The following is a 56,240-nucleotide window of genomic DNA, read 5'->3' as shown; positions in this document are numbered from 1 at the left end:
CTTGTTAGCTTGGATGGGAGCCATTAACACAGCAATGGAAAGCACAAGACCAATATTAATAATATTAGAACCAATACCATTGCCTACAGCCAACTCTCCTGCATTATTTAAAGCAGCAACGGCGGATACGAGTAATTCGGGGGCCGATGTTCCAAACGCAACAACAGTCATACCTATAAAAATCAATGATATGTTGCAATGCTTGGCATAGGTTGCAGATGCAGAAATAAGCCGATCTGCACTGAATGCCACTAAAACTAAGCCGATTGATAACGCTAACGATGGGAGTAAAAAAACAGTCATAGAATAAGTATTCAGAGGGCCTATAACAAACACGAACAACCCCACACTTAGCCCTCGCATAAAGTGTGTAAGTTGTTCGAGTCTCGCTGGGTAGGTACTAAAAACTACTGGTTGCACCATGACGTCTGGTCAAATATGTTGACACAACCTTTTGCAATGCTAGCAAAGCAAAATAGCTACTCCCTCAAACTGGTGAAGACTATAAACGCATAGAGCTAGAAAAGCAATTTGCAGTACGTAGACTAATCCGTAATTTGCTAATTTAGCAAAACCGTTGACAAACTTTTGTCCATAAATGAGTTGAACGACGCCGCTACGTGGTGTGATCACCAAGGGATTCTGTCGTATCTTAATTACTAAGCGATTCATGGGTTTTGAAAACGGAACACATCAACAATTTGTTGTCTAAAATCACCCACTACGTCGAAGTAGTGGCACTGTTCTTCAGAGTTGTGGTTAGATAAGGTGGCTGCTTTTTGTTCAGTTTTAGTTAGTTGTGTTTCGCCCCATGAAATCTGGGTGCCTGAACTTTTTATGCTTGAGTAGTTTGGTATCCGCGTGTTATGAATTTCTGAAAATGCAGCGTTGTTATGGGGCATGTGTTCTTGAAATACTACATCGTTCAAAGGGATCTCCTCTGCGACTCGGTTGGCATAAGTCACTAGGTTGGGTTCGGCAAAAGTATATAACCACGCTTCTTGGTTTATCCCTTTGTTTATCCTGAGAATACGCCCCAAGATTTGCCTGAAGTAAAGCTCTGTTTTAACCTTGCTAAGGTGGCAGCACACTTGAAGCCTAGGGATATCTGTCCCTTCGCTAATCATTCCCACACTCACTATCCAATCGGAATCGCTGCTTCTGAAGTCATCGATGATCCCTGAAGGGGCGTCATGCTTGTAAGTGACAAGAACCGCCTTTTTATTAAACTCTTCGGAAAGCATTGAGTGTATTCTTATCGCGTGCTCAACAGATGCCGCTACCACTAACCCTGCGGCGTTTGGTTTCTTTTCCTGAATCGCATCTAGCTTCTTTAAGCCTAATTTTATCAGGTATCTTATGCAGGTATCGTCGGTGATGATACTTTGATAGTAGCCAAAAGGTTCATCCAGATATTCACGGATGGATGAGAAGTGGCGAGTTTCTGAATCGTTAGATTTTGCAGTGATCATTTCGTTGTCGACTAAGACAATACTGGGTAAGCGACATACTTTATCTTTAACCGCTTGGCTCAACCCATAGACGTAGTTACATTCAATTTCAGCCGTGTTGATGTTGTAGCTTGATAGGCTTACCGGTGCTTTATCAGAACGCCATGGCGTACCAGTTAATGAAAGTGTGTATCGAGCGTGGGATTGTATGTGTTGAATAACTTTTTCACCCCATGCGTTTGCCTCTGTCATGTTGAGCCCCGCGCAATGATGAATTTCATCAAGGACAACCAGGACTCGGTGAGTTTGTAGCAAAGACCAAAAGTAGTCATCAAAGTACTGCAAACCTTGATAGGTATACGAGGCACCTAACGCTCCAATCGCGCCATCAAAACGACAGTTCAGGTGATTCTTAAAGGTATAGGCTAATCCCTGCGATATGGCGGTTGAAGGTGAAAAGCAAAGGACAAAGTCGATAGCTTTTTGTTCAAGTAGCCGAGAGGCAACTTCTGCCGCCATGACTGACTTTCCAGCCCCAGGCGTTGCAAGACAGAGGAAGTGAGACTGACCTTTCTGATAGTGATGCAGGGCCAGTTCGACGCACTCTGATTGCCACTGGCGCAAAGCTATCATGATAGTGCTAATGCCATTTTAATTGCTCTTATCTGACCAACCAATTTCGAACTTTGAATCTTGGTCTTGCTCCTTACATCATGTAAGCCTTCTTTTAAATGAGGGAACTCAGAACTAAGACCTTGATAGGTTTCAAACTCATGTAAGCAGGCTAAAAAGTCACTTTCACATTGCTCTAATCTTTCTTGAAGAACCGTTTTAGGCGAATTTGATTTGCTTTCATAAGAGCTGTTATGGTTTTCGCTGACTTTGATAGTGCTGTTGTTTTTCGAGAGTTCCCAGGTTGTTTTTGAAAACAGCTCAGTCTTTTGATACGTCACTTTTTTGGTGCCTTTAACGCTTACTTTACACAGTAGCTGTTTATTTTCTAGGCGTAGGATATGTCGGTACACCAGTCGTCTTGCTGCAGCTTTATCTAACGTAGAACCAGCGAGAGCCAGGTACCGATCCCTAAGTTCTAATACAGAAAAATCATCAAGTTGATCCTCAATGAGAATTTGATAGAGAAACGGAATTAGGTGAATTGGTTTACTGGACATTTTGTTTACCGAAATTTCGAGTGGGATTTTAAATGCGGATTATAGTCCGTGGCTTTATATGCCGCAAGTAAGGATAGTTTTCATTTTAGCTTGGATTAAAAATGAAAGACTTAGCGGTTAAATTTGGCTCGAAATTACGTGAGGTACGTAAAGAAAAAGGCATCTCTCAAGATAAACTCGCGCTCATTGCTGATATAGATAGAAGTTACGTTGGCCGCATTGAACGTGGTGAAGTGAATATTACACTCGAAAAAGTCTATGGCTTGGCACAAGCCTTAGAATGCAATGTTGTTGAGTTGCTGCCAGCGCAATAGCTAAAAGAGTATTCATACCATTCAAGAATCGCTGCGGTTGTCGTTAAGTATCTTGTATACGCTGTTTCTTGAAATGCCTAGCATACTAGAGATCTGTGTAATTTTTTGATGCTCAGAATGCATACTGATGACTTGTTGCTTTATTGCGTTCGAGAGTGGTTTCCTACCTTTGTATTTTCCAGCGGCTTTTGCTGCCGCGATCCCTTCAAGTTGACGTTCACTGCGAATGTTTAATTCAAACTCGGCAAAGACGGCCAACATATCGAGAAACGCTTTGCCGGATGCTGAATCTGTTGAGATAGGTTGTTCTAAAGCGGTCAGTAGGATTTGCTGCTCGTTAAAGGTTTTGACCATCTGCTGCAAATCTAGAACAGACCTGGCGATGCGATCGATTCTTGTAATGACGAGAGTGTCTCCGGCTCTTAGGTATTCCATTAGATCCACCAAACCTTGACGTTTGATGTTTGACCCCGTCGAAGTATCAGAGAAGATTTTGATACAACCTGCTTCCGTGAGTTTCTGAATCTGGAGATCTAATGATTGCTCTGTAGTGGAAACTCGTGCGTAGCCGACCTTGCTCATTGAATTTGCTCATTTAGCATCTAGACTTATTGAACATAGTGTCATTTAAAGTGTTTATCCACTCTAAATGAACATTATTGAGAAGCGATGAGTTTGTTGAATTAGGGTATACCTTAAATGAAGGCTTGCAGCCGCATGATGTGGAAGCTACTCGTTTAGAAAAGAGGAGACGTCATGAATTTTCGAGATCCTGAGCTTATTCTTGTTAAGCGTTTTCGTGGCGGAAAGAAATCCTATTTTCAAGTGAATTCATTTGATACCGAATGCGTGTCATTACAGGATATAGAACATGGCGAATGCTTTTGCTTTAAACGAGCGCAGTTAGAAAGCCACATTAACAGCGGCCTTCTTATCGCAACGGTCAAAAATAATGTTCCTGACGTTTTATTCATCAATGCTGTTAAAAAGAAAACAAAACCTGTAGCCGTTGGCAAGAAAGCAGCGAATGAAATGGAGGTAGAGCGTCGATATTTCTATGTGCACAAAGTACTGGATTCGGATCTTCCTGCATTGTCAGCAAATCGGTTAACACCTTGGATTAGCAAGGTAGCAGCAGAAATCGAAGATGAATCCCCACCATCATATAAAACACTCACCCGATGGCTTAAAGCGTTTAATGAATCGGGATGGAAAAAAGCGTCGCTGCTCTCACGTCATCATAATAAAGGTAATCACTCCAATCGACTGCCCCCTGAAGTAGATCAATTACTATCTCAGGTTATCGTTGAGCATGCTAGGTCTTCAGTGAGAGTTAATATAGGCAAAGCACATCGAGATTTTATTGAGCGAATGGAACGGCTGAATGAGCGTCGATGCAACGAAGGGCTACCGATGCTTACTCCGAGCAGTTATGAAACTACGTTGCAGCGTTTCAGAAAGTGACCATCTGGTTGTTTATTTTTGTAGCCTTATAACGGGATGAACAATGAACTTTAGCGACCCTAATCTTATTCTTGTGAAGCGCTATCGAGGCGGCAAGTGTTCTCATTATCAGGTAAGTGATGTGAGCCGAACTGAAATTACCATCAAAGACATCGAGCATGGTGGGCACTTTTCCTTTGCAACACGCCAATTAGAATCCCATATACAAAAAGGCCTGTTGGTTGCTGTCATTAAAGATGCTCTCCCTGAAACGGTATTTGTTAACCCTGTAGGCAAAAAGGCTAAGTCCCAGAAAGCGAGCCGAGAGTTAGAATACGAAAAAACAATGGAAAGGCGCTATGCGTACGTAAGGGGAGTATTGGACTCTGATGTTCCGGCGTATACCGAAAAGCGACTGGTTCCGTGGCTTGCTACATTTTCTGAAACTATTGAGGATGCAAATCCACCAAGCTGGCGAACGCTAGCAGAGTGGGTCAGTGTGTACGTGAAATCAGGTTGGCAAAAGAAAGCCTTGAAACCTGCTCACGCGCGTAAGGGTAATCGAACACAATATTTGGATGATGAGGTTGAGAGGCTTTTATTGAAGGTTGTTAGGGACCACTCATTAAAACAAATCAGAGTGAACTATACGCAAGCGCATAATGATTTCTTGAAGCTTGTGGATGATCTCAATCGATCGAGAGTTAAGCAGGGTTTGAAACCAGTTAAAGCGAGCAGTTACCGCACAACGGTTAACCGATTTCAACGGTAGTATAGTGATAGCCATATGTACTAATCTGATACCTATTTAAAATTAAATAAAATCAAAGGCTTAATTGGATTGGTATCCAGTGTGCTATAAATTTCTAACTTGTTGCAAGCATCACCTTAAAAAAGCCGCTCTTTATGAGCGGCTTTTTGCTATCTGATGCTTTCTAAAGTGAACACAGTTCGCAATTAGTTTAGTCCACACTGCATACCAAACTATTCGTAAATGCTGTATGAAAAATACTTACTTGCGATTTTTTGATGCTGACCATTGTCGATCAAGCGCTGGATACCGTCATCAATAAGATCTTTGAGTTCATTATCTTGTTTTCGTACCGCGACACCAATACCACGCCCGAACCATTTTTCTTCTGTAAATTTAGGACCCGTAAAGTGGTAGTCCTTACCTTGCTCCGTTTCAAGAAAGCCCGTATTGAGTCCCATAGAACCACCAAACACGCTATCTAGGCGCCCGTTGAGTAAATCGGTAAAGGCTTCGTCGAATGATCCATAACGCTTGATATCTACATTTGGGTAGATCTCGGAAAGGTATTTGTCACCAATGGTAGTGCGCTGAACTCCAATTGTTAGTTCATTTAAGCTGCCGTCATCCATATTGATTTCACGCCCTTTTTCCATGACAAAACGAGTGGGAACTTTAGCGTAAGGCATCGTGAAGTTAACTTTCTTTTCACGTTCTTCGGTAATTGTCATAGCCGCTATAATTGCATCGTTTTTACGGCTTAAAAGCGAAGGGATAATCCCGTCCCAGTCAGTTTTTGAGATGATACATTTTACTTCTAATTCGACACACAAGGCGTTGGCTAAATCGACTTCAAACCCCTCTAATTCACCATCTTGCGTTGTCCAGCTGAATGGTGGGTATGCTCCTTCCACCGTAAATCGGATTTGCTTCCAATCTTTTGCGTAAGTAAATACTGAGAAAACACTGACGAATACAACAAATATCCACTTCATTTTTATTTCCTTATAGTTTTAATGGATAAGTTGGTTAATCAAATGTTAAAGAATATCAATGTTAATGCATATCATTGTGAGCAAAGGCATTAGATAACTTCTGGAACTCTTGCTTCCCAAACTAACTACACGACTTTTTCTTATCTAAATTTCTATTTATATCTTTCATAAACAGTAGCTTGCTGTACTTCTCGCAAGATCTTTAAGATACTCACCTTTGATTTATGTTGCATCTGAAACAAAAATCAATACAATGAGCGCATTATTTTGTTGCAGGTGAAACATTATGGCTAATAAAGCGTATCAATGGATGCTCTATCTAACACTTGGCACCAGTGCCTTGTTTGCTCTTTTCTTGGTGGCAAGTGACAACCTTGCGCCGTTCACAACTCAAGCTCAATTGCACATTCCAACCAGCCGTATTGCTGCAGAAGTGTCGGCGCCAGTGGTGGAGTTGGCTGTTAAGAATGGTCAGGATGTAAAAAAAGGGGAACTGCTAGTTCGCTTAGATCCAACTCGTTTTGAATTGGCGTTAACTCAGGCTGAAGCGGCTTTGGTTGAAGCAGAGCAAAGCTATGAAGCAAACAAGCAGCACTTGCATGGCGCGGAAGCGACGTTACGTCAGCGCCAACACGAAGCTCTGAATGCCGAGAGAAAATTGAAGCGTAACCAGCAATTGATTTCGAGAAAACTTGTTAGCCAAGAAACGCTAGACGATAGCCGATCGGACACGATTGTAAGACAGCAAGCCGTCGAAGCTGCGCAAGCCGATATTGAGCAGATAAAAGCTGAGCTTGAGAAAAGCAGCGACAACGGTGCTTTGGCTGTTGCTCGAACTCGCGTTGAACTGGCGCAATTGGATTTGGGCAAAACGACAATCGTCGCGCCTGTTGATGGCGTAATCAGCAATCTCAACCTTAACTCAGGAACCTATGTTGGCGCTGGCAGCCCCGTTTTGTTTTTGGTTGATCGCCAGCATGCTTGGATTAACGCAGACTTCAACGAAAAGGGCAGTGCAAATCTGACTGCGGGAACAACCGTTCGTTTGGTGTTTGATGCAATGCCTGGTGAGGTGTTTGAGGGAAATATTCAAGGTCGTGAACTGGCTATCTATGATGCGAGCAGCGACAACAGCGGCCTCGCGAAAGTCGTGAATGATGATCGCTGGATTCGAGACCAACAAAAAGTGCGTACACAAGTAACGTTGCCGTCACTTGATCACTCATTGTTCTCAGGCTCTAAAGTGAGCGTGATGGTGGTGCCTGAAGCGACGTTTTGGGATGTGATCGGAAGTGCATGGATGGAAGTGCTAGCTCGCATTCGTTACCTAGTTTAACTGTGCTCTTCAATCATCGACTAACTGACTACCCACTGACGAAATAACGATTTACGACCTAAGAGGCAGATTATGAATAACGAAGTTCGAGGCCCGATTAACTGGTCTGAAGTAGCTTGGATCAGCGCTATCGTGTCTTTGGGTATGTTGGCTCAACTTTGGCTACAGCTAGGTGTTGCGGCGTACCTCGCTCTTTATCCGGTAATGGCGGCGACCAAGATTAACGACTACTCAGTGAGAGGTATGCTCAAAGCGTTTCTCCCTATCTTGGGTGTCGCTTGTGTGGCTCTGCTTGTCGATCAGTTATTTGCCTCACACCCGGCAGTGGTTTGGGGGATCAGTTTATGGGTATTTGATTTAGCAAGAAGGTGGGCCGACACGCCTGCCAAACTTGGGAAAATCTACATCCCATTGCTCAATTGGTTTTTGGTGATTGTGTTTGCACAACATGGCCCAATGCCGATGACGGACTGGGTTCGCGATATAGCAGTGAGCATGGTGACGACCATGGTTGTGGTGAGATTTGTGATGCTGTTCTTAAAGCCGCCCAAAGCGATGTCGCCGCTGCCAATGCAAAGTGTTCCTGTGACGTACCAGCAGCGAGTGATATATGTGGTCATGCTTGGAGTTGGTTTAGCATTTTTGATGATGGTCGATTTGATTGCCGCGACGTTCTGTATGATGCCTGTGATTATTGCGGCTGCGCAAAGTGAACGCATGAACTATCAAATGGTGGTGAAAAACTGTTTACAAGCCCACGTTGGTGGTTGTGCATTGGCGTTGGTCTTCGTAACCTTGTTAGCGGGGCAACACTCCTATAATTGGGTGTATATCATTGGACTAACAAGCTTGGTGACCATGATAGCAATTTGGATCAGCGGCAGTCGTGGTGGCGTGCGAGGTATGCATACTGAAGCGATGTTAGGAACTATGCTACCATTGCAACTCTATGTTTCAGCAACCGATCTTGGTTTGCAAGATACCTACTTTCGTGCAGAGTTAATGTCCATCGTGTTGGTATTATTAGTGGTCTGCCAAGGAATTATATATGGAAAATCAACCAGCATTATCCATCACCGGAATTGATGCACTCGACAGCAATCCTATGTTCTTAATGGGCTTTGCTTACAAACAGTTTCGAGCTCAAGTCACCGCTGAGATGGGCACCACTTCGGGCATTTCTCTAGAGATGTTTGGTGCGCTTCGAGTGTTAGATAAGCATGGCAAAATCACTCAGCAAGAGTTAACCAATTACTTGCTTCGAAATCGCTCTGTGACCAAGCGTTTGGTTGATAACGCGATTAAGCTGAACCTTATTGAGGCCAGCAAGAGTGAAACGAACAAAAAGGTAAAACTTCTTTCTTTAACGGAAGAGGGCAAGAAGCTTGCCGAATATTGTGAGCCTATGGTCGATAGTATCAGCGAGCAGTTTCAGAGTGCGTTGAGTGAAGACGAATCCAAGCAGTTACAGACCTTGTTGGCTAAGCTTGTAAAAACAGACCAATTCGTCGACTGATTATGCGATCGAAGGTGTGGGTCTAATAACAATCGAATAAAGAGTAAGTGACATGACATACAAAATATTAGCGATGCTAATGATTAAGCTGTTGTTTACGTTTCGTGGCAGTAAACCTACGTCTAAAATCCCCGCCTCTGACTTTGATGCCGAACGCTTCGCTGGTACATGGTATTCCGCTTGTTTTATCCCGCATCCATTGCAATCAAAGCTCGGTTCTTTGTCGTTTAGCTTTTTATTTGAATCTGACGGTAATCTTAAGCTGACAACTCGAGGCTATAACGCGAAAAAGAATGAGTGGAAGACCAAAGAACAAGCCGCAACATTTAAGGGCTCTCAAACCGAAGCGTGGTTTTCAGTCGAAGCGAATAGCCCTTATGAGAAGCAGAGAAAGGTAATTTTCTTGAATGAAGATTACACTCAGGCTTTGTTGGTGGGTCCTACCAAAAATACCTTACAGATCTTGTATCGCACTGCAGAGTTCACCAAACAAGACTTAGACTCGCTGATTGAACGGGCGCAGAGCATGGGTTTTAAAACCAGTAAGCTAGTTCGTGTGTCACAACATATCAATGATGTGCCTTAACAATAAAGTAAGTTCGGCTAGTCCTGACTAGGTAGCTCGGCTAATAAGCAAACAACATTGCTAACCCGTTCTAATTCGCAGGCAACACAACGGCAGACGCTTCTTCCTCTGAATCTTCTTTGTCTTCGACTTGTTCAGCTACCCAATCAATTGTCTTTGTTAGATAGAGCTTATTGGTTTCAGTATCACACCAACTCTTCGACAATCCTCTTCGATTAAACTCGCTGCCAATGGCCGCCAATGTTTGGTTACTCGAGCGCCCGTAATATAAGGTGTCGCACAGTTGCAGGTTCGACATTGATTGTGGGTATGTATTAACCGACGAGGAGTTCATGCTTAGTGCTTTGGATTGATTGTGCGTGCAGCCTGTAAGGCTTAAGAAAAAGATCAATGCTAAGGCTTTCTTCATAATATCTCTGGACAGTTACCAATAGTTGGTGGGGATTATGAGCATGATTAAGTTACTGATTTGTCAATTCTTCGCCAAGTACCTAAACAGCATGACTTTACTCGCAATTAGAGCGCGTTATTGAGTTGTTTAATTCCTCGGTCAAAAGCGCATTAATCGCCAAATGCGCAATTTTGTACAAAAGCTGAAAGAGACTATAGGGTAGACTGATAAGTCGCTCGATAATCAACAGGCTTGGGAATTGTTATGGAGAACAAGAAAAGCTCTAAAGAAAAGGCCGAATATAAGATAACGGAAGAACTCGGCGGCCTTGAAATTCTTAATGCTGAATATGAAAAGCAGAACTTCTCACGCCATAGCCATGAGGGCTACACGCTGGGAGTCATCGAGCAGGGCGCTCAGCGTTTCTATCGAACGGGCGGGCATCATATTGCGCCACAAGATGCGATTATTTTGGTCAATGCCGACGAAGTTCATAGCGGTCACTCCGCTACTGAAGGCGGTTGGGCGTATCGAGCAATGTATCCACTCCCAGAACAACTTGCCAAGATCACTCAAGAGCTTAACCTACCGAACTACGGCGCGCCTTATTTCCCAAGAGCGGTTGTTGAAGACCCTGAACTCGCTAATCAATTGAGATTAGTCTTTAACACGATCGATGAATCCGACAATCGCCTGTTAAGAGAGACCTTGATGTATGGGATGTTGGTTAAGCTGATTAGCCGACATGGAAAATCGCCGCTTAACCCTCAACTCGATGGTAAAACTCAGCGTCAGCTCGTTCTGGTTAAAGAGTTCTTAGATGATTTTCCACAAGCCGATGTTTCCCTAGACGAACTATCTAAGTTAGCGGCATTGAGCCCGTTTCACTTAGTGCGTTCTTTTCAAAAAGAGTTTGGTCTTCCGCCACATGCGTATCAAATCCAATCTAGGTTAAGGCTTTCGCGTAAGTTATTGAAACAAGGACATACCATTTCAGATACCGCGCAAGAGTGTGGCTTTCACGACCAAAGCCATTTTCATCGACACTTCAAAAAGGCCAATGGCTACACGCCGGGGCAATACATCAAAATGCTCTAAACTTGCATGGCTAAGGCATGGCCAACTTGTGTTAAGTACGGGCAAGTGCGGCAAACAGAGGGGCATGAAATCGAGCAAGTTTGTACAATCGAACCGACTCAACTCCTCTTACATTGAATCGCTAATGTGAAAAGAGAAAAGAACTATATGGATAGTGAAAGAATGGATAGACGAACACAGTTATGGAAGGGCGTTTTAGCGGGAATGCCCTTGAGCATTGCGGTGATCCCTTGGGGAATTCTAGCCGGTTCATATGCGATAGATGCCGGATTGAATCAACTTCAAGCGCAAGCGATGTCGGCTATTTTATTTGCTGGCTCAGCGCAACTTGTCGCCGCGGGTATGTTCAAAGCGGGTATTGGTTTAGGCACTATGTTGTTGACCACACTGTTCATCACCTCAAGACACTTTCTGTATAGCGTATCGATGCGTGACAAAATTAGCCATCTTCCTGCGCGTTGGCGTCTATTACTCGGATTTTGGCTCACCGATGAGCTGTTCGCGATTTGTAGCGGGCAGTCTCAGCAAGAGTTTAATCGTTGGTATGCCGCGGGTGTAGGTGGAGGTTTTTACCTTGTTTGGAATATCGCGAGCTTTGTTGGCATTGTCGCGGGAAGCCAAATCCCGTCACTCAATGAAATCGGTCTCGACTTCGCGGTAGCCGCAACGTTTATCGCGTTGGTTTTTCCATTAATCCGAACTCTACCCGTCGTGGTGTGTGTGGTTGTTTCATTGGTCACCTCGGTCGCGATGTCGGTCAACAATGTTGAAGGCGGGCTGATGATTGCAGCGATTGCTGGCATGTTAGCGGGCTTTTTCAGCGAGTCATTTCAAGAACGAAACAATAGCAATAAGCCAATCGTGGAGGGTAAATAGAGATGATTTGGTTAACGATATTCCTCATGACTGCGATTGTTTTCTTTAGTCGGTATCTGTTTCTTGAGCCTGCAATCCCGCTTCGACTCAATCAAACCGCAAGGCGCCTATTGCGCTATTCAAGCCCAGCGGTGCTGACTGCGATTTGGGGGCCAATTGTATTTGCTCCTGAACAAACATTTTGGCCAAGCCTTGAAAACCCATACTTGATAGGCGCGGTGGTGACTGGCTTATTGATTTGGAAAACAGGCAATGTGCTACTAACGATCGGCGTTAGCATGGCGGTGTTTTTGTTCTATAACCTTGTCGCGGTTGATTACCTTTTCTCGTGAGCTTCAACTTCAATGTCAACTTAGGCTTTGTGTTTCTCCTATTATTTAAGGGCTGTATAAATATGATTACTTGTTATGTTCGATATGTGATTGATCCTAAAAAGGTAAATGAGTTTGAGGCATACGCAAAAATGTGGATTCCACTGGTCGCTAAATTCGGGGGCCAACACAATGGTTATTTCTTACCGTCGGAAGGGGCGAACAATATTGCCTTGGCGCTGTTTACCTTTGAAAGTTTGGCTGCCTATGAAGAGTATCGGATTAAATCGTTGAACGATGCTGAGTGTATTAAAGCGTTTGAATTTGCAGACGAAGTTGATTGCATCGTGAGTTATGAACGCAGCTTTTTTAGACCTGTTTTAGAGTGATAGACCTTGCAACGTATAGCGTGGTGGCATCTAATGTACTGATTCACTGTTTGTGTATTTAGGTTTTGGTAAGGAGTTAGTTTGGCTAAGAAATATTATGTGGTTTGGAAAGGTCGCACACCGGGTATTTTTACCACTTGGAACGAGTGTAAAGCGCAAGTCGATGGCTTTGCTGGTGCGAGATATAAATCGTTTCCAACACTAGGCGAGGCTGAGTCTGCTTTCGGTGGTAAAACGTCGTCTGCGTCAGGTTCTACAGCGACAAAGCCAAGCTCTGCGGGTAAGGCGACGAAAGTGAAGGTGCCGCCTCTTTCGGAGCAGCAAATCACAGATATGCCTTTTGATATCAAGATCTTTACCGATGGTGCTTGTGAGCCAAATCCTGGTGAAGCGGGGACGGGTTTAGCGGTATACCAAAACAACCAATTAACAGAATTGTGGTATGGCTTGTATCAGCCTGTTGGTACCAACAATACCGCCGAATTACATGGGCTTAAGCAAGCGTTTATTCTCGCAAAAGAGAAGCTAAACGCGGGCCTCTCTGTTGCGATCTATTGTGATTCTAAGTACTCAATTGATTGTATTACTAAGTGGGCAACGGGTTGGGAGAAAAAGGGCTGGACCAAGTCTGGCGGTGAGATCAAAAACCTCGATATTATTAAGCCTGCGTATGCGCTCTACCAAGAACTGGCTTCAAAAATCACCATCTACCATGTGAACGGACACGTTGGTATTGAAGGTAACGAATTGGCCGATAGAATGTCGATTGTGGCTATTTCATCGAAAGAGCAACAACTCGCTCAATATCGTGATATCGAAGATCTTGAGTCTATTTTGGCGCTGCGAGCAGGCTAGCTAGGCTTCTTAATGGAAAGTTACTGAAAGCCTAAGGCGCCACCAATGGGCAGTGCTAAGACGAGCGTTACATTTCAAATCAATGTAGCGCTCTTTTGTTTTTGTGGTGCTCCGTTTTCTTATGGTGCTTAGTTTTTAATGGTGCTGAGTTGTTCTTGTGATGCTCAGCTGTTTGAGTTAATCCTTATTGAGCTGGGTTCTCTATCCAACGAGATAATTGCTGAGCTTGTTTGATCGAATTAAAACTGTCTTTCACTCTCTCACGTGCCTTTAACCCCATCGATGCTTTATCGTTACTGCTTAGCTGCGCGAAACGCTCAATCGCTTCTCTTAATTCTTCCACGTTCTTTTCGCTAACCACAAAACCTGTCTCTGGTGAGACGATCTCTTTGCATCCCATGATGTTGGTGGTAATGACTGGTGTTCCCACAGCCATCGCTTCTTTTAAAACCAGAGGCCCTGTATCCACACATCCGGTTTCGGAAAAACAGAAGGGCGCGATTAGGCTGTCATAGTTCGATAGTTTTTCTTTTACCCATTCGTGAGGTTTCGCTCCAAGAAAGGTCACGTTTCGAGCAAGTCCTTTTTCTTTGACCTGCAATTTTAACTGTTGCTCTAAATCGCCAGTACCGATGATATCGAGATGAATGTCGAGAGGTTCGGCAATCGGCGCCAATGCATCAATAAGATGGTGGATGCCTTTTTGCTCCACTAATCGGCCAAGGAAAACAAAGCGAAGTTGTTTCGTTTCGGTTTTTGGGTTGAGTTGGAATTGTTTAGTATTCACTCCGCAGTGCAGGAGCTTAATGTTTCCTTTCGCCATGGTATTGAAGTCAGCGAGCATGTCTTTACACACTGCAACCACAAAATCACTCGATGAGATTTTATGTTCAATGTCATAAGCGAACTCGTAAACATCATGACCATGAGCAACGAACGAACAGGTGATATTCAGCAGCTTTGCCGCGACGATGGCGTGAGCAGTGGTGTGCTGACAGAAATGCGCGTGAACGTGTTCGACGTCGTTTTCCGCGAGTTGCAGCGCTAATTTAAACCCATAAGCGAACAGTGACTTTTTGGGCATGCTGGTTTGCTTAGAAATAAATGAGACAGCCTTGATGAAACCTATCCAGTTAATGCTGGCGACTTTACCCTTCCGAACATTTTTACCTATTTCGACAATGTCGTAGTCGAACTGTTTTTCACTGTTTTCAATTTTGAACGTCATTACACACACATCGTGCCCACACGCTTTCACAGATTCGACTTCTGTTTGAATGAAGGTCTCACTGAGTACTGGGTAGGTTGGCGCCACAAATGCTACTTTCTTCATTCCTTACTCCTCAAATCCATATGACTAAAGCTATCAAGCCAAGGTAATAACCAATAAAGCAAGATACGAACCAAGTTCGAATCGTAGCTTTGGAGGGCTTTCTGATTGCTTTTCGAAGGTTACCCCTTAAGAGGTGGCTCGTTTTCTCAAATTGATAATCAAATTGGAGTTGCAGTTTTTTTGAACATCTGTGTTTGGTCGTCATTTTGAGAATGGACGCGTAGGTGACTGATATAGAGGTGATTTTGTAGTAAGACACTCTCGGCATAGAACATGCAACGTCAGCCATATAACGTATAAATCTGAGGGTGTCATTATGGCTAAAGTAAGTGTTGTTATTCCTACCTACAATTGTTTGGATTACCTGCCGAAAGCGATTGGTAGTGTACTAAAGCAGACTCATCAAGATGTTGAGCTGATTGTCATTGACGATAACAGTAACGATGGAACGTCGACGTATCTTGCTTCTATAGACGATGAACGCATTATTACGTTGTCCACATTGGGTGTTGGTGCGCCTCAAGCGAGAAACCTAGGGATTGAAAAGGCGACCGGTGAATACATCGCTTTTTTAGACGCAGACGATTTCTGGTTTCCTGAAAAAATTGAGCGCCAACTCGAATTTCATCAACGTTACCCTGATCTCGCGATGAGCTTTACTAACTACGAGCATCTTACTGAAGATTACCAAGTAATAGTCGACTGCTTTAGTTACTGGTCGCAGTTTCAAGATCAAGATGAGCTGTTCATCAATATCGAGAACCCGTTGGAGTTCATCATAGAAAATAACGTGATTGGAACATCAACGGTCATGGTGAAAGCGGATGTGTTTTCTCAAACAGACAGTTTCAATGCTGACATCAAGTATGGGGAAGATTGGGAACTGTGGCTTCGAATGAGTGAAAACCATCAGATCGGTGTGTTGAACTCGGTGCAGGTTGGCTACTTGATGAGAGCGAGCTCTGTTACCCAAACTGAAAGTCTTAAATTGAGAAATTTGCAGTCTATAGAGACTATTCTTCAACATTACCAAAATGACAGTCAACGATGGAATCTACCCACTTCTAGCTTCAAAATCGCAAAGGCGAGAATACTGGAAGGTTATGCTGACTATTATCGAGGTTTACAACAGAATAGACAGGCTATTGCCTACAGTTTCCGTTCTTTGGTCATGTCACCTCAAAAACGCACATTGCGACACCTAATTGGAGACTGTAAAAGTTTCCTAAAGCCAGCTTGGTAAGGAAAAGGTGACGACTATGGGTTCTTTAAAGCAGTCGGCTTACTACGCCATCGGTATATTAATGATGAAAGGGATTTCATTGGTGATGATCCCGTACATTACGCACAATATGACGTTGGCAGAGTATGGTTCCTTAGAAGCCATTGTCTTGCTGGCAGACATTGGGACGATATTGTTCAGCTTCGGTATTGTCGATGCCATGTATCGTTATGTGGGTGTCGCCGAAGGTGATGAAAAGCAAAAGCTCGTCTCGAACTGCTTCACATTGAGCGTGCTGGTGTGCGTGCTTGGGGGCGCCTTGATTGCCCTCAGTATGCCGTTGTTAATCTTAATGTTGCCAGTTGAATTCCAGCCTTACCAGATACTGCTTCTGCTTATTCCTACCATGCTCGATGGGGCGATTTCTATCCCGCTAACGCTGATGCGTATGAACGCGATGGCGAAACGTTTTTGCATGCTCAATGTGTTGAAAGCCGGTGTTCAAGCCATCATGACTTTTGTTTTGCTTGAGGCTGGATACGGTATAGATGGCGTGTTGATTTCAGCTGCGGTATCCAGTGTGTTGCTAATGGTTTGTTTAGTGCGTTATCAATGGCAAGAGATGGGATCTTTTGGTTGCTTCAAATACTCGGCGAAGATCTTAAAATTCGGACTGCCCGTTCTGGTTGGCGGTGCATCAATGTATATGATCATGGGGCTCGACCGCTGGGTAATGGCAAGCTTCGTCGGTGTCGAAGAACTCGCGATTTATGCGGTTAGCGGAAAGTTCGCGTTGATTCTTGGTCTGTTGTTGCAGCCTTACGCGCTTTGGTGGTTTCCAAACCGTGTGGCGATGCTTCAACAGCCGGGTGGCAGTAAGATGTGTGCCGATAGGGCGTTAGTCGGAGTGAACCTCGCCATTGTTTTAGGTTCGTTGATGATTCTAACGGTACCCGGATTTATTTCTCTCATTTTACCGAGCAGTTATCATTACGCGGGGGCCATTGTTGTTGCGCTGCTTGCGATTAGCGTTATCAAAAATGCAGGTGATTATCTTAACCTTGGTTGTTTCAGTGGCGATTCGAGTCAATCTCAAATGTGGATTCAAGGTGGATGTGCGGTCTTGGCGGCCATTGGTTATTTCACAGTGACGCCTATTTATGGCGTGTGGGGTGTTGTCGCGGTTCTTTGTGCAACTTATGTTGTGCGGCTCATGCTTCTGTATGTTGTAAGCCAAGCGATGGAACAATTACCTTATGAACACAGCAAGTGGGTAACCGCAGTTAGCATCGCATTAGTAGCGATAGCAAGTGATCAACTTCTGGGATTGGTGTTGGTTGATGTCCATGACTTTATTCTTGGATCGGCTGTTGGTGTAATCGCGCTGGTGGCCTTTGTTAAATACTCAGTGATCGTTGTCCCGCAAGCTCTGCTCGACAAGTTGATGCTGGGTAAGCAGTCTCACGCAAATTAAAATAAAACACTGTTCATAATGTGTGAGATTCGATAGTATTTATAAATTCAATGAATGCCATCAATGGAAAGATACATGAACAAGTGGATTGTGCTCTCAGCTCTATTCTCAACCTTATCGTACGTTTCGTCTGAATTGTCTAACCACGACGTACTCACTCAGCACTTTGACGTTCCTGAAGCTATCTCCTTAGAAAATCAAAACAGGGTATGTAATAGCCTTGTTTGTAGTTCGGTGTCTGCGCCAAAACCTGTTCCTGCTGTTGGCGACTTCCCAGAGCGAGAATCAAACCCAACGATAGATACAATTGCGAGCGCTATCTATTTCGTCGGTGAGATTGGTGTCGCCGAAAATCTAGCGACACCCGAGTACGAACAGTTTTTTGAGAACTGATTGAAAATTTACTGTATAGATTTGGTGCTTATTTTTTATGCAGTTACAAAAGATATGAAATGCTGTTATAAACGATAAGACCTTGTTTAAGGATTTTATAATCACGGCATTTGGCAATTAGGAAGCACCAATGGAAATCTGGAAGTTACTGCTGTTTATCCCCGCTTGTTTTGCGCTCAACATGACTCCGGGCCCAAACAATTTGTTATCAATGAACAACGCCCGTTGTTACGGATTTCAGGCCGCCTTTGTCGCAGGCCTAGGAAGAATCCTCGCTTTTTCTGGCATGATTGCTTTGGCTGCATCTGGCTTAGCGGTTGTGCTTTATACTTCTGAAACGCTGTTTTTCCTGATCAAACTATTTGGCGCGATGTATCTGTTGTGGATCGCGTTCAACCTATGGCGCTCACACGCCAGTCCGGTCGTGGATATCGAACGAAATAAGAATTGGTTTGGTCTGTTTAAACAAGAATTTGCACTCGCTGCTGGCAATCCAAAAGCGATACTCATTTTCACTGCATTCCTTCCTCAATTTGTCGATGTTTCAGCGAACGTAAATACTCAATTCTTTGTTTTAGGTAGCACCTTTCTAGTGTTAGAAATGCTCGCGATATCGATCTACGCGGCATTTGGCTCATACCTCAGAAACTGGTTCTCTAAGCCACAAATGGCAAAACGTTTTAACAAAGCGTGCTCGGTTTTTCTTGCGTTATCTGGCGCAAATTTGTTGGTTATTCGACAGTAAAACATAAGTAACCTAATCTACTCCTCAGGCGTTAGTTAAGTGGCATCTTCGTTAAGGTACTTCGTAAGCCTTTAGGCTGTTGATATATTATTAATAGCACCTTTGAGTTTGCATGCTTAAACTTGAGGTTCGGTTTAAATGAGGTCTATCTATGAATGTTGTTTGTGCGGAAAAACAAGAACTGGCTGATATCTACCAGCTTGAACATGCTTTGTTTGGCGCTCACGCCTATCCGCTGTTTTTCTTTCGTCAGGCCTTTGATTGCTGGGGAAAAGGTTTATTGGTTGCTAAGCAAGACTCAAAGATTGCTGGCTATGCCTTAACGACAACCACAGACAAGCAGAATGAGTTTTGGGTCCTATCATTGGCTGTAGACCAGAATTATCGTGGCATGGGAGTTGGCCGGAAACTGATGCAACAGGCGGTTGAGCAGTTGCCTCGAGATGCTAGGCTTTTGCTCACTGTAGACCCAAATAACACATCGGCTCGTGCGCTTTATGCATCGATGGGGTTCGTTACCATCAAGCAAGAAGACAACTACTTTGGTGATGATGAGCCGAGGTTAGTGATGAAGCTCATCATCTAGATTGTTGCTAACGGTTTTTAACAAAGGCGCTTAACTAAATCAAAGGCTCACACTTCAAAGACAATCTCGTAGCTCTAGGTTAGCATCACGATACCGTGCATTAACACGACACTAGAGGTCAGCCGAGTCCTCATATCAAAGTAGCCATCAGGACCTTGGCTCTGGTTCTCTTCTCTCATCGTCCTTTCAGCTCGCCAAACCGCAATATAACCAAAGATGAGAATCAGAGTTGTCACTAGCTCTTTTTGTTCGCCAAGCAATACTGCCAGCCAAGCGATGAGCACAATCGCGTTGCTTATTAGCAGTGCTTTGTTACTTGATTGGCTTTCAAAGTTTTCGATGCCATTTGCCCACAAGATCCCTGAAAGAAAACTCAAAATTGCCACGCTGTAGGTGATGAACAGCGTTTCACCGCTTATCCCCATAAATTGGCTGTCGGTGAGCGAAAGGAGAAGACCGAATAAAAACGGAATTAACCCCATGTACCCCAGTTTGGCCATGGTGTTACGGGTTTGAGTTGTTGCCATGTAATCCGCCTTCATAACTGCTGCTCAATCGCGTTTTTGAGCGTGGCACTCACTGGAGATGTGGAGCTAGGGAAGGTGGCGACGACTTTACCTTCTTTACTGATCAAGAATTTGTAAAAGTTCCATTTAGGCGTTACGCCCGCTTGCTGTTGTATCTCTGTAAACACGGGGTTGGCGTTGCTACCAGACAGTGAAGCTCGCGCCATCATTGGGAAGGTCACGCCATAGTCTAGGTAACAAACCTTTGCCGCCTTCTCTTCGCTTCCCTTGTCTTGGCGAAAATCATTACTTGGGAAACCGATAACCGTGAAGCCTTGGTCTTTGTAGGTTTGATGAAGTTGCTCGAGTTGCTCAAACTGCGGAGTGAAGCCACATTGGCTCGCTGTATTTACCACCAATAGAGTTTTGCCTTGAAACTCATCGCACAAGGCGATTTCTTCGGTTGAGTTTAACAAGCGCTGTTTGCCATTAAGTATTTCGGGACAGCTCGCTGCAAAGGCGATGGAACTCGTGAGGCTTGTAATCAGTGCGGTTGAGCAAAGTAGTGAACATTTCATAGGGTTGGCTCATTTTAGTTGGCGTAATGGTTATTACTCTTGAGCACGATGAAATGATCACTTTGCGTATTATTTACTGTCTCATTAACTCGCGCTTTTAGTTGTGCTTTTGCTCTCTGAGATAAGATATGGAGCGACCAAGCGACTGATATTCACTTTTGCACCAAGGCGAGCCGCTAATAGATACATGCCACCAATTTTTCGGTGCAGGAACAGCGCATCGGCGGGCGGCGTATGCCAATACTCTTGTTCCATGCTCAAAATGGTGCCTGCTTCACGAAGCCTTTGTGCCAATCCACTGGCTTTGAAGTCGTACTCTTCGTCAACTAACATCGGCTCACAGGCCATCTTCACTAGATTTAGAATCGCTTGGCGTTGTTCGGGAAGAATTGTCTCGCTAAAGAATCCTATTTGCTCTAAAGCTCGGTTGAGCACTTGCTCATCGTTGTTAATGACAGAGGAAAAGGCCAAGCGATAACCCTCGCTGAAGCGGTCACTGTACTCACGGGTTGCTCCGAAATCTAATAAGCCAATTTGTCGGGTGTTTTCAACATAAAGGTAGTTGGCGAAATTGGGATCGGTTTGCACCATCTTAAAATCGAACAACTCTCTGAACAGAAGCTCCAGTAAGCTGTGCATTACAAAGTCACGTGTGCATTGGTCGTAACTTTCGATTTGCTCTATTGAGACGCCCTCAATGAAGTCCATGGCGAGCACCGATTCTGAAGAGACTTGCGGATGAATCTTAGGTACGACGAAGTGAGAGTATTCTTTCAATGCATCATGGTAACGAGTTGCGTAATCAGCTTCGCGAGCATAGTCTGCTTCATCGTGGAGCTGTTTCTTTGCCTCTTCTAACAAGCCTTTGTAGTCGACCGACTTTGGTATCAAGCCAACAATATTGAGCAGCGTGCCCACGTTATCTACATCACTGTCGATACTTTTTCTAATGCCGGGGTATTGGACTTTGACTGCGAGTTTGTCCCCAGCATCACTATAGGCTTGGTGAACTTGTCCGATAGATGCACTGGCGATCGGTTTAAAATTGAAGGACAGGAATTCGGTTTTCCAATGGTTCCCGAGCGAGCTTTCTAACACTTGATTGAGCTGTTTTGTTGGCAGTGGATCGGCATCGGAGCGCAGGCGAGAGAGAATGTCGGCTAACTCTGGTTCTAAGACATCACCCGCATCCATTGATAGCATCTGTCCTAACTTCATAGCCGCACCGCGCAGGTGTGCGAGTTGATCGGTCAGGCGAGCAATGTTTTGTGGCGTTAACAGTAAGTCTTTTGCTTTGGGCCTGTTGCCTTGTGCAATTTGTTTGGTGCCTTCCGTTAGCACGTTACCCGCGACTCTTGTCGCCAACGAAGCGAACTTACTGAATCTAGAAATTCGATGTGTGGGAAGGTTTCTCTCTTTTGCCGACATAAAGGTTCTCTCTGGGAATCAGGGTTGATACCAATCGTAGTAAATAACTGTTCACCCTAGCTTGTTAAAAATCTCGATAAAGTCGTTAGATTTTTTGATTGTAGAATAACTACTTATCTAAAAAATTCGCCTTGTTCTCAAGCTTTTTTCCTGCGCTATTTCTTGACACTTACCTACTGTGATTGGTATGACTACAAAGTTCTATCAATCATTACACAACCGTATGTTTTGTTGTGCTAACTTGTCGCGTGGAACAGTAAACAGAATTAAAAGGACAAAGCATGAAATTTATTTGGTTGAAAGTGGCCGTTACGGTATTGGTGTTCGCAGCCCTATTTGGCATCGTTTACTACAAAGTCGCCAGCGGCATGTCTTAACTCAACACTATTTTGTGCAGCTGTTACCGTTGCAACGTGATTTTCCGGTTAGCCAAAACGAAATCTTATATCGATTTTTGGCAAACCGTAGATAACACCAATCTGCCATTGGCTTAAAAATCGCCCAACGTAACGGGGCATACAGCCAACCCTTTCCTACTAGCTTCCACGCTTGGTAAGTCACGTCTAAACCGAGCAGCAGCTTTCCGTTTTCGTCCAGTGCATGCAAGATTGTATTGGCTGCCTCGGCATCTATTTGCGGGTAGTTTGAAAACGCTTCACTGTAGATATCGACGGTCTGGATCTGATCTTTGGAATCAGACTTAGTCAGTGCTGCCATCTCTTTTGCACAAAGTGGACAGGTTCCATCGTAAAATATCGTTAATGCAGTCATTGTTTTCCTTACTATTTTCGTCAATTCTCATTGATACGACATCACCATTTAGGTGGATCATTCTGCCCAGTTATCCGACACTGTTATTGTGACAACCAATTTACAGTATCATCTCGAGGTAACATCCGTTCCATGCATTTAAAAAATAAGAGCCTATCTCCAATGACAACAAAGTTAATGAACCGTTTGATTATAGCTGTGACAGCCCTGATGCTCAGTGGTTGTGTTAGCTACAGCATTACCGAGCAAGAAATGACGAAGTACCTTGAAGACTCAGTGATGCTAGAACAAGAGGTTGGTGTACAAAGTGTGATGTACGCACAAGTGGCTGTGGATGATCTAGAAGTGCAAATTGGTCGAGCCGATGCACAACGCGTGTCCGTGTTGGCGAATACCAATGCAAAAGTTCAAGTGTTCAATATGCCTAATATGGGGTTGGATTTAGACTTAGAGTTCAGCGCGATTCCCGAATACGACAAGGAGAGTGGCGAGGTGTATCTAAAGTCGCTGCGACTAGAGCGCTTTGAAGAAAAAGGCAAACAGCTTTCGCCTGAAATAGAGACACTACTCAAACCAGCTGTATCGATGATAGGTTTTGCTTTGTCCCAGTCTCCGGTTTACAAACTCGACAGCAACAAGGTTCAAGAGTCGTTGATTAAGTCATCGGAACCCAATCTAGTGATTAAAGACAATAAATTGGTTATCGAATTGTTTGATTAGAGGCTTGTTGTATTAAAGGTTGACTAGTTTTTGCCTGAGTACGGAGTAACTTGTTATTGTGTACTCGGGCTGAGGTTAATTCACTCTTCTGATTGTTGTTCGATAAAAGCCATTAACCAGCAACTTATTTGGTGCTAGGGCATTCAGTCGAGATGTCTCCAAACTGTTGTTTATGAACATTGATTGTCAGATCACTCGGTTTACTCCAATCGATGATTAACTTAAAAACATGTCGTAATCAGAATTTGGCCATTCTGGGATTGGGTCAACGTTATCAAAGCGATGCTTAATCAAAGTAACAAGCACTTCAATGCTGATGTGTTCCCACGCCAGTAAAAGATCTGCATTACGGTATTTATCTAAGAATAACTTCAAAGTCATTCCAACCATATTGTGTGTTGATGGGCATGCCATATTGGATCGCAGTTGGAGCAATGGTTACCAAGGCCGTCATCTGGCTTTTCGGCATGTCGAACAAGAATAATTCGTTGTACTTGATCGTTACTTGTTTTTTCTGCTTCCGCAGTCGCAGTATTACAAGCCATACCTAAGAGTATCGCCAAGAATATTTTTACTTTCATTTTTTACTCGAAATTTATTTAGCACTCCTGCAAGGTTAATAACGATATTTTCCTTAATATCATTTGTACGTGTGTTTAATTTAGAACTCGAATTTTGCTTTTAGGGCAAATACCACATCGGTTTTATTCTGGATTAAATTGATGTTGTCGAAGCCATTGGTCAGATCAACCGCGGTGTGATTCAGAACTTGCACACTTGGAGAAATTTGCAGCCATGGTGTGATTTGAGCTCGGTAATACGCTTCAGTTGTATATTGGTCGTCTAAGTCCAACCCTTGCGTTGTGCTCTCCATTGGGCTTGCCCAGTTAACTGCCAGTCCAAACATGTCTTGGTTTCTCTGTGCAGGAATGTAACCAAAGCCGGCGCTTACTGAGGCGTCATACATGGCTCCGCCATCTTGAGCCCATCCAGCCCTAATGAAAGGCAACCAACGTTCAGCCACTAAACCTGATAGAGACAGGTTGATACCGTAACCTTCATCATCGTTTCCAACTGCGTCACGCTGCCATAGGCTGATATGAGCATTGCTGATGAACAGCATATCTTTACTTGGTGTCCAACCGAGTTCTAAGCTTTTCCAAGTGGCCCCTGTGTCAAAGAGCTCTTTGGCTCCTTCAACTAAGTCAGAAGCGTTGCCTTTAGCATCAAGAATACTGGCCGAGCCATAAATGCTATCTGAGAAAAAACCGCCGGCCATAACACCCAGTGCACCATCAGGCAATCCACCAATCGTTCCACTTCCGGAAGTAAACACACCACTGTTGAAGTCATTCCATGGGCTAGCTAACGCATAAAAATCGGTGTAATCCGTCATGTCTAAGAAACCGGCGTAAACCACCATCTGTTCTTGCAGTAGAGATTGACGCCAAAATAAATGAGTGGTTCTAAAGCCTTGATCACCATATAAGGAGTGAGCAAAACCTAAGTAACCGAGATCGGCCAAACCGTATTCTTTCGGGGAGTTTTCTGTGTATTTATGTCGATGCTCAAACTTGAATACAATTCCGCCTTTGTCTCCATCTTCTGTCTCTATAAGATCCCATTGACCAAAGACTCTTAATGCTCCTGCCGCAGCAGATGCATCCCCAAGAGGATCAATCGCTCCCATACTCAGCATGTTGTAATCCATGCCCAACTGTAAGCCATGCTCTTTTTGAAGGTTTTGCTTGGTTTCATTCCATGAATCGTAATGTGAACGCGAAGTCGAGGACTCTACTGACATTACTTCAGCGGTTGTTGCCCCTGATGCCAATATCAGAGCAATCGTTGACATATTCAAAAGATGTTTCATTTTAACCTCTTAGTAATTACGACCCAGCTTGGTTAATCAAATACGCTGAGTGCAAAAATAATGATGTATCTACTTTAGGATTGGATGACTGAACTTGATTGTTACTTCGCCATAAGTGTTCTCAACTCTAAGCTCTCCCCAGCGAGATTTATCTTGTGATAAAGGTGTTGCTAGACGGAGTGTTGTTTTCAAGGTGCTGCTTTCAAGATCGCCGTCGATATATGTGTATTCCGGATTGAAGGTGAAAAAAGTGCCATCGTCGCCAGTTTTTAACGTTCAGGAATGCCGCAGCAGTACCACCAATCGCGGTTTGGTTGTTGATGCCAAATCCACCGCTTTGGATAAAGTCTTCTTTGTATTCGTATCGGTATTTCACATAGGTTGTTTAGATAAGCCGGAATGATATAAACGTTTAATGGAAACTCAGAATTGCTATTGTCTGACGTGATCAGACAAACTATTTGAACCTTGTTGGTTTTTTTTGAGGTGGAAGTCGTAACCTATGCATGTTCTGTCTATACTCATCACGTCAAAGTGATTGATTTGAAAGTAATAAAGCATTATTTGAATATTGGAGTCATCTATGAATTTCAGCCTCGAGCAACTCTCCACCTTTGTGACGGTTTACGAGCAAAAATCTTTTAGCAAGGCTGCCGCTAAGCTAGATAAACACCGTAGTACCATCGGGCAAGTTGTTGTCAATTTAGAGGATATTCTTGATGTCGCACTCTTTGAGCGCAAAGGTCGCAGTGTTGAAGCAACACAAGAAGGTAAATTACTTTACCGCTATGCCAAGCAAGCCGTTGAGCAGCTAAAAGTCTTTGATAAAATAGCGCTCAACATCTCCCAAGGCGAACCAGAAACCATCAATATCGGTTATCTAAGCTTTATGCCACAGCTCATTTTGGCTGATATCAGAATGCAATTACAAAAAGACTTTCCAGGTTGTCGAGTCAATATGCTGGTCATGAATAAAAAGGAGATTGAGCAGGGGATTGAAGATGGGACACTGCACTTCGGTTTTTTGAATACTCATGAGAGTAGGGCGATGAATAGCTTTCACGCGGTTTACCTAGAAACCCTTACGCTGCTCCCATTCGCAAGTAAAGGCAGTGAACTGAGTAAAACGCCACCAAACGAACTGTTCTCTAAGTTAAAAATATCTAAGCAGTTAATCTTGAAATCATTAATCGATGAAGGGATGGCAGATAAAGTCACCCTTTCTGCTAACTATGAGCTTGTTGACCAACTTGCGCTTGTGATCCAATTGGTTCGGCTAGACTTAGGTTGGGCGTTACTTCCTCGCTCTGTTATTTACTCTGAATTTGTGCAGCAGAATTTAGTTGAGCTCAAGCCTACTGAGATTAAAAAAGGTTTAGAGGTTCCCATTTCTTTATGGAGCCCACATTCTTTACATATTGAAGGGATAAGGGAATCTATCGTTACTGCTGCTAATGAATACATCCAACACGTTTATGATGAATACTTCTAACTTGGGTTTATTAGATGAAAAAACAGCCAGTAAAAATCACTGGCTGTTATGAGGGCATATTAGTGCGCGTTAGGTAGATCGTCTCCAATCGCTTGTCGTAACTTCATCAGTTTCGTTCTTTGCCAGATATTCGTCCTTGATATCTGAATCTCGAACTCTTGATGTTCATCACAAAAGATCGCTGATGGCAATTGGTCATAACTTCCGATCAAATCATCAACTTGCACCTGAGACAAATTGGCGACATCTACGCCGACTTCGCTTACATATGAGGCCAGTTTACTCTCCTGAACTAACGTTGGCGCTTTCGGTTCTTTGACAGATATTTGTTGTCCTGTTTGTTTAAAACTAGACACATCAAATCCCATATCATCGATGCTAGTTGCACTTGTCGTTCCTGAAAACGAACCCGTGAGTAGCAATGCACATATAGCCTTTTTGATCATGATTACCTCACTTTTTTCTATAGTTGCGGATTGCCAGAGGCACCCGAGTCATCGATAGAAATCGTTGGTACTGTTAGGTTTTCCAAGAACTTTTCTTTGCTCAATCCTTCAAATCGCGATTCATCCGATGGTGTGTTACGAATGGGTTGGCCTGCCCATACTTTTTGGAACTCAGCTTCTTTAACCACTTGCTCACCATTTACGATGACATAAGAAATACCGGTTGTTGGATTGCCTTGTTCTTTGGCTTTGTAAGTCGCATTATCGGTTACGTTTTCTGGGTCGAAAATGGTGATATCCGCAACCATGCCTTCTTGCATACGACCACGAACTTTCATTGATTCAACCCCCGCATCACCTAGATGCTTTGCTGCCCAGTAAGACGTTTGAGCAAGTGTGAATAACAATGGTACGCCTTCTTCACGTGCCATACGTAATACTTTGCCTCGAGTACCCGCAGTTCGAGGGTGACCTTGATATTCTGTTGGATCGGCATCCCAAGAATCAGTACCTAAACCTGAATAGATAGAATCTGCTGCAACGGTCATGTTTGGAATTTGTAGCCAGTATTTCATCCAATCTTTACGTGCAGGGCTAAACAGAACCACCAAGTGACCCGGTTCTTCAGCGGCAATGACCAGATACTCTTCTTTGGTCAGATATTTATCGCGTGTTGGGTCGTACATCATTTCTTCATACTTCGCGTTGTACATCCCTTCCACAGACTCCGGTACAAGGAAAGATGAACCAATCGCAGTGGATGCCGCATCATATGGATAGTATTCAGACCACATCACTAAGCCTTTCTCTCGTGCAAGCTTTAGCTTTTCTTCTACTTCCCACCAACCGAAGTCGTTGTTGTGGAGCATCAAAAATGGTAAGTCGAGAAGCATCGCATTGGTAAAGATTTCGTCAAAACCCAGCTGTGCTTCTGGATTTGAAGGGTTAGCGTGAAAACGGGTATGTGATGATACAAATCGGTCCCAGTTTGCTGCGACTTTCATGGACTCGTACATCTCAAATGCCGTCAAACCATCTTTCATATAAGCGGTTGTTGAAGCTAGGTTCAATGCACCTTCTGCAAAGCCTTGATCAAGAACAGAAAGGATTTGGTTCATCTGCTCGATATCAGCTTTGGTCTCAGACCAGCCACTCACACCGTCTTTAGCCGCTTCAGTTCGAAGCGAGCCAAGAATCGTAGTTGCATCATGTGGGCCTGTAATTTTCACTTCAGGATCTAGGATTTGAAGACGAGCTCCTTCGTGGCTGACACCAGTACCGTAGTTCAGTGGCCATTTACCCGCTTTTTCTTCATACCACTCACCGACGCGAATCGCACCGACTTCCAGATCCATACCCGTTGTTACACCATCTAGGGCTGCAAGCTTGATAGATAAACCATCTAGCGAGTGAAAGTGGGTATCAATGAAACCTGGGGCAACCACTTGATTTGTTGCATCGATTGTCTCATCACCGTCGAGTTTTTCTGCCGTGATTTTGATGATTTGACCATCTTTGATCCCGACGTTTAATACAGCATCCAGCATGCTTTCAGGGTCCATCACTCGTCCATTCTCGATAACTAGGTCGTAATCTGCGGCAAAAGCACCTGACGCACCTAGGCACAATGCGATACTAACAAGTCCGCTTATGCGGCCTTTCTTGAATGATTCTTTCATGATTTCTCTCTTTGTTGCTGGAAAGGTTAAAGTGTTTACCTATTTCAGCTGAAATTAATTGTCGTACTGCCGTTTGTATTTCTGGCTTACCTTTGGAAGCTGAGATAATTCTAGCTCAATTTTTATATAACAAAATTTCAGTTTGTCTGATCTAACCCTACAAACTTAAAACTTGAGTTGATGATGAGAGCCTTGGTGTTGGTCTTTAAAAGTGGTTTTCCATTATTTAGACAGAATAGATATTGTTGAGGCATAAAACCAAGATATGAATATCAGCACGATGGCTATCGGTTTGATGGTGATTCAGGCTTTAGACTGGAGTCGCTTTACTTCATCCGTTTATTGAATTCGCTGGGTATCTCACCTTTACTTTACTCTTGTGAGCAAGTCATCGCTTCAGTCATCAAATCATAAGAAAGAAAAGGTGAGCGAACTATGAAGAGTCCAGTAATTGCGGATAACAAACCCGTTAAAGTAGAGCTGACGAAGGGAGAGAAGTATTACTTCTGTACCTGTGGGAAGTCGAAAAACCAACCGTTTTGTGACGGTTCTCATGCCGGTACGGGGTTCAAACCGAAAAGCTTTGTCGCCGAAGAGAGCGGAGACGCCTACCTTTGTCGCTGTAAGTATTCCAACAACCTTCCTTTCTGCGATGGCACTCATAAACAGTTTACTGCGGAACAAATTGGGCAAGAAGGCCCTGAAGTTAACATTCAAGCGACAGCCCCTGATTTATCTCCAGCGGCAACCGCAACCAAAGAAGAGCCTACCGTGGAGTTTATTCATCAGTTAGCGCGTGATGGTTTATCTAAGGTTGGGCATCATGGGCCAATGACCTCTATGGGCGTGCCAAGACATCTATTACCTCACTGGGACGATATTCAAGTGATGGTCGCGCAAATGGCGACTAAGCCTTTGCTAGAAAATGTGCCTGTTGGTACCGAACTGATTATTGGCCCCAAAGCGAAGAAGCCGCTTAAATTGGACATCTCTTTGTTTGTGTCTGATATGAGCTTTGGCTCGCTATCTGAAGAAGCAAAAGTCTCATTGGCGAAAGGTGCCGAACTCGCAGGGACGGGTATCTGCTCCGGTGAGGGCGGTATGTTACCCGAAGAGCAAGCGGCGAACTCTCGCTACTTTTATGAATTAGCCAGTGCTCAGTTTGGTTACGATGAAGCTAAGCTCAAAAACGTTCAAGCCTTCCACTTTAAAGGCGGGCAGGGTGCCAAAACCGGAACGGGCGGGCACTTACCGGGCGCGAAGAACATAGGCAAGATCGCGGAGGTGCGTGGCATTGAAGCGGGCACGGCAGCGATTTCTCCACCCACCTTTGTCGACCTAAACACGGTCGAGGATTTTAAAAAGTTCGCCGACCGTGTTCGAGAGGTGACAGGCGGTATCCCGATTGGCTTTAAGTTAAGTGCCAATCACATCGAAGAAGACATTCAGTTCGCGCTTGATGCCAGTGCCGATTACATCATCTTAGATGGGCGTGGTGGCGGTACAGGGGCGGCGCCAGAAATGTTCCGTGACCATATCAGTGTTCCCACTATTCCAGCACTCGCTCGCACTAGAGCGTATCTCGATAAACAAGGGGTCAGTGACAGAGTCACATTGATCATCACGGGCGGCTTGCGCGTGCCGATGGATTTCGTAAAAGCGATGGCGCTTGGTGCTGATGGTGTCGCTATCTCAAACAGTGCCATGCAGTCGATAGGTTGTGTGGCGGCGAGAATGTGTAACACCAATAATTGCCCTGCTGGTATTGCAACTCAAAAAGCCGATTTACGTCAGCGTTTGAATGTCGAGAAAGCATCGAACCAGCTTAAGAACTTCTTTGAAGCCTCGACAGAATTAATGCAAGTGATGGCGAGGGCATGTGGGCATGATCATTTGAATCAATTTAACCCTCATGATTTGGCAACATGGAATCGCGAAATGGCCGAGCTATCCGGTGTCGCTTACTCTGGTGTCTGTCCATTAAATCACTTTAAGTAAATAATACTTCGATAAAGCACACTCAATGTATTTTGGGTGTGCTGACTTTTTCCTGTGTAATGCCAACCTATGTTAAACCTTTCATAATCAACTGCTTTATAAGTGTTTTTAAACTATTTCCTATATTTTGAAAATATCGCTTTACCTCAAGTTAACTTGAGGTTTTATCATCATCCCCAATCTAAAAACACAATCTATCACCTTGTCGCCTAGTGCAGGTTTTGATGTTATCAAACAGACGTTACGAATCTTCAGTTATGAATTTTGAGCTCCGTAATTGAAGTCATGAGTGCAAAAAGGTGAGAAAAATGAACAAGGATCAACAATGAAAGTATTAGCGATTGGCGCGACCAACAGTACAACATCAATTAATCAACAACTTGCAGCGTACACCGCAGGTTTAGTCGAAGGCGCGCAAGTCGAGGTGCTCGACCTTAATGATTTCGAGATGCCAATTTACAGCGAAAAAAGAGAGCAAGATTCAGGTGTTCATCAACACGCTCAACGCTTTTTTAGCAAGATTGGCGAAGCAGATGCTGTGGTCATCTCTTTTGCAGAGTATAACGGCTCATACACCGCAGCCTTTAAGAATGTGCTTGATTGGACATCACGAATCGACATGAAAGTGTACCAAGGCAAACCTGTTGTGATGCTCTCCACATCACCAGGCCCAGGCGGCGCAAACTCTGTGTTGTCGTCTGCGGTAAATTCGGCACCTTACTTTGATGCAGATGTGAAGGGGTCGATGTCGGTGCCAAGTTTCTACGACAACTTTAATGTAGAAACGGGTGAGATCATCAATGCCGAAATGGCCGAGAGCCTGAAATCGATCATGAGTCAGATTTAGAGAGCGAGAACACCACAATAAAACAAAGCAGCCATGTTCACGATTGCTTTTCATTGCGCCCGTTGTCAAAGTTTAAGGACATTAATTGGTTAAGGTAACAATAGGTCGCTACTCTAAAGTTAAAGTAAGCTTTAAATATTTATGATCTCAAGGATAGTGTCGTAATGAGAAACATCGTATACCTCACCATAGGCCAGTTGGCTGAGCGCAGTGGCGTGGCTCCTTCGGCGTTACGTTTTTACGAAACCAAGGGGTTGATTGCTTCGATTCGTACTAACGGAAATCAGCGCCGTTATCAGTCGGCGATGTTGAGACGAATTGCGTTGATCCAAGTCGCGCAGTCGATAGGCTTCACGCTGGAAGAGATCACCGAAGAATTATCGACACTGCCGATGAACCATACCGCGACTAAGCGAGATTGGGAGCGCGTTGCTAAGAAGTGGCAGGGGCAACTCGACAGTAAAATGGCGCAGATTAAATCGCTACAAGAGAACTTAACCGGCTGTATCGGTTGCGGATGCTTGAGTATGCAAAAGTGCAACTTGCTAAATCCTGATGATATCTTGCATGACCAAGGGCAGGGCGCACAACGAATTGTTGAACAGACTAACTGAGTTCCCGAAAGGCATGGAACAGCGAACTAAGTTTCAGGTGTTTGCTCAATGGGTTAAGCAACAGTTGTGACCGAATAGCGTGCCTAGACAAACACGAATTATAGGTCTAGTTTAGGTGGTTCTTTCAATAAAAGAAGAGGTTAGTTATGTTCAGCCATGTTTTTCTCGGTACCGAAGATATTGAACGCGCGAAGGCTTTTTATGACCCAATCATGAAGGTGCTTGGTTATAGCGAAGGCTCTGTTGATCCCAAAGGCTCTGTTGATCCCAAAGGGCGCTGTGTTTACGTTAGCCAAACGGGTGTGTTGGGCTTAACGAAGCCGATTGATGGTCAGCCAGCGACTCACGGCAACGGTATGACGGTGGGTTTTCTTGCATCCTCTCCTGCAGTTGTAGATGAGTGGCATCGGATTGGCGTCGAAAATGGCGGTACCAGCATTGAAAATGGGCCCGGAGCAAGAGGTTCTGACGAGCGTCGCTTGTACATGGCTTATTTGCGAGATCCTGATGGAAACAAGATTTGTGCAACGCACTTTATGCCGTAGTTTACGTTATGCCATCGTTCATTTTATGCCACAGTGGCGTATACTTAGATCATATTGATGGTTCGGAGTTGGCTAAGTTGCGGCTCTGGACTTGTTAGCTTCCCGATAACTCAAAATTTTGCAAAGGACTGGCTAGATGAAACCGAACGAACTGTTTTATGAAAGTTTTGAGCGCTGCCGGATTGACCAAGAATTTCTCGAAACGTTTTTGGCGGATTTTTGCGAGCATAACCCAAGGTTTTCAGAACGTTTTGAAAATATAGGGTTAGAGCAACAAACCAAGATGCTTAAAGCCTCGATCATTCTTATCTATAACTCTGCTGGTCTACCAAGCGTGCGTAACTCAGTAAAGAAATTGGGTAAAAGGCATAAAGACCTAGGGCTGGATATTTCCGAGATTGAGCTCAACGAGTGGTTCAATTCGTTACTCAATACAGTTAAAAAATATGACCCTCACTACGATGAAAGCGTCGAACAAGCTTGGACAGAAACTCTCGAGGCCGGCTTAACTATCATGAAGAAAGAGTGCGTAGTTCCAAACACTGTGAATAACTAGGTCGTTGATGGGTAGTTTTGCTTGTTCGTTAGTTAAAACCGGCATTAACTCTTGAAAGATTGACATTGTCAGGTAAGCCTAACGATATCAGGCTTACCTCTTATTGTTTGACTAGAAATGAGCAGCCCAACCAATCAGGAACCCTTGCGATGCGGTATCGTATTCAAAGGTCCCCTTGTTTTCGTAATCAACCCAGGTCGATTTGTAGGCAACATTTAAGTCAGACCAACTGTTTATCTGGTATCGCACGCCAGTTAACAGAGATGAGGTAAAGTTGGTGTCACTACCAAGCCCTGCATCAATGGTTGCGTGAAACTTCCAATCCTTATTGATCTGCGTAATCCATCTCACACCTACTTGGTAGTCAACCCAATCTTCATCAAGTGATCGGTCGACACTTAACCTACCACCTGAACCGTAAAGCTTGGTATCAATGTCGTTATCCCACCAACGAAGCCCAAACAGATAATCAATCGTGCCAAAATCGTATTGGTAGCGCTTAAAACCCTTCACATCTAAAACACCTTGTCGGATATCAAGGTTGCCTCTTAATAACTCTGCGTTGGATCCTAATACCGAGTTTGTTTTTCCGCTTAGTTTCATGAAGCTGTAGTCAATGTAATAGCCCCATTGATTGTCATAGTCACCCTCTAAACGCACCATTGCGGTCATATCAAGATGATCCATGATGAATGAAGGATCAACATCAACATCTGCTGACAAATTACCAATGGTGCTGTCTCCACGAATATTGAGTGCGAGCGCGTAGATTTCGAAACTATGTTGCCACTTTTTTGTATCCATCGGTGTACTTGCTTCTTGCGCACTTACGGTTGAACTAGCCATTAATACTGATGCGATTAGGTAACGCCATTTAGCCATATCGATATCCTTATCTTTTGTGTGAAGTAGCAAGTTTATGAATGTGCCTTCCGGGGGGCAATTTTCATATATGCAACTTGTATATTGCTGATTGTAGACTATGTTTTTTGAAATGAGCCAAGTTAAAAGAGTTAGGGTATGAAGCCACAGAGTATTTTCTTGTTCGTTGCAGTTTTAGGTTTAACACCTATTGCACTGTCTTATGGTTATGCCCCCGTAGTCTCTCTTGACTATCTATTTGGTATCGACGCCACACCCATCAACGTTACTCATATCTTTCGTGCAGTGATGGGGCTTTACTTGGCTCTGGCGTTGTTTTGGGTGTTTGGCGCACTGTTCAAAAAGTATCGACTGCCAGCGCTCTATAGTTTGGTGGTATTCATGTTGGGTTTAGCTGCCGGACGAGTCATCAGTTTGGTGGTGGATGGCATGCCGCATTGGCTACTTTTTGTTTATCTAATATTGGAGTTGGGCTTTGGTTTAGTTGGTTTAAAAATGATTCATAAAGAGCAATCTGAAACAGTATAAGGACATTCTATGAAAAGGATTTTCCACCTTGTTGTGATGAGTGTGTTGAGTAGCTTTTCGCTATCGGCATGGTCAGCACAAGAGCAACCGAATATTTTTGTTATCTTCACGGATGATATTGGGATATCAAACCTGAGTGCTTATCACAATGGTGTGATGAGCAGCGAAACACCGAACATCGATAGTATTGCTGAAAAGGGCATGCTACTGACCGATTATTACGCTCAACCCTCTTGTACGGCGGGTCGTTCTGCATTCTTAACGGGTCAACTCCCTGTTCGAACAGGCATGCACTCAGTCGGATTGCCAGGTGGCCCAGTTGGTTTAAGTGCCGACACGCCAACGCTTCCTGAGATTCTTAAAACCATGGGTTATGTTACGGGTCAGTTTGGTAAAAACCATCTTGGTGATCGAGATGAATTCCTACCGACAATGCACGGTTTTGATGAGTATTGGGGTTGGTTGTATCACTTGAATGCAATGGAATACACAGAAGATCCAGATTGGCCAAAAGATGGATCTTTGGATGCCTTTGCACCTCGTAATGTCATTTACGCAAGATCAGATGGCAAAGGTGGTCAAACGATCGAAGATGATGGAGCATTGTCGATTGAGCGTATGCGTACACTCGATGATGAAGTGAATAAACACGCGATCAACTTCATCGAAAGGGCGGTTGAAGCGGATAAGCCATTCTTTACTTGGTACTGTCCATCACGTGGTCACGTTTGGACGCACCTGTCACCTGAATACGAAGCCATGCTTGGCCAAAACGGTTGGGGACTTCAAGAAGTGGTCATGAAAGATCTTGATGACCATGTTGGTGAGATGATGGCGAAAATGGAAGAACTCGGTATTGCCGACAATACCATTATTATTTTCACTGCCGATAACGGCCCAGAGATCATGACGTGGCCAGATGGTGGTATGACACCATTCCATGGCGAAAAAGGCACAACTTGGGAAGGTGGTGTTCGCGCTCCTGCACTGGTTAGCTGGCCGGGTAAAATCCCAGCGGGTACTGTAGGCAATGGCATCTTTGATGGTATGGACTGGTTACCCACTCTGGTCGCTGCGGCTGGTGGTCCAACGGATCTAAAAGAGAAAATGTTGAAAGGTCACGATGGCTTTAAAGCGCACCTTGATGGTTACAACCAAGTGGACATGCTGACAGAGAAAGGCGAGTCGAATCGTAAAGAGATCTACTACTACGAACGAGACAAGCTACAAGCGGTTCGTATTGGCGATTGGAAGGCGCACTTTGTGGTCCAAAACCATGGCTGGAGTGGTCCGAAAGAAGAGCTAAACGCACCATTGCTGTTTAACTTACGTCGTGACCCATACGAGCGAGCGGCAGAAGAGTCCGGCATGTACTTGAAATGGATGGGGCAGAAAATGTGGGCATTTGGTCCTGCTCAAGCTGCTGTACAACAACATCTAGCAACCTTCCAAGAGTGGCCCCCAGTGACACCAGATTTACCAGCTGAGAAAACAGGTGGTGTGGGTAATTAATTCGCACTTGTCTCAAGTCGTTGGGGCAGAAAAGGCTGAGTAGAAATACAAAATCCCGTTGGAGACTCTAATCGTCGCCAACGGGATTTTTGTATTTTGGTTGTTTAAAAGCTTGTTTTAATCATGCAAAAAAACTGAAGAAAACGCTATTTTGCTTTCAACGTAGTGCTACGTTCTACAAATTGAACCGGCACCATTAATTTCACTAAGCTTGTGTCTTGCTCTTGAATCTGGCTAACGACAATTTTCACTGATTCACGTGCAAGGCGTCTGAAATCTTGCTTGAAGGTAGTGAGTTGGTAGTTCAACCATTGAGTCTGTGGGATATCGTCAAAACCAATCACTTGAAGATCTTCTGGAATACGCAGGTTAAATTCTAAGCGCGCCACATCCATTACTGCCATCGCGAGGTTATCTGTCGCACAGAAAATCGCTTGAGGATGTGTGGGTTCTGAAAACAGAGTCCGAATGGTATCTAGAGCATCAAGGTAGTCATAGTCAGCTTCAATAACACGAGCTTGCTTGCCTGTTAGATCTTCGAATTCTGAGCAAAAGCCCGATTCACGCTCGCCGTTGGTGTAGGTTGGCACGTTACCTGTCAGGTAAACCGCTGACTTTGTTCCTACGCTATGTAAATGTTGAGCGGCGACTTGGCCTGCGGCGTAGTTGTCACTTATTACATGGCTACTCTTAGTCCCCTCAACTACACGAGCATACTGAACAATGGGGATGTTGAACTCTTCACACTCTTCATAAAGCGACTTATTAAAGGTCGCCGAAGCAGCAATTACGCCATCAACTCGGTATTGGAAGATATTAGGAATCGAGTGGTTGTCGTTTCCATCAACTTGCCAAGGAATCAATACCGCAGAGTAACCCTGTTTTTGTAGCTCAGTAGAGATAAGCTGCAGAGTTTTCATGTGGATAGGGTAGTCGGCATCTGGGAAAACTAAGCCAATCAATTTGGACTCATTTGTCGTCAGACTGCGGGCAAAGGCATTGGGACGATAGTTCAACGATTTTGCTGCATCGAACACTTTTTGCTTGGTCTTTTCAGACACTGAACTGCCCGGGACAAATACACGAGATACAGTTGATTGAGAAACGCCAGCAAGTTTAGCGACATCTTTAGAGGTGACGGTTGGCTTTGACGCCGTGGAGTGTTTTGGAGAGCTCATAGACCATACTTTTGAACCAAATTGATTGTGCATAGAGTAACATAATTAGGTACGTACTCAAAAATACAATATGCCATGATTGGATGAAAAATAAGGGTTAATAGAGAGTGTTGAATATTATTCTGGGTATGACCCAAAAAAGCTCTGCGTAAGAGCAGAGCTTTGTTTAAAGAATTTATGAATCGACTAACTGGGCGTTAGAAGTAGTAACGAATACCTGCAGCGAATTGGTCATCTCTGTTTTCGAATTTATTGCCAACGAGCTGATCTTTACCTAGGTCGAATTGGTATTCAGTCCAAACTAGGAATTTGTTCTTCTGGAAGTGGTATTCAACACCAGGGATAAGCAGGTTACGCTCATAGCCATCTGTTTGGTCATCACGATCTTCCATGTAGTTGTAGTTCAACGTAGGGCGTAGGCCATTGTCGAAGTGGTAGTACGTGTAGATTTCACCACCTAGGGTATCGAACATTACATCCGTACCGCCTTGGCTTACAGCTTCCCAGTTTTCGCCAACATGGAAAGTGGCACCTGCGTAGAAGCCGCCGTTGCTGTAGTTCGCACCCAATAGCATGATGCGCATGTTGTCGCCATTTTCTACGCCAACCACACCTGAGTCTAGGTCTGCAATTTCATTTTGGTGGTAAGCTGCACCTAGTGTTACGCCATCAACCGGTTTGTAAGTGATTGACGCACCCATTCCGTTTTTCAATGAAGCTGTCGCATTACTCGCTAGTGCCACTTCTTCACGTGTCGTTTGGTAAGTGAAGCCGTAGCTTACTTGGTCGTTGATTGAGTTACGGTAAGTAATGGAGTTTTCTGCTCGACCTGTACCAGATGCAATACCCCAGTCAGAAAGGTTGTAAACACCTGAGCCGCGAGTACCGAAGACACGACCTAAGTCGGTGTACCATGCGACGTCATAAAAAGTAGACCACTGCTTAGTACCTGCTGCGATCTTGCCGTATTTGTCGTGCTCTACGCCTGCGTATAGAAGTCGGTCGTAAATATTGTCGCCGTTAGCACCTGAGTTGTAACCCCATTCAGCATGGCCAAAGCCAGTCCAGCCGTTATCGAGTCCCATTTGACCTTTAAGGCCGAAACGAGAGCTACCGCTGTTCCACTCACCGTTGTGGTCGCCGCCCTTATCTTGGTAACGAACGTCGAAACGACCGTCTAAAGTAAGGCTATCGCCCGCGTCATTGGTAAAAGTGTGTGCAGCAAAAGCAGAACCTGAGGTAAGTGCTGTCAGGATCACTGCTGAAAGAATCGACTTTTTCATTGTAATTCTCTTTATTCAGGCCGTAGAAAGCCACCGTGCTTTCAAGCCCGTTATATTGGTAATGGTTTGGCAGGGTGTACCCCATCCATGAGGCACTAGTAGATTCAGTTATTAGTGGAGCAATAATGAATTGGTTGGAGCACTTACTAGGAGCGAGAAGGGTCCCCCAGTAAGCGTGGCAACCTAAATCAGATGTCTATTTAGGTTGCCACTATTTCGTTTCAATCTTTTGGATTAAAGCGTATCGATTACAGCGTTGGGTTCATGATGCTTGAAGTGCGTTCGAACACATCTAGACCTTGCTGTTGTAGCCAGTAAGGAAGGTCGATAAGAACCCAGTTCTCAGACAGTTTGTCACCGTCACGGTAGTAAACGTCAACTACTTGCATGTTTGCACGTACTTCACCGCCAGTCATACCTAGGAAGCCACCTGTTGGTGTGTTTGATAGGTTTGGCCAACCGAAGAAACAAGAGAAGTTACCTTCAGCGAAACGACAAACGTGGCCGTTGAACTTCTTGTCTTTCAGGTTGTTACGGAAAGGAAGTTGGTGCTGTTGTTGGTAGCGAGGAATTGTGTAAGACGCGCCGATACCACATGGGCCGTACCAAATCATGTCTTTTGACCAGCTCTTCGCTAGTACTTCTGGTGGGCAACCCATCGCGCCGCTGTCGTTAAGAGCAGACAGGTCATCAACCATTTTGTTTACTAGAGCAAGTGTCGCAACACCTTCTTCTGGAGCCGCGTCTTCGAATAGCAGACCGTCGTGGTTACGTGGGCCAGGGTATACGAAGTGCTTACCAGTTGATGGTGGAAGTGGGTAGCAACCCGCTTGATCCATCATGCCTAGTAGGTCTAGAAACAGGCCTGTCTTAGTGATTTTGCCATCAACAACACAGTTAAATTCTGCGTAGCGAACGTTCATGATCTTGCCAGTTGGGCGCATACCTAGGTATTCAGCGTCGAATAGACCCATGAAGTGACCCATGCTCATTACCCAAATCTCATCTGGGTTAACTTCGTTGTTACCACCGATGAAGATGTCTTGACGACGCTGCATGCGAGTCATTGACTTCATCATTGGTGCCCAGAATACGTCAGCTGCTGCTTGTGCGCCTTCTTGCTCACGGAATGGGTAAACACCGCGCCACAAGTAATCTTCAGAAGTGTGTGCTTTTAAAACTTCAGCAACGTTCTCGTGAGTTGCGTTTTCCATTGCATCGAAGTATTCACGAACAATGCGTTTCGCTTCTTGATATTTAGACATAATAATTTCTCTTTGTGTTGTCGAGTCAACATTCGGAACAGGACTCGATTTGGATTTTGTTACCGGCTGATTTATCAGCCGGCTTTAAATTTTTCGTATTTGAACTTCAGCGTATGAGTGTCGAATTAAGCTTTTGCTGCTTCAGCTTTTTTGCTCTTATCGAAGACGCCACCTTTTAGAGTTTCAGGCAGTGTTAGCCATAGTAGGCCGGCGATAATCCATACGATTGGTGAGCCCCACATTGCTGTTTGTAGGTCGGTACGCTCTTGGATGAAGATAAGAACCATTGGTGCCCACATGCCGATAATACGACCGCCATGGAATAAAGCTGCACCATAGCTACGCAAGCGTGCTGGGAACAATTCAGAGAAGTAACCGCCCCATACTGCAGAAGCAGACAGGCCGAAGTTGTAGATAAGACCCAGAAGAGCCAGCATGTTTAGGCCGCCAATCATCATGTCGCCAGGTGCGACAAAGAAGATAGAAACCATGATACCTGCGAGGATGAAGCCGAACGCGTTGATCTTACGACCGTACTTATCGGCTGCCCATCCCCAGAACCAAGCACCGAAGAGTGAACCAAATGCTGAGATAGAGAAGATCAAACCGATGGTTGCACCATCAAACATACGAACATCTTTCAGGTAGGTAGTTACAAAGCCACCGAAGAATTGGAATCCGTAGAAGTTAAGACCAGAAAGAAGTAAACAAGTAATCGTAATTTTGCGGTAAGGCTTGCTTAACATCTCACCCCAAGAACCTTTTTTAGCTTCGGTTACTTCACCAGCTGCATTGGTTGTGGTTTGTTGATCTTCTTCACCGTAGGCGATCACTGTTTTGTCGCTTGGTAATACAAAGATCATTAACGCTGCTGCTACAAGCGGTGGAATACCACCTACCCACATTAGGCTCTGCCAAGGTGCATCAACACTTGTAATGAAGGCTGCGTAAGCGCCCATTGCCACTAAAGCAACAGAGAACATTGAAGAAGCAAAAGCAGTCAACTTACCGCGAACCGTTGGTGTAAATAGGCCAATCATCAAAGATACAGCTACAGTGAAGTAACCGCCTAAAGACAGTCCAATGATGAAACGCATTGCGGCCCAAGTGGCGTAGTCGGTAAACATCATGTTGATGATGGTTGCACCACCGTTTAATGCCGTAATTGCTACTAGCGTGGACTTTTTGCCGAACTTGGTTGCGAACCATGCACAGCTCAGTGCACCAATCAGAGCACCAACAGACTGCCAAGTGTAGAACTGAGCGGTATCAGAAAGGCTAATACCAGCATATTCTTCCACAATGTATGGGCGTACGTAGTCAATAATTACAAAGTTATAACAATAAAAAAAGTAACCTACTAGAATTGCTAGATATGCGGCTACCCTTTGAATCATAGGAACTTCGCTCATGTGTTTTTTAATGGTCATGACCGATAAACCTTTATTTTATATAGGGTGGTTTTGGTTTTAATTATTGTGTGTTGATTATTTAGCTTCATCACACCGTCTTCATTTCGGGAGAGATAATAGAATTTTTGTGGTTATTAGATCCGTGATCAAAGTCAATTTTAAAATGAGTGCGTACCCATTTTGTGCATTTTAGTGATCTTGATCTCATTTAACTGGGTTTTTGTGCTTTGTGGGGCGATTTGAGTGTTTAATCGTCTATCTTAGTGATAATAGTCACACTTATTGTGGGTTTTTTAGGGAAAACATCCATTTTTGAGTACTATTGGCAGCGAATTAATTGCGACATACAATAAACGGAATCTAAAAATGGTTACGTACTCAAGTTTTGTTGTTATTGCTCTTTATGTGCTAACTACTTTGTTTATCAGCTACTTAGTTAATAGGCGCTATAGCGTCGGTGGCGACTTTTCGACTGGTGGAAAACAGTTTGGTTGGTTTACGGCAGGTGTGTCGATTCTTGCAACCTACATCAGCGCAATGACGTTCGTTGGCATGCCGGGCTGGGTTTATAGCTCAGGCATGGAAGCGATGAGCGTACATTTGAACTATCCAATAGTGATCTTTTTCACTGTGCTTTTCTTTGTTCCGGTGTTTTACAAGCTCGGCCTAACCTCGATTTACGAATACCTAGAGCACCGCTTTGGCGTTGTTGCTCGCACGATCAATTCCATCGTGTTCATTGTGGTTCAGTGTATTTCGGCAGGGGTTATTCTGTATGCGGTAGCCCTGATCTTAGTGCAAGTGCTGCCAGTGAGTATCTCTGAGGCGATCATCTACATCAGCGTATTTACTGCGTTGTATACCTATGCGGGTGGTATCTCGACTGTAATCTGGACTGACATGCTTCAGTCAGCAGTGTTGATTATCGGCAGCATTGCGATCTTTGTTTTATTGCTGATGAAAATCGATGCGGGCGAGATGTTGTCTCCTGAACATTTGAATATCATCAATCTCGATTTTGACTTAGGCGTCGATACCACATTGTGGGCCGGCGTAGTGGCTGTGAGCTTCTTGCACCTGAGTGTGTATGGCACTAACCAACTGATTATTCAAAGAACATTGGCGACTAAGTGTGTTAAAACAGCGCAAAAATCGATGTTGCTTTGTGGCTACGGCGCATTTTTTGTTTATCTGTTCTTTGCTGTGATGGGGGTGCTGTTAAGTGTCTTTTATCAAGACAGCAGTTTTGAAAACAGCAACGAAGTGATTCTCGATTTTGTGTTTAACCATACCAACCCAATCATTGTTGGTTTGGTGATCTCAGCACTTTCGGCTGCGGCAATGTCGACATTGGATTCCACCTATAACTCAATGGCGACGGTCGCAACGTTCGATTTCTATAAGCGCTTCTTCCGTAAGCAAGCCTCTGACGCGCACTATGAATCAGTGGCTAGAAAAATGAGCCTGGTTGCTGCAGCGTCGGTTGTTGTGCCTGCGTTACTGGCTGTTTCTAATGAATCAGTGCTTAAAACGATTGCGAGCTTAACCTCTATTTTTGTTGGTATTCGCCTTGGCTCTTTCATCTTGGGTTTGTTCTTCAAACAAGCAAACGAGAAAGGCGTAATTGCGGGCAGTATTGGCAGTGTGGCCGTCGTATTCATCGCCAAATACAGCGGAATAGCTTGGCCTTGGTTTGCCTTGATTGGCACTGTGGTTTTCTTAGTGTTAGGTGTTGTTGTGAGCCGCTTCTGGGGAGAGGTAACCGAGCAACAAAATGAATTTATAGAAAAGCAAAAGCATTTGTTTGCAAAGCCTACCGCGAGTCATTATGGCTTGTTGGTGTTCGCTGTTGTGACGATTGCTGCTTGTACTGTTATCCCTGATTGGCTTTATGCCGCTCTTTCTTAATTGACCGATTTTTTACTGGTATATCTATGTTATCGATCTTTGATATCTACAAAATTGGTGTTGGGCCATCGAGCTCTCACACCAACGGCCCAATGATTGCGGGTTTCCATTTCACACAATTAATCGCTGATAAAATCGCAGAAGTGACGCGTATTCAGGTGGATTTATACGGTTCTTTGTCATTGACTGGCATAGGTCACCACACCGACAGAGCTACAATATTGGGGCTACTCGGCAATAAACCAGACACCATCAAAATCACCAGCGCAAACCAAGCAATGCGTCATGCCGTAGACAGTGGTGAGATGGATTTAGCGGGCACCAAGCACATTGCCTTCAACTACGAAACCGACATGTTGTTCCACAAAGACAATCTGCCTCTGCATGAAAATGGCATGATGATTACTGCGTTTGACCAGAGTGGCAACGTGATTGTCGATGAAACTTATTATTCGATTGGCGGCGGTTTTATCGCAACTGCTGATGAACTGCAAAATGGTACTCAAACCCAAGCGGTAGAAGTTCCTTTCCCGTTCAAAAACGCCGATGAAATGCTTCAACAAGCTGACAATAGTGGGATGAGCCTCGGTGGTATGATTCTAAAAAATGAAGCGGAGTTCGAAGGCGCAGACATTATTTCAGAGAAAGCGGATCAAATCTGGCGAGTGATGAGTCGTTGTATGGAGCGTGGCTTTGAAACCGAAGGCATTCTTGATGGTGGTTTGAACGTAACTCGTCGTGCGCCTAATTTGCTTAAGAAGCTCGAAGCGAATGCGGCGGTTGAAAACGACCCAATGGAAATCATGGATTGGATTAACTTGTTTGCGTTTGCGGTTAGCGAAGAAAATGCGGCTGGTGGCCAAGTAGTAACATCACCAACCAATGGTGCAGCGGGCGTTATTCCTGCCGTATTGATGTATTACCATCGCTTCATTAAAGAGTTGGATACTAAGCAGTTAAAAGATTTCTTAGCGGTATCGGGCGCGATTGGTATTCTGTACAAAACTAACGCTTCGATCTCTGGTGCGGAAGTAGGATGCCAAGGTGAGGTAGGCGTATCATCCTCTATGGCGGCTGCGGGATTAACGGCACTACGCGGTGGCAGCAATGAGCAGATCTGTATTGCGGCGGAAATCGCGATGGAACACTCATTGGGTATGACTTGTGACCCAATTGGCGGCTTGGTTCAAGTGCCGTGTATCGAGCGAAATGCGATGGGTGCGATGAAGGCAATTAATGCATCTCGCATGGCATTGAAGCGAAACAGCAAGTCTTTGATCTCACTCGATAAGGTCATCGCAACCATGTACCAAACCGGTAAAGACATGAACAAGAAATATCGTGAAACATCACTCGGTGGTTTAGCCTTGATCCATCTAGCTCATCCTTGTGAATAGCTAAGCCAGTTAACCCAGTAAATAATAACGTTAAGCCCAGAGCCTTAGACTTTAGAAATCTATCGCGGCTGGGCTTTTTGTTTTATGTGTTTTAGGGAGCTAATCTGAAAGCGGTAATCGATAGCTGTTTTTCAACTCTTTTACTGAGATGTTCGACTGAATCGCGCTCACGCCTTTGACTCTTCTGATCGAGCTAATACGCTCAAAGTACTCTTCTAAATCTTTCGCCAACACTTGCACCATGTAATCGGCGCCGCCTGCAATGCAGTGACACATTGGAATCCAATCGGTTACCGCGACAAACTCTTCGAACGGTTCTGTGTTTTCAACTTCATGATTGCCTAGTGTTACAAGGGTAAAACCAGCCACATGAAAGCCTAATTTCTTACGATTCAGCTTAGCGGCGTAACCATCGATATAGCCAGTTTCCTCCATGCGTTTCCAACGACGCCAGCATGGGGTTTCGCTGAGGTTGACCTTCTCTGCGAGCTTGCTGTTGCTCATGCGTCCGTCTTGCTGGATATGCTCTAAGATGGCGATATCTGTGTCATCCAATACTTCTTTGGTGGATTCTTTCTGTTTCATGGCTATTTTGGAAAATTCTTGCTCAAATTTGGATTAATATTAGCCTATATAGCAATTTAATTCCTAGTCGAATCTGTAAACTCTCTCCCTATAAATACTTTACTTATTAGGAGTGAGAGGAAATGAGCTCTCAATTAATGCTGGCGTTCTTGCTATTTTCAACATCAATTGCAATTACCCCTGGGGCAGGCAATATCGCATTACTTGGGATTTCAAGTCGTTATGGATTTGCTGCGACTTTACCTTTTATCTCTGGGAACGCTGTTGGCATCATCATCGTACTGGCGGGTTCTAGTGTCGGTTTGGTGAGCCTATTTACCCTTTACCCAGAGCTATACAGCATTTTGAAATACGCGGGTGCGGCTTATTTGCTGTTCATGGCGTGGTCGATTGCGAATATGCAAATCGAAGAAAGCACCACTGACAATCGTTCAGGCTTTGTGTCGGGTGTGTTGGTGCAGGTGTTAAATCCTAAAGGTTGGATAGCGTCATTAACCGTGTTTTCGCAGTTCATCACTCCGAACGCAGATTATCTGATTCAAGTGGTGACGATTATTGCAGGTATGGTGATCACGGGCGTACCGTGCATGCTGGTGTGGGCGTATTGCGGCACCATGCTTAAAAAGCTACTGCAATCACCAAAACAGATGATGTTTGTGAACCGTTGCTTGGGCGGAAGCTTAGCGATGGTGGTTGCCTTTATGCTTTATCAACCGGCGTAAATCACAAAGAAAAAAACCACTCCTAAATCCATAGGAGTGGCGTCTAAATGTCGACTAAGTCGTTAACAGTAAAGAATTAAGTTAACAAATATTTAAGGAACTTGAGTTAAAAGCTTTAAGCTTTTCAGTGTAAAGGTTAAGCGGTTTCAGCTTCTTTAACTGGAGCTGAGTTACGGATTAGGTGGTCAAATGCACCTAAGCTTGCTTTTGCACCTTCACCCATCGCAATGATGATCTGTTTGTAAGGTACGGTTGTCACATCGCCTGCTGCAAATACACCTTTCATTGATGTTGCGCCATGAGCGTTAATTTCAATTTCACCGCGTGGTGAGAGCTCAACTTTCGAACCCTTCAACCATTCGCTGTTTGGCATCAGGCCGATTTGAACAAAGATACCTGCGAGTTCAATCTGTTTAAGTTCATCGGTGTTGCGGTCTTTGTATTCCAGACCGGTTACACGGTTGCCATCACCAATCACTTGCGTTGTTTGTGCCATCTTGATGATTTCGATGTTTGGCGTTGCGTTCGCTTTGTCGATAAGTACTTGGTCAGCGCGCAGTGTGTTCGCAAACTCAAGCACAGTTACGTGTTCCACGATACCTGCTAGGTCGATAGCCGCTTCAATACCTGAGTTACCGCCACCAATAACCGCTGTTTTCTTACCTTTGAATAAAGGACCGTCACAGTGTGGGCAGTAAGCGACGCCTTTATTGCGGTACTCTTGCTCACCCGGAACGTTCATTTCACGCCAGCGAGCACCGGTACTTGTGATAACCGTGCGAGCTCGTAGTGTTGCGCCGCTCTCTAGCTCAACGTGGATGTAGCCGTCTTCAGTGTCTTCTGCTGCAATGATGTTTGCAGCGCGCTGCTCAGTCATCACTTCAACACCGTACTCTTTTACGTGCTCTTCAAGGCTTGCCACTAATTTAGGGCCAGTTGTCGCTTTTACTGAGATAAAGTTCTCAATCGCCATGGTGTCCATCACTTGGCCGCCGAATCGGTCAGCAACCACACCAGTACGAATGCCTTTACGTGCAGCATAAATTGCCGCTGAAGAACCTGCAGGGCCGCCGCCGACAACCAATACATCAAACGGTGCTTGTTGGTTTAGGTTTGCTGCTTTCTTTTCCGCTGCGCCTGAATCAACCTTGTTAAGGATTTCAGCCAGTGACATACGGCCTTGACCAAATAGCTCACCATTAACGAATACACTTGGTACTGCCATGATGTCGCGAGACTTCACTTCATCTTGGAATGCTGCGCCGTCGATCATCGTTGTCTTAACCATAGGATTAATCGCCGACATCATATTGAAGGCTTGAACCACTTCTGGACAGTTTTGGCATGAGAGCGAGATAAAAATCTCTACATTAAGCTCTTGACCGAGTTCTTTAATTTGCTCGATTACGTCCGCTTCAAGCTTGATAGGGTGACCACCACTATGAAGCAGTGCTAGAACCAGTGACGTAAATTCGTGACCCATTGGCAAACCGGCAAAACCGATCGCGGTGCATTTCTCTTGGTTCACGACCTGCATGATAGGGCTGCGAGTGCTTGCGCTGTCATCGCGAGTCACTTCAATTTTATCGGTTAAAGACGAGATGTCATTCGCCAGATCTTGAAGTTTGTTCGCGGTGTCGCTGCCATCCAGGCTAAGCACTAACTGAACATTGGTTTTTAGGTTTTCTAGGTATGCTTTTAGCTGCTGCTTCATTGCTTGATCTAACATAATCGTGCCTGCTCTTAAATTCTGTGTCTTGGTATTGACCAATACCTTCTTGCTGAAAAAGGAAAATAAAAAGGGGCGCAAGTCGGCAAATATTGTGGTGTTGATGGTTTGAAAGGGTGGCGCGCGACTGCCCTTTAGGAGGGGGGCCGAAGCGCGCCTGTAGAACCGTTTAGCTATTCTTGTTAGCTAGGCTTAGATTAAATCTTGCCTACTAGGTCTAGAGATGGAGCTAGAGTCTCTTCGCCTTCTTTCCATTTAGCTGGGCAAACTTCACCTGGGTTAGCGGCTACGTATTGTGCTGCTTTAACCTTGCGTAGTAGGTCTTCTGCGTCACGGCCGATGCCTTCAGCTGTGATTTCCATTGCTTGGATAACGCCTTCAGGGTCGATTAGGAACGTTGCACGGTCTGCAAGGCCTTGACCTTCACGCATAACGTTGAAGTTATTTGTGATGTTGCCTGTTTGGTCGCCTACCATGAAGTATTCGATAGTGCCGATTTTGTCAGAAGTATCGTGCCATGCTTTGTGAGAGAAGTGAGTGTCAGTTGATACTGAGTAAACTTCTACGCCGCGAGATTGAAGCTCTGCGTATTTGTCTTGTAGGTCAACTAGCTCAGTTGGACATACAAATGTGAAGTCTGCTGGGTAGAAGAAGAATACAGCCCACTTGCCTTTAACGTCTTGCTCAGTGATTTCTACGAATTCGCCGTTTTTAAATGCTGTTGCGTTGAATGGTTTGATTTCTGTGTTGATCATGTTTTGACTCTCTTTCTAATTTGTAGTGTTTAACGCTATCCCGCGTCGATGTAGATATATTGCATTGCCACCGAAAATTAGTGAAATCGGACATTTCTATAGATTCAATAGGCGAATCCTATCTTCGAAAGGAAAAGACTATCGGTAAAAGCTATCAACAAAAACGATTAACAAAAGCCATCAAACATCAACAACTCCCAATTTAAGTAGCTATGCTCTTTAGGTTGTTCTCTACATTGGGCTTATCTCTATTGGTGTGTGTATCTATGTGTCTATGTAGGTAGGGTTCGGTATGGTTTCTTTGCGTGAGTTGAGTTGTTATATCAAACTGTAAATAACAAAAAATTATCATTAATATAAATTATGATAATTTCAGTTAATTAACGCATGTACCTATACTCTCTCCATCGAAACGAAACACCGAAGCTAGACTTCGAAAAGCACAGAATTTAAAACGAATTTGGAGCAAGTTATGAAAATGAATCACGTAGGCATCATGGTTGGCGATATGGACAAAGCAGTTGAGTTTTACACGAAAGCGCTGGGTCTAAGAATCGTAATGAACAACACCAAAGTAATGGAAGAGCGCGAATCAGCAATCGGCCGTATGTGTATCGCTGTGTTCGGTGAAGGCTTTAAAGGCTTCAACATTGCACACCTAGTAACATCTGATGGTATCGGTGTTGAGCTGTTCGAAATGAAAGAGCGCCAAGAGCGTCACGAAGTTGATTTCTCACGTCTAGGTATCTTCCACTTCTGTCTACAGCTTCCAAAAGAGCAGTTTCATTCAGCGATTAAACGTGTTGAAGAGTTTGGCGGTAAGGTCCGTATGGACATCATGCGTTACCACCCAGAAGACGAACTAAAACAAGCACAAATGGTTTACCTAGAAGACCCGTTTGGCAACCTGTTCGAATTCTACTCGCACACATACGAAGACACTTACGCGACTGACTACGAGTAATAGTGTTATCTACCTGTCATAAGGTAGAAAACCGAAACACCCCCTAAAGAGGATTGGTAGAGATACCAATCTTTTTTTTGTGCCTGCGATATTGAGTGGAAGGTTACGGATAAACCAAGTCAAATGAGTGCTTTGTGCTCTTCGTTGCACTAAAACAAACCGACAATGTTGCTCTTTAGTGCAGCATTAACTTGAGCGAAAACTTAACTGATTGATAAATATGATGTTAAACCATTGGCATATATGTTGCTCTATTGCCTTTATGTAAATTGTATACAATAAAAAATACATAAAGGAAGTCACATGGAACAGAACAGTGAATTGATCTACGGATTAGACGATCGACCATCAGTCAAAGCAGCCAGTTACGCGGCGCTGCAGCATGTATTAGCCAGCTTTGTTGGAATTATCACACCCACGCTCATTATTGGCGGTGTTTTAGGGTTGGGTGAACACATCCCTTATTTGATCAGCATGGCACTGATGGTGTCTGGGGTTGGCACTTTTATACAAGCTAGAAAAATAGGGCCAGTTGGCGCAGGGATGATCTGTGTCCAAGGGACCAGCTTTGCGTTCTTAGGTTCTGTGTTAGGTGCGGGTTTTCTTGTTAAAGCAAATGGCGGTGGGCCGGATGAAATGCTCGCCACCATTTTTGGTGTCTGCTTCTTTGGTGCATTTGTCGAAATCGTCCTATCGCGCTTTATCGAAAAACTCAAAGTAGTGATCACGCCCGTTGTGACCGGCATCGTTATCACGACGATTGGTGTCTCTTTGATTAAAGTTGGCGTCACTGATATCGCTGGTGGTGTTGGTGCAGAAGATTTTGGTTCTGGAAGCAACCTGATGTTGGGTGCGATTGTGCTCGGAACCATAGTGGCACTTAACCTAAGCAACAACACCATGGTAAGGCTGTCGTCGATTTTAGTCGGATTGGTTGTAGGGTGGGGCGTTGCTATTCTGATGGGCAAAGCACCCATGGTTTCTTTTGCATCTCAACCGTTATTGAGCATTCCAGTTCCATTTAAATATGGCTTCGCTTTTGATTGGCAAGCCTTCCTGCCTATCGCTTTTATTTACTTGATTACCGTTATTGAAACCACGGGTGACCTTACCGCCAACAGTATGTTCTCAGGGCAGCCAGTTAAGGGGCCAAAATACATCAATCGACTCAAGGCTGGCGTGCTGGGTGACGGTGTGAACTCGCTCATCGCAGCGGTATTCAATACTTTTCCGAACACGACTTTCAGCCAGAACAACGGTGTGATCCATTTTACGGGGATCGCGAGTCGCTACATCGGCTACTTCATTGCCGCGATTCTTTTTCTGTTAGGGTTATTTCCCATCTTAGGTGCGGTTTTAATGACGATTCCAAAGCCAGTATTGGGCGGGGCGACATTAGTGATGTTCGGTACGGTTGCTGCGGCGGGCATCAAAATCATCGCCAATGAAAAACTGGATCGCCGCAGAATTATGACGATTGCCATCTCACTAGGCTTAGGGCTTGGGGTGATGCTAGTGCCGGATTTATTGAAAGAAGCGCCCAAGCTAGTGCAAAGCATATTTGGCTCACCTGTAACCATGTCTGGTATTGCCGCGCTTGTGATTACCGGGTTGATGTCTTTGGTGCCTGAAACTAAAGCTAAGCCTGTGGCAAGTTCGGTACAAACCAGTAAAGCGTAACTTATACAGCCGAGAAGAAGCGTAGGTGACTGATTACGGACAATTGCGTTATCTACCTACCATAGTCAGAAAAACGAAACATCCCATAGAGAGGATTGGTAGAGATACCAATCCTTTTTTGTATTTGGATGTTTGGCTGAGTGACTTATCTACATGAAGTGATTAAGAAATATACAGATTTAAGACGTTGTTAAAGTTGACGTTTTGAAGATAAAACCTTTCATGAATATGACTGAAGCGAGCGTGCTTCATGAAAACATTGCGCAATCACACTGGTGATAGCCCTCGCTGAGAACTCACAATACTCAGTTCAATACTGCTGAACCGCACTACAATGAAAATAGATAAACATTACATGAAGAAGATCTACTGAAATAGCATGAAAAAACTAAACCTTATCTTTGCCGCTTTTCTTATTACTTTGCTTGCCGGATGCTCGTCACATGCGGCCGTCGATACTTCAAAAACAAAGGGCTATGCCAATTCACATGCGCTTGTGGGAGTGGCTTCTTGGTATGGCGATAAGTTCCATGGAAGGCTCACAGCAAGCGGTGAGACGTATAATATGAATGCGAATACTGCGGCTCATAAAACCTTGCCATTCGGCACTATCGTGAGGGTGACCAATACAACTAATAACAAGTCTGTTGATGTGAAAATTAATGATCGAGGCCCTTATGTAAAAGGCCGAGTGATTGACCTTTCCCACAAAGCATTTTCTCAAATTGGTGACGTTAAGAAAGGCGTAGTAAAAGTCAAAATTGAGATCATTGATGACAGTGACACCTTTCGATACAAGCACTAGAATCCCCTCATAACCTTCCCTTGGTTGACATCTACGATCCCTTACCAGCAACGGGAAGGGGAGGAAAAAAACCTCGATCTCGATGATTGAATAGCATATTTATGCTTACTCGATAAGGCTGCTTTTGCAGCCTTTTTTGTGCCTTTCGATAATCCATTTTTAATAAGATTATCTTATTTTCAGTATGTGGGTTGATGATGTTATGTGGTCAATAAATCAGTGTCTTAGCTTTCTTATCATTAGGGTTCATTGAAATTCATTGTGAAATAATGAAAAGCTAACCTAATCCAAGTTGAGCTTTGGTGTGATTAACAGTGAAAGCCTAAGGGCAATTACATTTAGTTACTTACTGAAGTAAAACTGAAATATTGGTGACACGGTTCTGAAATTTTTGGTGTTTAGCTTATGGGCTTCTATATCGAATTCAAATAAGGAAATACCCGTGAAGCTAACCCCTGTCGTTGCAGCCCTAATTATGTCTTTTAGCTCAGCAAGCTATGCTTTCAGTCTTCAACAATCTGCCAATGAAAACAGTGAAGATCTCGTATGGACAGGGCACCTAAGCCCAGACAGCGACACGGTAATGTCTGCGATGCTCGCGGCTCATATCTATGGCGGTACAGCGACAGTACCAGAGCCGATTAATCCAGAATCCACCTTCATCTTGAATTACTGCAATGCTGAATCACCACGCGTAGAGACAGATTACTCTTCATACCGAGTAGGGCTGGTGGATTTCAACCAAGTCACTCAGCTAGCGCCAACTATCGACCAAGCATCTATTGTTGCTGTGGTTGATCATCATGCAATTGGTGGCTCACCGATTAATACACCACAAATTGTCGAGATGGATATTCGAGGCTGGGGATCGGCTGCCACTATTCTTGCTGACAACGCTGAAAAGTTGGATGTGACCCTACCTAAGCACCTTGCTTGTGTCGGTTTAGGCGCAATCCTTTCTGATACTGTGGTATTTCAATCATCAACCACAACTGAGCATGATCGTGAGTACGCAGAGAAACTTGCAAAAGTTGCAGGTATTTCAGATATCGAAGATTTCGGCCAACAGATGCTGATTGCTAAGTCGGATCTCAGTCATCTTTCTTCTGAAACCATTTTGACGCTGGATTACAAAAACTTTAAATACGGTGGCAAACAGGTAGGTATCGGCGTTGCTGAAACGCTAACGGCTCAACAACTGATTGACCGTAAAGATGAGCTTCTAGCAGCAATGAAGACTTACAAAGAAGAGAACGGGCTAGACTATCTGTTCTTCTCTATCACAGACACTAAGAACAAAGAAGCAAACTTACTTTGGGTGGATGAAAGTGACTACCAAGTCATCAAATCTGCTTTCAATGCTGAACCAACAAGCGATATGTTGACGCTAGAAGGTGTAACTTCGCGTAAGCGTCAGATTGGCCCTGCGGTACAGAAAGCCATTGAGAGTTTGTAGAGAATAAGAGCCGTTACTTTATAAATAAGTAGTGAAAGGATTGGTAGAGATACCAATCCCTTTTTGTTTTTGGGTCGTGTTGAACTGGATTTGGATAAAATTGAGTTGCGCTTTTTCTAAATTAACAAAGCTTATGGATAAGCCAGATCTAACATAGCTCTTTATGGCACGAACCCCCAAGGACATTCACGACCAACCACGTGAAAAGTTAGACTTAGAGCAGTCTTAAACAAGTAACCAATCCTAGTCGCGGCTTTCCATTATCGGTAAGTTACCATTCATAGTTTGAACTAATAATACAGTGTTTTATTGTTTATAGTAAATCCCAGACAGAATGACTAACAGGACAATGAAATGACCTCAATCAAAACCATTGGTGTAACAGCTATCACACTTGCACTGATGACAATTACTGGCTGTACCAGCTTAAAGGTAAAGGCTGCGAACGCCTTCGTGTCTGACCCAATTATCACACACGCAGACCACGACCAACTTACCGAAGCCAGTTCGAAAATCGATGGTATCCGTTATACATCAATGACGACGACGATCATCACGACCAAAGCAGCAAAGCAGCAAAGCGCACAAATGGAGTTGCTCGCGTAGACATCGAGGCTGATGGAATCGAAGAGGTGCAATCAAAATGGCATGGTGAAGAACACGTTTGTCAGATGTACCACGATCGTATGAACAATCCAGAAACTGAGGGCCTGTCAGACATCGTTGGTAATGGATTGGCGCTGAACTACCAGATCGCAATTCGTGGTGTTGATGGTCAGTCCTATACTTGTTCTGGGCATGTAGATCCACAATAACAAAAAATAACACTGCGCTTTACTGGGTCTATTTCAAAAGTTGGAAACGAATTTTTTTTATCGCTGTTTGGTGAGTAATGTGCCTGTTTTTCACATTAGCTAGTTGTATTACTCGTGCCATACCTAATGAAACGTTTAAGGAACTTTCGAGATAGGAAGTGCCAAAGGTAAAAATTCATCCTACGAAGCTTCTGTCGAGTAGACGACACTTGTTACCAAGTGCCGCCCCTCTAAGAACCGTACGTGCAACTTTCACTGCATACGGCTCAAGCCTCCACTAAGGCATCATTGATACCCAGCAACTTATAACGCAGTCGGGACAGGCTCTTTCCAAGAGTTACGAGCTAGCCTTTTAGATTTTCTCTTCACCAAATATTCTTGGTATTGAGGGTCAAAAGGGGTCGCTGCATTCCTGATTTTTACGTGTCGCTCGATGGGCACTTTAGCTATTTGGAACAGATTGAAGTGACAGTCCATGTCCATGATTTTCTGCCAACCGTGAAATTGCCACTGGCCTTTACGATTGAGAAAATACTTATGAACAACCCAGTCTTTGGACTTGGTTGGATGACGTCTAACTGCCCAGTGCCATAACGCTTGGAATAGTTTGTGGCCGACATACCCGAATACTTGTTTAGCAACACAGTGGCGATAGTAATTCGTCCACCCTCTAAGTTTCGGATTTATCAACTTGATAAGATCGTTAACAGGGATGGTTGCGTGCTTTTTAATAAGTTCACGTAGATTTCTAAGGAATAACAGCGTGTTAGATTTGCTCGGTTTAATGAGCAATTTCCCTTTGTACTTCCTGTGATTGAAACCCAGAAAGTCAAAGCCATCATCAATATGAGTGACCTTCGTTTTCTCTTCGGAGAGGGTTAACCCTCTTTCTGCCAGAAAGTCAGCAATCAACGGTTTGATATCGTTCACTAGCACTTCCTTTGAAGAGCAGGTGACCACGAAATCATCCGCATAACCAATAAAGTTGGCCCTAGCACCCATTTTCAGAGCTGTAGATTTTATTTGTTGCTCTATTCCCGCGAGAGTCATTAGCATCAAGGTTGGAGATATTATTCCACCTTGAGGTGTACCCTCATCGGTATCATAGAACAGACCCTTATCCACATAGCCAGACTGTAACCATTGCTCTAACATACGTTTATCTACCGTGATATTGTCCATAAGCCATTGATGCCCGATTTTGTCGAAGCAAGCCTTAATATCTCCCTCAAGAACCCATTTCGCTGATCGCTTTAGAGCCAAACATTTGAAACACTGACTGACGGCGTCAGCCGTACTGCGATTTGGCCTAAACCCATAGCTATTGAGGTCGGCAAGCGTTTCGGACACTGGTTCTAATGCTAGAAGGTGGAGGGCTTGTTGCGCTCTATCAATCATGCATGGAATACCCAATGGCCTGAGCTTACCGTTCTTTTTGGGGATGTAGATACGTTTGAGTGGTTTTGCAAAGTAAGCCTTGCGGCTCAGTTGATTGACTGCTTTCATACGGCGTACATCTGTGTTCCAGGTGACACCGTCTATTCCAGACGTTTTACTGCCTTTATTCTGAGAGACTCGCTTAACCGCAAGAAGCTTGGCTGAGCGAGAATGAGTCAAGAGCCACTGTAAGGACTTCACCTTACCGTATTTCTTTTCTCTCGTTGCTTTTGCGATACGCATTTGAAGCTTCAATACGTGTGCTTCAACGGATTTCCAGTCGATGGACTGCCATTGAGCGCCGTCAGAAGATGCACTAATCTCTTTCGAGATCACCATTTGCTTTTCTCCTTGAATAAAGTTCTTCAAATTCTCTCGCAATGGGAGACCAGTCGGAAGTGGGCTCACTTTCGTGATCAGACATAAGTCTGTATCTGCATCATTACAATGCAGCTTTCGCTTTTTCCGACCTCCTATACCTGCATCACTATCGGCCACAAAGGCTTTCCCAAAGGGAGTGATACAGGCTTACCCTGTTCCGTATGTTCCGTATGTTCCGTATGTTGCGTAAAGTGTCAGCTTAGATGCCCACTATAGTGCGGAGAGTACGGCGACCACGAAAAAGTACTGTCCAACC

Annotated in this window: 60 protein-coding genes (1 of these 60 running past the window's edge); 36 read left to right on the top strand and 24 right to left on the bottom strand. The window is 44.2% G+C overall.

What is annotated here, in order from left to right; translation table 11 throughout:
• The 3 genes from AB6D58_RS14780 to AB6D58_RS14770 form a co-directional block, all read right to left on the bottom strand.
• On the bottom strand, window positions 1-303 hold the beginning of the coding sequence (locus tag AB6D58_RS14780; protein WP_032545875.1) for a calcium/sodium antiporter. Its footprint begins 687 nt before the window's first position; 303 of the gene's 990 nt are visible here — the first part of the coding sequence; it begins with the start codon at window positions 301-303; its stop codon lies off the left edge, out of view.
• Window positions 304-668: 365 nt separating this feature from the next.
• Entirely contained in the window at window positions 669-2,084 is a 1,416-nt protein-coding gene (locus AB6D58_RS14775; protein WP_170963076.1) for a DEAD/DEAH box helicase, read from the bottom strand.
• Window positions 2,081-2,623 (bottom strand): hypothetical protein, encoded by a 543-nt coding sequence (locus tag AB6D58_RS14770; RefSeq protein WP_102393846.1) that lies wholly within the window; start codon window positions 2,621-2,623, stop codon window positions 2,081-2,083. The genes AB6D58_RS14775 and AB6D58_RS14770 overlap by 4 nt, the downstream gene beginning before the upstream one ends.
• A gap of 101 nt (window positions 2,624-2,724) precedes the next feature.
• Here AB6D58_RS14770 and AB6D58_RS14765 point away from each other — a divergent pair, with 101 nt between their 5' ends.
• Window positions 2,725-2,937: a helix-turn-helix domain-containing protein gene (locus AB6D58_RS14765; protein WP_102393847.1), complete on the top strand. Its 213-nt coding sequence runs from the start codon at window positions 2,725-2,727 to the stop codon at window positions 2,935-2,937.
• 21 nt (window positions 2,938-2,958) lie between these two features.
• On the opposite strand, the gene AB6D58_RS14760 is transcribed toward AB6D58_RS14765, so the two are convergent.
• Entirely contained in the window at window positions 2,959-3,519 is a 561-nt protein-coding gene (locus AB6D58_RS14760; RefSeq protein ID WP_102393848.1) for a recombinase family protein, read from the bottom strand.
• Window positions 3,520-3,693: 174 nt separating this feature from the next.
• Here AB6D58_RS14760 and AB6D58_RS14755 point away from each other — a divergent pair, with 174 nt between their 5' ends.
• Window positions 3,694-4,401 carry a helix-turn-helix domain-containing protein gene (locus AB6D58_RS14755; RefSeq protein WP_136978159.1) on the top strand — a complete coding sequence of 236 codons (708 nt, stop codon included), beginning with the start codon at window positions 3,694-3,696 and terminating at the stop codon, window positions 4,399-4,401.
• Window positions 4,402-4,444: 43 nt separating this feature from the next.
• Window positions 4,445-5,152, top strand: coding sequence for a hypothetical protein (locus AB6D58_RS14750; protein WP_102393850.1), 708 nt, complete (start codon window positions 4,445-4,447; stop codon window positions 5,150-5,152).
• 212 nt (window positions 5,153-5,364) lie between these two features.
• On the opposite strand, the gene AB6D58_RS14745 is transcribed toward AB6D58_RS14750, so the two are convergent.
• Window positions 5,365-6,126: a transporter substrate-binding domain-containing protein gene (locus AB6D58_RS14745; RefSeq protein WP_372157650.1), complete on the bottom strand. Its 762-nt coding sequence runs from the start codon at window positions 6,124-6,126 to the stop codon at window positions 5,365-5,367.
• Between the two features lie 286 nt (window positions 6,127-6,412).
• Here AB6D58_RS14745 and AB6D58_RS14740 point away from each other — a divergent pair, with 286 nt between their 5' ends.
• The 4 genes from AB6D58_RS14740 (at window position 6,413) to AB6D58_RS14725 (ending at window position 9,564) form a co-directional block, all read left to right on the top strand.
• The gene (locus AB6D58_RS14740) at window positions 6,413-7,462 is read left to right on the top strand and encodes an HlyD family secretion protein (protein WP_372104581.1); all 1,050 of its coding nucleotides are present in this window, start codon (window positions 6,413-6,415) and stop codon (window positions 7,460-7,462) included.
• Window positions 7,463-7,534: 72 nt separating this feature from the next.
• Complete coding sequence (locus AB6D58_RS14735; protein WP_017070267.1) at window positions 7,535-8,548, top strand: DUF2955 domain-containing protein; 1,014 nt, start codon at window positions 7,535-7,537, stop codon at window positions 8,546-8,548.
• A complete protein-coding gene (locus tag AB6D58_RS14730) occupies window positions 8,511-8,978 on the top strand; it encodes a MarR family winged helix-turn-helix transcriptional regulator (RefSeq protein WP_017062227.1) in 468 nt (155 codons plus the stop codon). The genes AB6D58_RS14735 and AB6D58_RS14730 overlap by 38 nt, the downstream gene beginning before the upstream one ends.
• A 52-nt stretch (window positions 8,979-9,030) precedes the next feature.
• Complete coding sequence (locus tag AB6D58_RS14725) at window positions 9,031-9,564, top strand: lipocalin family protein (protein WP_372157649.1); 534 nt, start codon at window positions 9,031-9,033, stop codon at window positions 9,562-9,564.
• A 70-nt stretch (window positions 9,565-9,634) separates the two neighbouring features.
• On the opposite strand, the gene AB6D58_RS14720 is transcribed toward AB6D58_RS14725, so the two are convergent.
• On the bottom strand, window positions 9,635-9,973 hold the full coding sequence (locus tag AB6D58_RS14720; RefSeq protein ID WP_017631023.1) for a hypothetical protein: 339 nt from the start codon (window positions 9,971-9,973) through the stop codon (window positions 9,635-9,637).
• A 246-nt stretch (window positions 9,974-10,219) separates the two neighbouring features.
• Here AB6D58_RS14720 and AB6D58_RS14715 point away from each other — a divergent pair, with 246 nt between their 5' ends.
• The 5 genes from AB6D58_RS14715 to AB6D58_RS14695 all read left to right on the top strand — a co-directional run bounded on the left by AB6D58_RS14715 (window position 10,220) and on the right by AB6D58_RS14695 (window position 13,484).
• Window positions 10,220-11,053 (top strand): AraC family transcriptional regulator, encoded by an 834-nt coding sequence (locus tag AB6D58_RS14715; RefSeq protein WP_372157646.1) that lies wholly within the window; start codon window positions 10,220-10,222, stop codon window positions 11,051-11,053.
• 147 nt (window positions 11,054-11,200) lie between these two features.
• A complete protein-coding gene (locus tag AB6D58_RS14710) occupies window positions 11,201-11,929 on the top strand; it encodes an AzlC family ABC transporter permease (RefSeq protein WP_372157645.1) in 729 nt (242 codons plus the stop codon).
• 2 nt (window positions 11,930-11,931) lie between these two features.
• A complete protein-coding gene (locus AB6D58_RS14705) occupies window positions 11,932-12,261 on the top strand; it encodes an AzlD domain-containing protein (protein ID WP_029235401.1) in 330 nt (109 codons plus the stop codon).
• Window positions 12,262-12,323: 62 nt separating this feature from the next.
• Window positions 12,324-12,629: an NIPSNAP family protein gene (locus tag AB6D58_RS14700; protein ID WP_017070270.1), complete on the top strand. Its 306-nt coding sequence runs from the start codon at window positions 12,324-12,326 to the stop codon at window positions 12,627-12,629.
• An 81-nt stretch (window positions 12,630-12,710) separates the two neighbouring features.
• Window positions 12,711-13,484, top strand: coding sequence for a viroplasmin family protein (locus tag AB6D58_RS14695; protein ID WP_372157644.1), 774 nt, complete (start codon window positions 12,711-12,713; stop codon window positions 13,482-13,484).
• 184 nt (window positions 13,485-13,668) lie between these two features.
• On the opposite strand, the gene AB6D58_RS14690 is transcribed toward AB6D58_RS14695, so the two are convergent.
• Window positions 13,669-14,817 carry a glycosyltransferase family 4 protein gene (locus tag AB6D58_RS14690; protein WP_372137628.1) on the bottom strand — a complete coding sequence of 383 codons (1,149 nt, stop codon included), beginning with the start codon at window positions 14,815-14,817 and terminating at the stop codon, window positions 13,669-13,671.
• Window positions 14,818-15,133: 316 nt separating this feature from the next.
• On the opposite strand from AB6D58_RS14690, the gene AB6D58_RS14685 reads away from it, so the two are divergent.
• The 5 genes from AB6D58_RS14685 (at window position 15,134) to AB6D58_RS14665 (ending at window position 19,237) form a co-directional block, all read left to right on the top strand.
• Window positions 15,134-16,060, top strand: coding sequence for a glycosyltransferase (locus tag AB6D58_RS14685; RefSeq protein ID WP_017062218.1), 927 nt, complete (start codon window positions 15,134-15,136; stop codon window positions 16,058-16,060).
• Window positions 16,061-16,076: 16 nt separating this feature from the next.
• Entirely contained in the window at window positions 16,077-17,513 is a 1,437-nt protein-coding gene (locus AB6D58_RS14680) for a lipopolysaccharide biosynthesis protein (protein ID WP_017067059.1), read from the top strand.
• Window positions 17,514-17,588: 75 nt separating this feature from the next.
• The gene (locus tag AB6D58_RS14675; protein WP_372157643.1) at window positions 17,589-17,906 is read left to right on the top strand and encodes a hypothetical protein; all 318 of its coding nucleotides are present in this window, start codon (window positions 17,589-17,591) and stop codon (window positions 17,904-17,906) included.
• Window positions 17,907-18,036: 130 nt separating this feature from the next.
• Window positions 18,037-18,651, top strand: a complete 615-nt coding sequence (locus AB6D58_RS14670; protein ID WP_372157642.1) for a LysE family translocator — start codon at window positions 18,037-18,039, stop codon at window positions 18,649-18,651.
• Window positions 18,652-18,802: 151 nt separating this feature from the next.
• Window positions 18,803-19,237, top strand: a complete 435-nt coding sequence (locus AB6D58_RS14665; RefSeq protein WP_017062214.1) for an N-acetyltransferase — start codon at window positions 18,803-18,805, stop codon at window positions 19,235-19,237.
• A gap of 74 nt (window positions 19,238-19,311) precedes the next feature.
• Here AB6D58_RS14665 and AB6D58_RS14660 read toward each other — a convergent pair whose 3' ends face one another.
• From AB6D58_RS14660 to AB6D58_RS14645, 4 genes are all read right to left on the bottom strand, one after another.
• Window positions 19,312-19,779, bottom strand: coding sequence for a DUF3429 domain-containing protein (locus tag AB6D58_RS14660; RefSeq protein ID WP_017062213.1), 468 nt, complete (start codon window positions 19,777-19,779; stop codon window positions 19,312-19,314).
• On the bottom strand, window positions 19,776-20,321 hold the full coding sequence (locus tag AB6D58_RS14655) for a glutathione peroxidase (protein ID WP_102393681.1): 546 nt from the start codon (window positions 20,319-20,321) through the stop codon (window positions 19,776-19,778). The genes AB6D58_RS14660 and AB6D58_RS14655 overlap by 4 nt, the downstream gene beginning before the upstream one ends.
• A gap of 84 nt (window positions 20,322-20,405) precedes the next feature.
• Window positions 20,406-21,749: an ABC1 kinase family protein gene (locus AB6D58_RS14650; RefSeq protein ID WP_372125880.1), complete on the bottom strand. Its 1,344-nt coding sequence runs from the start codon at window positions 21,747-21,749 to the stop codon at window positions 20,406-20,408.
• Between the two features lie 384 nt (window positions 21,750-22,133).
• The gene (locus tag AB6D58_RS14645) at window positions 22,134-22,520 is read right to left on the bottom strand and encodes a thiol-disulfide oxidoreductase DCC family protein (protein WP_017062190.1); all 387 of its coding nucleotides are present in this window, start codon (window positions 22,518-22,520) and stop codon (window positions 22,134-22,136) included.
• Window positions 22,521-22,682: 162 nt separating this feature from the next.
• Here AB6D58_RS14645 and AB6D58_RS14640 point away from each other — a divergent pair, with 162 nt between their 5' ends.
• Window positions 22,683-23,240 carry a DUF1439 domain-containing protein gene (locus AB6D58_RS14640; RefSeq protein WP_017065247.1) on the top strand — a complete coding sequence of 186 codons (558 nt, stop codon included), beginning with the start codon at window positions 22,683-22,685 and terminating at the stop codon, window positions 23,238-23,240.
• A gap of 216 nt (window positions 23,241-23,456) precedes the next feature.
• On the opposite strand, the gene AB6D58_RS14635 is transcribed toward AB6D58_RS14640, so the two are convergent.
• Both AB6D58_RS14635 and AB6D58_RS14630 read right to left on the bottom strand, forming a co-directional pair.
• Window positions 23,457-23,615 carry a hypothetical protein gene (locus AB6D58_RS14635; protein ID WP_372050963.1) on the bottom strand — a complete coding sequence of 53 codons (159 nt, stop codon included), beginning with the start codon at window positions 23,613-23,615 and terminating at the stop codon, window positions 23,457-23,459.
• 286 nt (window positions 23,616-23,901) lie between these two features.
• On the bottom strand, window positions 23,902-25,113 hold the full coding sequence (locus AB6D58_RS14630; protein WP_017039122.1) for a carbohydrate porin: 1,212 nt from the start codon (window positions 25,111-25,113) through the stop codon (window positions 23,902-23,904).
• Between the two features lie 250 nt (window positions 25,114-25,363).
• Here AB6D58_RS14630 and AB6D58_RS14625 point away from each other — a divergent pair, with 250 nt between their 5' ends.
• A complete protein-coding gene (locus AB6D58_RS14625; RefSeq protein WP_158008372.1) occupies window positions 25,364-25,516 on the top strand; it encodes a hypothetical protein in 153 nt (50 codons plus the stop codon).
• Window positions 25,517-25,696: 180 nt separating this feature from the next.
• Window positions 25,697-26,605 (top strand): LysR family transcriptional regulator, encoded by a 909-nt coding sequence (locus AB6D58_RS14620; RefSeq protein WP_372072970.1) that lies wholly within the window; start codon window positions 25,697-25,699, stop codon window positions 26,603-26,605.
• Window positions 26,606-26,664: 59 nt separating this feature from the next.
• Here AB6D58_RS14620 and AB6D58_RS14615 read toward each other — a convergent pair whose 3' ends face one another.
• Window positions 26,665-27,051, bottom strand: a complete 387-nt coding sequence (locus AB6D58_RS14615) for a hypothetical protein (protein WP_017071821.1) — start codon at window positions 27,049-27,051, stop codon at window positions 26,665-26,667.
• A 17-nt stretch (window positions 27,052-27,068) separates the two neighbouring features.
• Window positions 27,069-28,730, bottom strand: coding sequence for an amidohydrolase family protein (locus tag AB6D58_RS14610; protein WP_372157641.1), 1,662 nt, complete (start codon window positions 28,728-28,730; stop codon window positions 27,069-27,071).
• 435 nt (window positions 28,731-29,165) lie between these two features.
• Between AB6D58_RS14610 and AB6D58_RS14605 the strand changes: the two genes are divergently transcribed.
• The 5 genes from AB6D58_RS14605 to AB6D58_RS14585 all read left to right on the top strand — a co-directional run bounded on the left by AB6D58_RS14605 (window position 29,166) and on the right by AB6D58_RS14585 (window position 33,290).
• Window positions 29,166-30,728: a glutamate synthase-related protein gene (locus tag AB6D58_RS14605; RefSeq protein ID WP_372157640.1), complete on the top strand. Its 1,563-nt coding sequence runs from the start codon at window positions 29,166-29,168 to the stop codon at window positions 30,726-30,728.
• 325 nt (window positions 30,729-31,053) lie between these two features.
• The gene (locus tag AB6D58_RS14600; protein ID WP_372157639.1) at window positions 31,054-31,575 is read left to right on the top strand and encodes an NADPH-dependent FMN reductase; all 522 of its coding nucleotides are present in this window, start codon (window positions 31,054-31,056) and stop codon (window positions 31,573-31,575) included.
• 164 nt (window positions 31,576-31,739) lie between these two features.
• Window positions 31,740-32,189 carry a redox-sensitive transcriptional activator SoxR gene (gene soxR / locus AB6D58_RS14595; RefSeq protein ID WP_017062186.1) on the top strand — a complete coding sequence of 150 codons (450 nt, stop codon included), beginning with the start codon at window positions 31,740-31,742 and terminating at the stop codon, window positions 32,187-32,189.
• 146 nt (window positions 32,190-32,335) lie between these two features.
• A complete protein-coding gene (locus AB6D58_RS14590) occupies window positions 32,336-32,734 on the top strand; it encodes a VOC family protein (RefSeq protein WP_372157638.1) in 399 nt (132 codons plus the stop codon).
• 136 nt (window positions 32,735-32,870) lie between these two features.
• The gene (locus AB6D58_RS14585) at window positions 32,871-33,290 is read left to right on the top strand and encodes a globin (RefSeq protein WP_017071826.1); all 420 of its coding nucleotides are present in this window, start codon (window positions 32,871-32,873) and stop codon (window positions 33,288-33,290) included.
• A 111-nt stretch (window positions 33,291-33,401) separates the two neighbouring features.
• On the opposite strand, the gene AB6D58_RS14580 is transcribed toward AB6D58_RS14585, so the two are convergent.
• A complete protein-coding gene (locus tag AB6D58_RS14580; RefSeq protein WP_102320542.1) occupies window positions 33,402-34,172 on the bottom strand; it encodes a DUF481 domain-containing protein in 771 nt (256 codons plus the stop codon).
• 138 nt (window positions 34,173-34,310) lie between these two features.
• Between AB6D58_RS14580 and AB6D58_RS14575 the strand changes: the two genes are divergently transcribed.
• A complete protein-coding gene (locus tag AB6D58_RS14575) occupies window positions 34,311-34,700 on the top strand; it encodes a DUF4345 domain-containing protein (protein ID WP_017071827.1) in 390 nt (129 codons plus the stop codon).
• Window positions 34,701-34,709: 9 nt separating this feature from the next.
• The gene (locus AB6D58_RS14570) at window positions 34,710-36,212 is read left to right on the top strand and encodes an arylsulfatase (RefSeq protein ID WP_108093737.1); all 1,503 of its coding nucleotides are present in this window, start codon (window positions 34,710-34,712) and stop codon (window positions 36,210-36,212) included.
• Between the two features lie 146 nt (window positions 36,213-36,358).
• On the opposite strand, the gene AB6D58_RS14565 is transcribed toward AB6D58_RS14570, so the two are convergent.
• From AB6D58_RS14565 to AB6D58_RS14550, 4 genes are all read right to left on the bottom strand, one after another.
• The gene (locus tag AB6D58_RS14565; protein WP_372157636.1) at window positions 36,359-37,390 is read right to left on the bottom strand and encodes a LacI family DNA-binding transcriptional regulator; all 1,032 of its coding nucleotides are present in this window, start codon (window positions 37,388-37,390) and stop codon (window positions 36,359-36,361) included.
• A 197-nt stretch (window positions 37,391-37,587) separates the two neighbouring features.
• Window positions 37,588-38,673 carry a porin gene (locus AB6D58_RS14560; RefSeq protein WP_017065839.1) on the bottom strand — a complete coding sequence of 362 codons (1,086 nt, stop codon included), beginning with the start codon at window positions 38,671-38,673 and terminating at the stop codon, window positions 37,588-37,590.
• Between the two features lie 248 nt (window positions 38,674-38,921).
• Entirely contained in the window at window positions 38,922-39,938 is a 1,017-nt protein-coding gene (locus AB6D58_RS14555) for a nuclear transport factor 2 family protein (RefSeq protein ID WP_017065254.1), read from the bottom strand.
• 125 nt (window positions 39,939-40,063) lie between these two features.
• Window positions 40,064-41,368 carry an MFS transporter gene (locus AB6D58_RS14550; RefSeq protein ID WP_017104144.1) on the bottom strand — a complete coding sequence of 435 codons (1,305 nt, stop codon included), beginning with the start codon at window positions 41,366-41,368 and terminating at the stop codon, window positions 40,064-40,066.
• A 348-nt stretch (window positions 41,369-41,716) separates the two neighbouring features.
• On the opposite strand from AB6D58_RS14550, the gene AB6D58_RS14545 reads away from it, so the two are divergent.
• Together AB6D58_RS14545 and AB6D58_RS14540 are read left to right on the top strand one after the other, a co-directional pair.
• Window positions 41,717-43,258, top strand: a complete 1,542-nt coding sequence (locus AB6D58_RS14545) for a sodium:solute symporter family transporter (protein ID WP_017065256.1) — start codon at window positions 41,717-41,719, stop codon at window positions 43,256-43,258.
• 26 nt (window positions 43,259-43,284) lie between these two features.
• A complete protein-coding gene (locus tag AB6D58_RS14540) occupies window positions 43,285-44,655 on the top strand; it encodes an L-serine ammonia-lyase (RefSeq protein WP_017065257.1) in 1,371 nt (456 codons plus the stop codon).
• Window positions 44,656-44,754: 99 nt separating this feature from the next.
• Here AB6D58_RS14540 and AB6D58_RS14535 read toward each other — a convergent pair whose 3' ends face one another.
• Entirely contained in the window at window positions 44,755-45,240 is a 486-nt protein-coding gene (locus AB6D58_RS14535; protein ID WP_017065258.1) for an Lrp/AsnC family transcriptional regulator, read from the bottom strand.
• Window positions 45,241-45,362: 122 nt separating this feature from the next.
• On the opposite strand from AB6D58_RS14535, the gene AB6D58_RS14530 reads away from it, so the two are divergent.
• The gene (locus AB6D58_RS14530) at window positions 45,363-45,962 is read left to right on the top strand and encodes a LysE family translocator (protein ID WP_017071831.1); all 600 of its coding nucleotides are present in this window, start codon (window positions 45,363-45,365) and stop codon (window positions 45,960-45,962) included.
• Window positions 45,963-46,098: 136 nt separating this feature from the next.
• Here AB6D58_RS14530 and ahpF read toward each other — a convergent pair whose 3' ends face one another.
• Both ahpF and ahpC read right to left on the bottom strand, forming a co-directional pair.
• Window positions 46,099-47,691 (bottom strand): alkyl hydroperoxide reductase subunit F, encoded by a 1,593-nt coding sequence (gene ahpF / locus AB6D58_RS14525; RefSeq protein ID WP_137001291.1) that lies wholly within the window; start codon window positions 47,689-47,691, stop codon window positions 46,099-46,101.
• A 197-nt stretch (window positions 47,692-47,888) separates the two neighbouring features.
• Window positions 47,889-48,446 carry an alkyl hydroperoxide reductase subunit C gene (ahpC, locus tag AB6D58_RS14520; protein WP_016798107.1) on the bottom strand — a complete coding sequence of 186 codons (558 nt, stop codon included), beginning with the start codon at window positions 48,444-48,446 and terminating at the stop codon, window positions 47,889-47,891.
• A 472-nt stretch (window positions 48,447-48,918) separates the two neighbouring features.
• Between ahpC and AB6D58_RS14515 the strand changes: the two genes are divergently transcribed.
• From AB6D58_RS14515 to AB6D58_RS14490, 6 genes are all read left to right on the top strand, one after another.
• Window positions 48,919-49,410 (top strand): VOC family protein, encoded by a 492-nt coding sequence (locus AB6D58_RS14515; RefSeq protein ID WP_029224669.1) that lies wholly within the window; start codon window positions 48,919-48,921, stop codon window positions 49,408-49,410.
• Between the two features lie 303 nt (window positions 49,411-49,713).
• Window positions 49,714-51,090: a uracil-xanthine permease family protein gene (locus AB6D58_RS14510; RefSeq protein ID WP_372157635.1), complete on the top strand. Its 1,377-nt coding sequence runs from the start codon at window positions 49,714-49,716 to the stop codon at window positions 51,088-51,090.
• A 379-nt stretch (window positions 51,091-51,469) separates the two neighbouring features.
• Entirely contained in the window at window positions 51,470-51,895 is a 426-nt protein-coding gene (locus AB6D58_RS14505) for a septal ring lytic transglycosylase RlpA family protein (protein ID WP_372104550.1), read from the top strand.
• Between the two features lie 442 nt (window positions 51,896-52,337).
• Window positions 52,338-53,351: a manganese-dependent inorganic pyrophosphatase gene (locus tag AB6D58_RS14500; RefSeq protein WP_372157634.1), complete on the top strand. Its 1,014-nt coding sequence runs from the start codon at window positions 52,338-52,340 to the stop codon at window positions 53,349-53,351.
• Between the two features lie 354 nt (window positions 53,352-53,705).
• Window positions 53,706-53,957, top strand: a complete 252-nt coding sequence (locus AB6D58_RS14495; protein WP_240700385.1) for a hypothetical protein — start codon at window positions 53,706-53,708, stop codon at window positions 53,955-53,957.
• Window positions 53,958-53,983: 26 nt separating this feature from the next.
• The gene (locus AB6D58_RS14490) at window positions 53,984-54,166 is read left to right on the top strand and encodes a hypothetical protein (protein ID WP_017065682.1); all 183 of its coding nucleotides are present in this window, start codon (window positions 53,984-53,986) and stop codon (window positions 54,164-54,166) included.
• Between the two features lie 303 nt (window positions 54,167-54,469).
• On the opposite strand, the gene ltrA is transcribed toward AB6D58_RS14490, so the two are convergent.
• Complete coding sequence (ltrA, locus tag AB6D58_RS14485; protein WP_372157653.1) at window positions 54,470-55,942, bottom strand: group II intron reverse transcriptase/maturase; 1,473 nt, start codon at window positions 55,940-55,942, stop codon at window positions 54,470-54,472.
• Window positions 55,943-56,240 lie beyond the last annotated feature (298 nt).

Source organism: Vibrio sp. 10N.239.312.D08, from assembly GCF_041466145.1.
GTDB lineage: Bacteria > Pseudomonadota > Gammaproteobacteria > Enterobacterales > Vibrionaceae > Vibrio > Vibrio crassostreae_C.
The sequence above is the reverse complement of the archived record's forward strand: the minus strand, read 5'-3'. Positions and strand labels throughout refer to the sequence as shown.

Coding starts and splice junctions, on each gene's coding strand:
- AB6D58_RS14775 (WP_170963076.1), bottom strand. CDS start 2,084: ATGATAGCTTTGCGCCAGTGGCAATCAGAGTGCGTCGAACTGGCCCTG.
- AB6D58_RS14770 (WP_102393846.1), bottom strand. CDS start 2,623: ATGTCCAGTAAACCAATTCACCTAATTCCGTTTCTCTATCAAATTCTC.
- AB6D58_RS14765 (WP_102393847.1), top strand. CDS start 2,725: ATGAAAGACTTAGCGGTTAAATTTGGCTCGAAATTACGTGAGGTACGT.
- AB6D58_RS14760 (WP_102393848.1), bottom strand. CDS start 3,519: ATGAGCAAGGTCGGCTACGCACGAGTTTCCACTACAGAGCAATCATTA.
- AB6D58_RS14755 (WP_136978159.1), top strand. CDS start 3,694: ATGAATTTTCGAGATCCTGAGCTTATTCTTGTTAAGCGTTTTCGTGGC.
- AB6D58_RS14750 (WP_102393850.1), top strand. CDS start 4,445: ATGAACTTTAGCGACCCTAATCTTATTCTTGTGAAGCGCTATCGAGGC.
- AB6D58_RS14745 (WP_372157650.1), bottom strand. CDS start 6,126: ATGAAGTGGATATTTGTTGTATTCGTCAGTGTTTTCTCAGTATTTACT.
- AB6D58_RS14740 (WP_372104581.1), top strand. CDS start 6,413: ATGGCTAATAAAGCGTATCAATGGATGCTCTATCTAACACTTGGCACC.
- AB6D58_RS14735 (WP_017070267.1), top strand. CDS start 7,535: ATGAATAACGAAGTTCGAGGCCCGATTAACTGGTCTGAAGTAGCTTGG.
- AB6D58_RS14730 (WP_017062227.1), top strand. CDS start 8,511: ATGGAAAATCAACCAGCATTATCCATCACCGGAATTGATGCACTCGAC.
- AB6D58_RS14725 (WP_372157649.1), top strand. CDS start 9,031: ATGACATACAAAATATTAGCGATGCTAATGATTAAGCTGTTGTTTACG.
- AB6D58_RS14720 (WP_017631023.1), bottom strand. CDS start 9,973: ATGAAGAAAGCCTTAGCATTGATCTTTTTCTTAAGCCTTACAGGCTGC.
- AB6D58_RS14715 (WP_372157646.1), top strand. CDS start 10,220: ATGGAGAACAAGAAAAGCTCTAAAGAAAAGGCCGAATATAAGATAACG.
- AB6D58_RS14710 (WP_372157645.1), top strand. CDS start 11,201: ATGGATAGTGAAAGAATGGATAGACGAACACAGTTATGGAAGGGCGTT.
- AB6D58_RS14705 (WP_029235401.1), top strand. CDS start 11,932: ATGATTTGGTTAACGATATTCCTCATGACTGCGATTGTTTTCTTTAGT.
- AB6D58_RS14700 (WP_017070270.1), top strand. CDS start 12,324: ATGATTACTTGTTATGTTCGATATGTGATTGATCCTAAAAAGGTAAAT.
- AB6D58_RS14690 (WP_372137628.1), bottom strand. CDS start 14,817: ATGAAGAAAGTAGCATTTGTGGCGCCAACCTACCCAGTACTCAGTGAG.
- AB6D58_RS14685 (WP_017062218.1), top strand. CDS start 15,134: ATGGCTAAAGTAAGTGTTGTTATTCCTACCTACAATTGTTTGGATTAC.
- AB6D58_RS14680 (WP_017067059.1), top strand. CDS start 16,077: ATGGGTTCTTTAAAGCAGTCGGCTTACTACGCCATCGGTATATTAATG.
- AB6D58_RS14675 (WP_372157643.1), top strand. CDS start 17,589: ATGAACAAGTGGATTGTGCTCTCAGCTCTATTCTCAACCTTATCGTAC.
- AB6D58_RS14670 (WP_372157642.1), top strand. CDS start 18,037: ATGGAAATCTGGAAGTTACTGCTGTTTATCCCCGCTTGTTTTGCGCTC.
- AB6D58_RS14665 (WP_017062214.1), top strand. CDS start 18,803: ATGAATGTTGTTTGTGCGGAAAAACAAGAACTGGCTGATATCTACCAG.
- AB6D58_RS14660 (WP_017062213.1), bottom strand. CDS start 19,779: ATGAAGGCGGATTACATGGCAACAACTCAAACCCGTAACACCATGGCC.
- AB6D58_RS14655 (WP_102393681.1), bottom strand. CDS start 20,321: ATGAAATGTTCACTACTTTGCTCAACCGCACTGATTACAAGCCTCACG.
- AB6D58_RS14650 (WP_372125880.1), bottom strand. CDS start 21,749: ATGTCGGCAAAAGAGAGAAACCTTCCCACACATCGAATTTCTAGATTC.
- AB6D58_RS14645 (WP_017062190.1), bottom strand. CDS start 22,520: ATGACTGCATTAACGATATTTTACGATGGAACCTGTCCACTTTGTGCA.
- AB6D58_RS14640 (WP_017065247.1), top strand. CDS start 22,683: ATGACAACAAAGTTAATGAACCGTTTGATTATAGCTGTGACAGCCCTG.
- AB6D58_RS14630 (WP_017039122.1), bottom strand. CDS start 25,113: ATGAAACATCTTTTGAATATGTCAACGATTGCTCTGATATTGGCATCA.
- AB6D58_RS14620 (WP_372072970.1), top strand. CDS start 25,697: ATGAATTTCAGCCTCGAGCAACTCTCCACCTTTGTGACGGTTTACGAG.
- AB6D58_RS14615 (WP_017071821.1), bottom strand. CDS start 27,051: ATGATCAAAAAGGCTATATGTGCATTGCTACTCACGGGTTCGTTTTCA.
- AB6D58_RS14610 (WP_372157641.1), bottom strand. CDS start 28,730: ATGAAAGAATCATTCAAGAAAGGCCGCATAAGCGGACTTGTTAGTATC.
- AB6D58_RS14605 (WP_372157640.1), top strand. CDS start 29,166: ATGAAGAGTCCAGTAATTGCGGATAACAAACCCGTTAAAGTAGAGCTG.
- AB6D58_RS14600 (WP_372157639.1), top strand. CDS start 31,054: ATGAAAGTATTAGCGATTGGCGCGACCAACAGTACAACATCAATTAAT.
- soxR (WP_017062186.1), top strand. CDS start 31,740: ATGAGAAACATCGTATACCTCACCATAGGCCAGTTGGCTGAGCGCAGT.
- AB6D58_RS14590 (WP_372157638.1), top strand. CDS start 32,336: ATGTTCAGCCATGTTTTTCTCGGTACCGAAGATATTGAACGCGCGAAG.
- AB6D58_RS14585 (WP_017071826.1), top strand. CDS start 32,871: ATGAAACCGAACGAACTGTTTTATGAAAGTTTTGAGCGCTGCCGGATT.
- AB6D58_RS14580 (WP_102320542.1), bottom strand. CDS start 34,172: ATGGCTAAATGGCGTTACCTAATCGCATCAGTATTAATGGCTAGTTCA.
- AB6D58_RS14575 (WP_017071827.1), top strand. CDS start 34,311: ATGAAGCCACAGAGTATTTTCTTGTTCGTTGCAGTTTTAGGTTTAACA.
- AB6D58_RS14570 (WP_108093737.1), top strand. CDS start 34,710: ATGAAAAGGATTTTCCACCTTGTTGTGATGAGTGTGTTGAGTAGCTTT.
- AB6D58_RS14565 (WP_372157636.1), bottom strand. CDS start 37,390: ATGAGCTCTCCAAAACACTCCACGGCGTCAAAGCCAACCGTCACCTCT.
- AB6D58_RS14560 (WP_017065839.1), bottom strand. CDS start 38,673: ATGAAAAAGTCGATTCTTTCAGCAGTGATCCTGACAGCACTTACCTCA.
- AB6D58_RS14555 (WP_017065254.1), bottom strand. CDS start 39,938: ATGTCTAAATATCAAGAAGCGAAACGCATTGTTCGTGAATACTTCGAT.
- AB6D58_RS14550 (WP_017104144.1), bottom strand. CDS start 41,368: ATGACCATTAAAAAACACATGAGCGAAGTTCCTATGATTCAAAGGGTA.
- AB6D58_RS14545 (WP_017065256.1), top strand. CDS start 41,717: ATGGTTACGTACTCAAGTTTTGTTGTTATTGCTCTTTATGTGCTAACT.
- AB6D58_RS14540 (WP_017065257.1), top strand. CDS start 43,285: ATGTTATCGATCTTTGATATCTACAAAATTGGTGTTGGGCCATCGAGC.
- AB6D58_RS14535 (WP_017065258.1), bottom strand. CDS start 45,240: ATGAAACAGAAAGAATCCACCAAAGAAGTATTGGATGACACAGATATC.
- AB6D58_RS14530 (WP_017071831.1), top strand. CDS start 45,363: ATGAGCTCTCAATTAATGCTGGCGTTCTTGCTATTTTCAACATCAATT.
- ahpF (WP_137001291.1), bottom strand. CDS start 47,691: ATGTTAGATCAAGCAATGAAGCAGCAGCTAAAAGCATACCTAGAAAAC.
- ahpC (WP_016798107.1), bottom strand. CDS start 48,446: ATGATCAACACAGAAATCAAACCATTCAACGCAACAGCATTTAAAAAC.
- AB6D58_RS14515 (WP_029224669.1), top strand. CDS start 48,919: ATGAAAATGAATCACGTAGGCATCATGGTTGGCGATATGGACAAAGCA.
- AB6D58_RS14510 (WP_372157635.1), top strand. CDS start 49,714: ATGGAACAGAACAGTGAATTGATCTACGGATTAGACGATCGACCATCA.
- AB6D58_RS14505 (WP_372104550.1), top strand. CDS start 51,470: ATGAAAAAACTAAACCTTATCTTTGCCGCTTTTCTTATTACTTTGCTT.
- AB6D58_RS14495 (WP_240700385.1), top strand. CDS start 53,706: ATGACCTCAATCAAAACCATTGGTGTAACAGCTATCACACTTGCACTG.
- ltrA (WP_372157653.1), bottom strand. CDS start 55,942: ATGGTGATCTCGAAAGAGATTAGTGCATCTTCTGACGGCGCTCAATGG.